This window comes from Staphylococcus sp. HMSC068C09, assembly GCF_001813735.1.
GTDB classification, from domain to species: Bacteria; Bacillota; Bacilli; order Staphylococcales; family Staphylococcaceae; genus Staphylococcus; species Staphylococcus hominis.
In genome coordinates this window covers 201,196-258,842 of sequence record NZ_KV813778.1, presented here as the reverse complement: position 1 = coordinate 258,842, position 57,647 = coordinate 201,196, and the positions used below count along the sequence as shown (strand labels likewise).

Annotated in this window: 50 protein-coding genes and 2 pseudogenes; 16 read left to right on the top strand and 36 right to left on the bottom strand. The window is 31.2% G+C overall.

Features of this window, described 5'->3' with window-relative positions; genetic code table 11:
* The 7 genes and pseudogenes from ebh to HMPREF2930_RS10645 form a co-directional block, all read right to left on the bottom strand.
* Window positions 1–8,004: hyperosmolarity resistance protein Ebh (gene ebh, locus HMPREF2930_RS10670; RefSeq protein WP_070597407.1), on the bottom strand; the 8,004-nt coding region annotated here is incomplete at its 3' end.
* Window positions 8,005–8,412: 408 nt separating this feature from the next.
* Complete coding sequence (locus HMPREF2930_RS10665) at window positions 8,413–8,814, bottom strand: GNAT family N-acetyltransferase (RefSeq protein WP_017174943.1); 402 nt, start codon at window positions 8,812–8,814, stop codon at window positions 8,413–8,415.
* A gap of 88 nt (window positions 8,815–8,902) precedes the next feature.
* Window positions 8,903–9,319 carry a DUF2871 domain-containing protein gene (locus tag HMPREF2930_RS10660; RefSeq protein WP_017174944.1) on the bottom strand — a complete coding sequence of 139 codons (417 nt, stop codon included), beginning with the start codon at window positions 9,317–9,319 and terminating at the stop codon, window positions 8,903–8,905.
* Window positions 9,320–9,448: 129 nt separating this feature from the next.
* Entirely contained in the window at window positions 9,449–10,060 is a 612-nt protein-coding gene (locus tag HMPREF2930_RS10655; protein ID WP_070597406.1) for a YcnI family protein, read from the bottom strand.
* 16 nt (window positions 10,061–10,076) lie between these two features.
* Window positions 10,077–11,324 (bottom strand): copper resistance CopC/CopD family protein, encoded by a 1,248-nt coding sequence (locus tag HMPREF2930_RS10650; RefSeq protein ID WP_017174946.1) that lies wholly within the window; start codon window positions 11,322–11,324, stop codon window positions 10,077–10,079.
* A gap of 154 nt (window positions 11,325–11,478) precedes the next feature.
* Window positions 11,479–11,637 (bottom strand): annotated as a pseudogene (locus HMPREF2930_RS11825) (MATE family efflux transporter); the annotation flags it as partial.
* Window positions 11,638–11,746: 109 nt separating this feature from the next.
* Window positions 11,747–12,091 (bottom strand): annotated as a pseudogene (locus HMPREF2930_RS10645) (YhgE/Pip domain-containing protein); the annotation flags it as partial.
* Window positions 12,092–12,259: 168 nt separating this feature from the next.
* Between HMPREF2930_RS10645 and HMPREF2930_RS10640 the strand changes: the two are divergent.
* Together HMPREF2930_RS10640 and HMPREF2930_RS10635 are read left to right on the top strand one after the other, a co-directional pair.
* Window positions 12,260–12,883, top strand: coding sequence for a TetR/AcrR family transcriptional regulator (locus HMPREF2930_RS10640; protein ID WP_002448440.1), 624 nt, complete (start codon window positions 12,260–12,262; stop codon window positions 12,881–12,883).
* Window positions 12,884–12,907: 24 nt separating this feature from the next.
* Complete coding sequence (locus tag HMPREF2930_RS10635; RefSeq protein ID WP_017174948.1) at window positions 12,908–13,849, top strand: magnesium transporter CorA family protein; 942 nt, start codon at window positions 12,908–12,910, stop codon at window positions 13,847–13,849.
* A 41-nt stretch (window positions 13,850–13,890) separates the two neighbouring features.
* Here the strand turns inward: HMPREF2930_RS10635 and HMPREF2930_RS10630 are convergent, their stop codons facing one another.
* The gene (locus tag HMPREF2930_RS10630) at window positions 13,891–15,333 is read right to left on the bottom strand and encodes a sucrose-specific PTS transporter subunit IIBC (RefSeq protein WP_017174949.1); all 1,443 of its coding nucleotides are present in this window, start codon (window positions 15,331–15,333) and stop codon (window positions 13,891–13,893) included.
* A gap of 1,057 nt (window positions 15,334–16,390) precedes the next feature.
* On the opposite strand from HMPREF2930_RS10630, the gene rsp reads away from it, so the two are divergent.
* The 3 genes from rsp to HMPREF2930_RS10615 all read left to right on the top strand — a co-directional run bounded on the left by rsp (window position 16,391) and on the right by HMPREF2930_RS10615 (window position 19,492).
* Window positions 16,391–18,496 carry an AraC family transcriptional regulator Rsp gene (gene rsp, locus HMPREF2930_RS10625; RefSeq protein WP_070597404.1) on the top strand — a complete coding sequence of 702 codons (2,106 nt, stop codon included), beginning with the start codon at window positions 16,391–16,393 and terminating at the stop codon, window positions 18,494–18,496.
* Between the two features lie 44 nt (window positions 18,497–18,540).
* On the top strand, window positions 18,541–18,963 hold the full coding sequence (locus tag HMPREF2930_RS10620; RefSeq protein WP_017174951.1) for a pyridoxamine 5'-phosphate oxidase family protein: 423 nt from the start codon (window positions 18,541–18,543) through the stop codon (window positions 18,961–18,963).
* Between the two features lie 175 nt (window positions 18,964–19,138).
* Window positions 19,139–19,492, top strand: coding sequence for a DUF4889 domain-containing protein (locus HMPREF2930_RS10615; RefSeq protein ID WP_017174952.1), 354 nt, complete (start codon window positions 19,139–19,141; stop codon window positions 19,490–19,492).
* Between the two features lie 127 nt (window positions 19,493–19,619).
* Here the strand turns inward: HMPREF2930_RS10615 and HMPREF2930_RS10610 are convergent, their stop codons facing one another.
* Complete coding sequence (locus tag HMPREF2930_RS10610) at window positions 19,620–20,897, bottom strand: cation:dicarboxylate symporter family transporter (protein ID WP_017174953.1); 1,278 nt, start codon at window positions 20,895–20,897, stop codon at window positions 19,620–19,622.
* 365 nt (window positions 20,898–21,262) lie between these two features.
* Window positions 21,263–21,622, bottom strand: coding sequence for a DUF3139 domain-containing protein (locus HMPREF2930_RS10605; protein WP_017174954.1), 360 nt, complete (start codon window positions 21,620–21,622; stop codon window positions 21,263–21,265).
* 281 nt (window positions 21,623–21,903) lie between these two features.
* Between HMPREF2930_RS10605 and HMPREF2930_RS10600 the strand changes: the two genes are divergently transcribed.
* Complete coding sequence (locus HMPREF2930_RS10600; protein ID WP_002448339.1) at window positions 21,904–22,347, top strand: MarR family winged helix-turn-helix transcriptional regulator; 444 nt, start codon at window positions 21,904–21,906, stop codon at window positions 22,345–22,347.
* A 233-nt stretch (window positions 22,348–22,580) separates the two neighbouring features.
* Window positions 22,581–22,997 (top strand): Hsp20 family protein, encoded by a 417-nt coding sequence (locus HMPREF2930_RS10595; RefSeq protein ID WP_002488807.1) that lies wholly within the window; start codon window positions 22,581–22,583, stop codon window positions 22,995–22,997.
* 259 nt (window positions 22,998–23,256) lie between these two features.
* Here the strand turns inward: HMPREF2930_RS10595 and HMPREF2930_RS10590 are convergent, their stop codons facing one another.
* The 18 genes from HMPREF2930_RS10590 to HMPREF2930_RS10505 all read right to left on the bottom strand — a co-directional run bounded on the left by HMPREF2930_RS10590 (window position 23,257) and on the right by HMPREF2930_RS10505 (window position 41,843).
* Window positions 23,257–24,414 (bottom strand): nitrate/nitrite transporter, encoded by a 1,158-nt coding sequence (locus HMPREF2930_RS10590; protein WP_017174955.1) that lies wholly within the window; start codon window positions 24,412–24,414, stop codon window positions 23,257–23,259.
* Window positions 24,415–24,670: 256 nt separating this feature from the next.
* Window positions 24,671–25,324 carry a nitrate respiration regulation response regulator NreC gene (gene nreC / locus HMPREF2930_RS10585; protein ID WP_002448626.1) on the bottom strand — a complete coding sequence of 218 codons (654 nt, stop codon included), beginning with the start codon at window positions 25,322–25,324 and terminating at the stop codon, window positions 24,671–24,673.
* A gap of 25 nt (window positions 25,325–25,349) precedes the next feature.
* Entirely contained in the window at window positions 25,350–26,360 is a 1,011-nt protein-coding gene (gene nreB / locus HMPREF2930_RS10580) for a nitrate respiration regulation sensor histidine kinase NreB (RefSeq protein WP_202596555.1), read from the bottom strand.
* A 33-nt stretch (window positions 26,361–26,393) separates the two neighbouring features.
* Complete coding sequence (gene nreA / locus HMPREF2930_RS10575) at window positions 26,394–26,846, bottom strand: nitrate respiration regulation accessory nitrate sensor NreA (RefSeq protein WP_017174957.1); 453 nt, start codon at window positions 26,844–26,846, stop codon at window positions 26,394–26,396.
* 20 nt (window positions 26,847–26,866) lie between these two features.
* Window positions 26,867–27,556 (bottom strand): respiratory nitrate reductase subunit gamma, encoded by a 690-nt coding sequence (gene narI, locus HMPREF2930_RS10570; protein WP_017174958.1) that lies wholly within the window; start codon window positions 27,554–27,556, stop codon window positions 26,867–26,869.
* A complete protein-coding gene (gene narJ, locus HMPREF2930_RS10565; RefSeq protein WP_002448445.1) occupies window positions 27,549–28,124 on the bottom strand; it encodes a nitrate reductase molybdenum cofactor assembly chaperone in 576 nt (191 codons plus the stop codon). The genes narI and narJ overlap by 8 nt, the downstream gene beginning before the upstream one ends.
* Complete coding sequence (narH, locus tag HMPREF2930_RS10560) at window positions 28,117–29,676, bottom strand: nitrate reductase subunit beta (RefSeq protein WP_002488804.1); 1,560 nt, start codon at window positions 29,674–29,676, stop codon at window positions 28,117–28,119. The genes narJ and narH overlap by 8 nt, the downstream gene beginning before the upstream one ends.
* On the bottom strand, window positions 29,666–33,349 hold the full coding sequence (locus HMPREF2930_RS10555; RefSeq protein WP_017174959.1) for a nitrate reductase subunit alpha: 3,684 nt from the start codon (window positions 33,347–33,349) through the stop codon (window positions 29,666–29,668). The genes narH and HMPREF2930_RS10555 overlap by 11 nt, the downstream gene beginning before the upstream one ends.
* A gap of 206 nt (window positions 33,350–33,555) precedes the next feature.
* A complete protein-coding gene (gene cobA / locus HMPREF2930_RS10550) occupies window positions 33,556–34,506 on the bottom strand; it encodes a uroporphyrinogen-III C-methyltransferase (protein ID WP_017174960.1) in 951 nt (316 codons plus the stop codon).
* A complete protein-coding gene (gene nirD / locus HMPREF2930_RS10545; protein WP_029376759.1) occupies window positions 34,497–34,811 on the bottom strand; it encodes a nitrite reductase small subunit NirD in 315 nt (104 codons plus the stop codon). Before nirD ends, cobA begins: the two co-directional genes overlap by 10 nt.
* A gap of 2 nt (window positions 34,812–34,813) precedes the next feature.
* Entirely contained in the window at window positions 34,814–37,219 is a 2,406-nt protein-coding gene (gene nirB / locus HMPREF2930_RS10540) for a nitrite reductase large subunit NirB (RefSeq protein WP_017174962.1), read from the bottom strand.
* 210 nt (window positions 37,220–37,429) lie between these two features.
* Window positions 37,430–38,143, bottom strand: coding sequence for a sirohydrochlorin chelatase (locus HMPREF2930_RS10535; protein ID WP_017174963.1), 714 nt, complete (start codon window positions 38,141–38,143; stop codon window positions 37,430–37,432).
* A 124-nt stretch (window positions 38,144–38,267) separates the two neighbouring features.
* Complete coding sequence (locus HMPREF2930_RS10530) at window positions 38,268–39,086, bottom strand: formate/nitrite transporter family protein (protein ID WP_002448547.1); 819 nt, start codon at window positions 39,084–39,086, stop codon at window positions 38,268–38,270.
* 124 nt (window positions 39,087–39,210) lie between these two features.
* The gene (locus HMPREF2930_RS10525) at window positions 39,211–39,393 is read right to left on the bottom strand and encodes a hypothetical protein (RefSeq protein ID WP_002448340.1); all 183 of its coding nucleotides are present in this window, start codon (window positions 39,391–39,393) and stop codon (window positions 39,211–39,213) included.
* A gap of 71 nt (window positions 39,394–39,464) precedes the next feature.
* The gene (locus HMPREF2930_RS10520; RefSeq protein ID WP_017174964.1) at window positions 39,465–39,935 is read right to left on the bottom strand and encodes an SRPBCC family protein; all 471 of its coding nucleotides are present in this window, start codon (window positions 39,933–39,935) and stop codon (window positions 39,465–39,467) included.
* A 111-nt stretch (window positions 39,936–40,046) separates the two neighbouring features.
* Window positions 40,047–40,562, bottom strand: a complete 516-nt coding sequence (locus tag HMPREF2930_RS10515) for a YceI family protein (protein ID WP_017174965.1) — start codon at window positions 40,560–40,562, stop codon at window positions 40,047–40,049.
* A 300-nt stretch (window positions 40,563–40,862) separates the two neighbouring features.
* On the bottom strand, window positions 40,863–41,459 hold the full coding sequence (locus HMPREF2930_RS10510) for a thioredoxin domain-containing protein (RefSeq protein ID WP_017174966.1): 597 nt from the start codon (window positions 41,457–41,459) through the stop codon (window positions 40,863–40,865).
* 24 nt (window positions 41,460–41,483) lie between these two features.
* The gene (locus tag HMPREF2930_RS10505; protein WP_017174967.1) at window positions 41,484–41,843 is read right to left on the bottom strand and encodes a DUF4467 domain-containing protein; all 360 of its coding nucleotides are present in this window, start codon (window positions 41,841–41,843) and stop codon (window positions 41,484–41,486) included.
* A 267-nt stretch (window positions 41,844–42,110) separates the two neighbouring features.
* Here HMPREF2930_RS10505 and HMPREF2930_RS10500 point away from each other — a divergent pair, with 267 nt between their 5' ends.
* A complete protein-coding gene (locus HMPREF2930_RS10500) occupies window positions 42,111–43,358 on the top strand; it encodes an aminoacyltransferase (RefSeq protein WP_017174968.1) in 1,248 nt (415 codons plus the stop codon).
* 40 nt (window positions 43,359–43,398) lie between these two features.
* Window positions 43,399–43,821, top strand: coding sequence for a MaoC/PaaZ C-terminal domain-containing protein (locus HMPREF2930_RS10495; RefSeq protein ID WP_017174969.1), 423 nt, complete (start codon window positions 43,399–43,401; stop codon window positions 43,819–43,821).
* A 102-nt stretch (window positions 43,822–43,923) separates the two neighbouring features.
* Here the strand turns inward: HMPREF2930_RS10495 and HMPREF2930_RS10490 are convergent, their stop codons facing one another.
* The 4 genes from HMPREF2930_RS10490 to HMPREF2930_RS10475 all read right to left on the bottom strand — a co-directional run bounded on the left by HMPREF2930_RS10490 (window position 43,924) and on the right by HMPREF2930_RS10475 (window position 47,710).
* Window positions 43,924–44,655: an amino acid ABC transporter ATP-binding protein gene (locus HMPREF2930_RS10490; protein ID WP_017174970.1), complete on the bottom strand. Its 732-nt coding sequence runs from the start codon at window positions 44,653–44,655 to the stop codon at window positions 43,924–43,926.
* The gene (locus tag HMPREF2930_RS10485; RefSeq protein WP_002448600.1) at window positions 44,652–45,371 is read right to left on the bottom strand and encodes an amino acid ABC transporter permease; all 720 of its coding nucleotides are present in this window, start codon (window positions 45,369–45,371) and stop codon (window positions 44,652–44,654) included. Before HMPREF2930_RS10485 ends, HMPREF2930_RS10490 begins: the two co-directional genes overlap by 4 nt.
* Window positions 45,352–46,152 (bottom strand): transporter substrate-binding domain-containing protein, encoded by an 801-nt coding sequence (locus tag HMPREF2930_RS10480; protein WP_002448333.1) that lies wholly within the window; start codon window positions 46,150–46,152, stop codon window positions 45,352–45,354. The genes HMPREF2930_RS10485 and HMPREF2930_RS10480 overlap by 20 nt, the downstream gene beginning before the upstream one ends.
* Window positions 46,153–46,270: 118 nt before the next feature.
* Entirely contained in the window at window positions 46,271–47,710 is a 1,440-nt protein-coding gene (locus HMPREF2930_RS10475) for an MDR family MFS transporter (RefSeq protein WP_017174972.1), read from the bottom strand.
* 95 nt (window positions 47,711–47,805) lie between these two features.
* Between HMPREF2930_RS10475 and HMPREF2930_RS11465 the strand changes: the two genes are divergently transcribed.
* Window positions 47,806–47,904, top strand: a complete 99-nt coding sequence (locus HMPREF2930_RS11465; protein WP_017174973.1) for a putative metal homeostasis protein — start codon at window positions 47,806–47,808, stop codon at window positions 47,902–47,904.
* 133 nt (window positions 47,905–48,037) lie between these two features.
* On the opposite strand, the gene HMPREF2930_RS10470 is transcribed toward HMPREF2930_RS11465, so the two are convergent.
* On the bottom strand, window positions 48,038–48,724 hold the full coding sequence (locus HMPREF2930_RS10470) for a 2,3-diphosphoglycerate-dependent phosphoglycerate mutase (RefSeq protein ID WP_017174974.1): 687 nt from the start codon (window positions 48,722–48,724) through the stop codon (window positions 48,038–48,040).
* A 348-nt stretch (window positions 48,725–49,072) separates the two neighbouring features.
* Between HMPREF2930_RS10470 and HMPREF2930_RS10465 the strand changes: the two genes are divergently transcribed.
* Entirely contained in the window at window positions 49,073–49,516 is a 444-nt protein-coding gene (locus HMPREF2930_RS10465) for an aggregation-promoting factor C-terminal-like domain-containing protein (protein ID WP_017174975.1), read from the top strand.
* Between the two features lie 40 nt (window positions 49,517–49,556).
* Here the strand turns inward: HMPREF2930_RS10465 and HMPREF2930_RS10460 are convergent, their stop codons facing one another.
* From HMPREF2930_RS10460 to HMPREF2930_RS10450, 3 genes are all read right to left on the bottom strand, one after another.
* The gene (locus HMPREF2930_RS10460) at window positions 49,557–50,432 is read right to left on the bottom strand and encodes a cation diffusion facilitator family transporter (RefSeq protein WP_017174976.1); all 876 of its coding nucleotides are present in this window, start codon (window positions 50,430–50,432) and stop codon (window positions 49,557–49,559) included.
* A 181-nt stretch (window positions 50,433–50,613) separates the two neighbouring features.
* Window positions 50,614–50,994: a GtrA family protein gene (locus HMPREF2930_RS10455; protein WP_070597402.1), complete on the bottom strand. Its 381-nt coding sequence runs from the start codon at window positions 50,992–50,994 to the stop codon at window positions 50,614–50,616.
* A gap of 2 nt (window positions 50,995–50,996) precedes the next feature.
* Window positions 50,997–52,493, bottom strand: a complete 1,497-nt coding sequence (locus tag HMPREF2930_RS10450) for a hypothetical protein (RefSeq protein WP_017174978.1) — start codon at window positions 52,491–52,493, stop codon at window positions 50,997–50,999.
* A gap of 150 nt (window positions 52,494–52,643) precedes the next feature.
* Here HMPREF2930_RS10450 and HMPREF2930_RS10445 point away from each other — a divergent pair, with 150 nt between their 5' ends.
* The 5 genes from HMPREF2930_RS10445 to HMPREF2930_RS10425 all read left to right on the top strand — a co-directional run.
* Window positions 52,644–53,789 carry a glycerate kinase gene (locus HMPREF2930_RS10445; RefSeq protein WP_037541484.1) on the top strand — a complete coding sequence of 382 codons (1,146 nt, stop codon included), beginning with the start codon at window positions 52,644–52,646 and terminating at the stop codon, window positions 53,787–53,789.
* 15 nt (window positions 53,790–53,804) lie between these two features.
* Window positions 53,805–54,527, top strand: coding sequence for a hypothetical protein (locus HMPREF2930_RS10440; protein ID WP_002488783.1), 723 nt, complete (start codon window positions 53,805–53,807; stop codon window positions 54,525–54,527).
* A gap of 140 nt (window positions 54,528–54,667) precedes the next feature.
* Complete coding sequence (locus HMPREF2930_RS10435; protein ID WP_002488760.1) at window positions 54,668–55,864, top strand: putative multidrug effflux MFS transporter TcaB; 1,197 nt, start codon at window positions 54,668–54,670, stop codon at window positions 55,862–55,864.
* Window positions 55,865–56,089: 225 nt separating this feature from the next.
* Window positions 56,090–56,755, top strand: coding sequence for an iron-sulfur cluster repair di-iron protein ScdA (gene scdA, locus HMPREF2930_RS10430; RefSeq protein ID WP_017174980.1), 666 nt, complete (start codon window positions 56,090–56,092; stop codon window positions 56,753–56,755).
* A 538-nt stretch (window positions 56,756–57,293) separates the two neighbouring features.
* Window positions 57,294–57,647: C39 family peptidase (locus HMPREF2930_RS10425; protein WP_176745779.1), on the top strand; the 354-nt coding region annotated here is incomplete at its 3' end.

The window sequence follows — 57,647 nt, the reverse complement described above, 5'->3', positions numbered from 1 at the left end:
TGCTTCTGCTTTTTTCGCTCTATAATTATCTGATGTTACTTGTGTCATTCCTGGCGTTGGATCTTGTTCTGCCGTTGCTTCATCAAGTTGACGTTTTGCTTCAACTAAAGCACTATTATCTGCTTTATTTTGTAGTAATGAAATTGCATGTTGAATTTTCAATGAGACATCATTAATATTATTTGTCACATTTGCAACATCAGTATTTGTTGCTCTATCATTTGATAACACTTCATTAGCTTTTCTTCGAACTGCTTCAATTTCATCATGTAAATGCTGCATTTCATTATTATATGCACTCACACTTGATGGTGTTTTACCATTAGTGTCTCCTTGTGCGTCAAGTTTAGGTAAAGTATTTCTAATACTCGATTTATCTGCATGGGTTCTAATTGGTACATTTACAATTTCTATACTTCCATCTCTATAAGTAATACGTGTTGGTACTGCTTGCGTTGTATCACTCTGTAAATTTGTAGGTAAACTTACTCCTTCGTTTACATTAGCATGATCTTTATTATCTACACTAATTGCATTATTAAGTTCCTCATTACTAACTCTTTCCCCAGGTTCTTTGACTATCTCATGAATGATAACATCATGATGATCAGGTCCCACAACTCCAACAGTATTATGGCTAAAATTATCATCATTTCCAGCAATAGATTCTGTATTAATCAGTACATGTGGTTTTAAAGAATTAGCTTTAAATGTCACTTTACCTGTTATAGAATCAAATATCACATAATCTGGCTGATTATTCATCGACCATCGATTTTGATTATTTTTAGTTACAATTAATTCTCTAGATTGTTCTGCACTATTACCCATTTTTTCAACATAGCTAATTTTAACTTTATCTGTAGGATTTTTTGTTGTTGATGTATTAGCATTGTTTGGAATAACTTCGAACTCACCATTTTGTTTAAATGCAAATGTTGTGTTAGATGGTGTTGCTGGCTTAACTTTATAAGTTGCACTTGTAGCAGCTTCACTTGTCAATTCTCCATTACCTGTCGTTGATTCGGTGTTAATCAATGTATCATTTGGAACTGACATTTTGTCATAAATAATTTCATTACCATCTGGAGAAACTGATAAACCAGGTGTGTTTATAGAATCACTAGCTTTTGCCCATTTGCCTGTATTATTTTTGACAAATGTACCAATAACTTGATTTCCTTTTTTAACAGTAATTCTATCTGGATTTACAATTATATTTCCAGCATTAACGCCTAAGTTTTTACCTACCCCTGGTGAAATGACTACATCACCAACATCATTTTGTGTAACAGTTGCTGGATTTGGAACTGCATTTGTCACTTTAAATATTGCTGGATCAGAAGTAAAGAATACGTGGTTTTGGTTATCTAATACTTCAAATCTCGCTTCTTTTTTAAAAGCTTGATTTGGATGTGCTAAATTTGACCATTGGTCGCTATGAGAAGCTGTGGTGTTTTGAGTCCAAACAAAATGGAAACCATCTGTAGGTAAACCATTCGCATTTTCTAATGCTACATAATTATTAATATTTCCATTTCCTTCAAAACTTGTTCCTACAATCGTACTATACTCTGATTTTTTAAATTTATATTTATATTCATATACTTTTACTGGGACATTATATACGTGATTAATACCGTTATACCTTACTTCAGCAGTTAAGCTTTGAACGCCAGCAATATTATTACTTGGAGCATTATTATTTTTCCAAGTCACTGTAGCCCCATTCATATAATTATTTTCAAATGTCACATAATTTGCTGCGTCATCGCCATAAGTTAACGCGTGACCGACCACATCACGTTGTGGTGCTTTAGCAGTGGCTGGTGCATAAATGGTTACTGGAATAGAAACTGTTCTCGTTTCTCCATTACTCAATGTGACAATGGCGCGTTTAGTTGTAGTACCAATTGTGTTTTTCCATTGATTAGCATTCTGTTCCCATTCTACTCGTATGATATCTGAATTAGATTTAATGTAAGTTCTAGGATTATTTAAATCAATGTTGTCCCCTTTAACAAATTTTAATCCGCCGTCTACCGCTTCAAGTTGTTTTGTTACAGGTGAAGATGCACTTAAATCTGATTCTATTGATTCTGAACGTGTTGAGTTCACAACAGAACCACTATTATTTTGTTCAGTAATCGTTACATGATCAACCGTGATAATTGATTTAGCTTTAATATTACCAAGTGGTAATACTCCTGGAATTGTAATAGACACTGAACCATCACGATTTCTAGTCATAGTTGTATTACTCATTTCTCTACCATCTTCAGTATATAGTTTAACCTGTGCATTATGTGGAACATTATTTACTTTAATAGATTGTCCAGATAAATCAGCTTTATATTTTGTACTTAAAGCATCAATTGAAGGCGTAGTTGGTTTCACTTTAAACAATACATTAACTGGGTCTACTTGACCGTTAGGATATATCACATTAATTGTTTCTGTGAAAACACCTGGACTATTTGATAAAGGTCGTCCAGAACCAGGTGCCCAATCGAAGTTCGTACCCGATGGTAAATAATTTGCAATACCTTCTACAAATGCTCCTACATTAGATGACGAGCCTTCATTTGCAGATAAGAAATTACCATTTATTGTTGTTTGATATACTCTTTTTGGTTTCGCTTTAACTACTCTATAGTGTGCTTCTTTTTCAATGGGTGTTGTTTCACCATCAAATAAGATGTTTGCTCTTAAAATTTGTGGGACACCTACTGTTGTAGAGTTAATATCTGGTCCATTACCAATCCAAGTCACAGTAGCATCTGTCAAAGGTTGATCATTGTTTATAACGAAGAAGTCATTATTATTTGTTCCTTTACCACTTGGGAATGGCTGACCTTGTACTGTAAATAATTCTATTCCTCTGATATTAGGAATGACATGTTTTACTGGTACAGTAATGGATGTTCTTGAATTATCTGCATAAGTGATAGTCACTTCAACATTTGCATTATTACCTGAACGATGAACATTACTAATTTCTCTACTTCTTATTTCATTACTGCCCTCTGTAACGTAATTTCTATTGGTAATTGATTTCGAAATATCTAAACTGTTAAAAATAGCTTGTCTATCTGTCTCAGATAAACTTGCATTGTTACTAATATTCGCTATACGTATTGGATGCGACTCATCAGCAGTTGTCATGACACTATATTTATCTTTTAATGGTTTGATTAATACATTAAATACAGCCGTTGTTTCGTTATCACTACCATCTGTTACTTTAACTTTCACTTGTTTAGACATTGGGGTAGATACATTAGGGGCAACACCACTTAATGTTGAATGATTTAATACATTCATAGGTATTTGACTGTCATTAGGTACAGTAACATTTTTAATACCAAAGTTATCAGTTAATGTAAGTGTATTTCTGAAAGTTTCTCCTGAAAATACAACATGATCATTATAATTATCTAATACAATATTTGGCGTTACTTTATCAGTTGGTACAAATACGATATTAATCACATTGTCTGTTGATGACATTGATTGTCCAAGGCGTTCAATATAGCTTTTTGCACCATAAGGCGTTAAATACAATTGTTGTTTATCTACCGCACCCATAATTCCATTATCAGTACCATTTTGTTTAAGCACTTTATCTAAATGGAAACCAGCAGCGCCATTCATGGCTGGAATATCACCACTCATCACTGTTGAATTGCTGCTTGTATGTCTATAGTCACTGCGTGCAACGGCAGAGTTGCTATATCCAGTATTGCTGTCAACTATGTCTAATACTTGAATAGGTTGACCATCATATGTAAATGGATGTTCTCCATCCGAATATATACTATTCCCTTTAGAATATCCTACAGGTTTAAATCCACGAGCTGAGCCTGATTCTGCTAATATTTTCTCTTGACCTTCTATATGGTTTCTCAACCCTGCATGTTTAGGCGTTGCTCTTAAAAGTGATAATACGTCATTGCCTGTTATTCTTCTTCCAGTCGTTGCATCATAACGATAAATTATTGTTTTACCATCTGGAGACCACTCAAATCCACCATCTGTGCTTCTTCCATTAAGTTTTTGACTTGTCCAAGTCACAGTATAATCATTACGTAAATTTATCCATTTTAAGAAATCCATATGATCAAATGTTGAAATGAATTGTTTTGTTAATTCACCTTTAGTCATCGTCACTCTTACACGACTTGGATGATTACTTAAAGGTTCATCGTTTTCAATTCTGATATCACTATCATTTAGATTTAATTGCGGATTAGCAGCTTTAAAGGCATTTCTAACTTGTGTAATTTCATCATTACTTAAATTTTTAGTTGTTGAACGGTAAACACGTTGATTTTCTGCTAATGTATTGACATCAACTACGTTAACTTTAATTGTCAAACGTTCTGAACTATGGTTGTAAGCATTTAATGCATCTACGTTATAAGTATAAACTCCTGCATTTAGACGACTCATTGCTTGAGGTGATGGTATTGAACTACCATTAATAGTTGTAAATGCATTCTTAGGAATATCTTGTCCATTACTTAATGAGAAATATTTTCTTAAATCAGGTCCAATTGTATACTCTTGACCTTTAGCAATTGTAATAAATGCTTCTTTTGTATTTGAACTACCTGGTTCAGTATATATTGATTTACGTTGTGGTCTATATGTAATCACTTGAGTCGGATCAATGATACGAGTAGAACCATCTTTAAATGTCAAGACTACTCTACCACCATTACCAACCATATACGGGTTAAGTGTACTTAAAAATGATGTCAAACTACTATTTTTAGCTTTAAGCGAGTTAATGATATCATTTCTTTCGCTTTGCGAAATACTATTAGGATTACCCACTGTTTTCAATTCTTGCTGGCTAAATAACTGAACTGGTTTATCATCTGATAACTTTCCAATATGAAGATGATATGGACTTACATTAGTATTATTACCTGCTCTATCATGTGTTACAGGTTGAACAAGAATATCACTGTTCCATGTTGCATTATTAGAAATCGTTCCAGTAATCACTAAAGTACCTGCGTCTCCAGAAGTATCTCTATTGAATACTGCTTGTAAACCACTATTTTCAGTGATAGATGCATCTTCCACACCTGAACCATATGCATTGTCAGAAACAGGAATTGAAATATTAACGTTATCTCCACGATAATATTTATCTTGAAGGCCTCTTACGTCACCAAAAGTTGGCGGTGTAGTATCTAGTCCTACATTAATCGAATTACTAAAGTTGGATTGCACTGGATCTTCATAGTATGTAATTGCTCTAATAACCCCATTATTAGGTAAAGGATTAGTATAATCACTTTCTTCAAATGTCACCGTGCCATCTAAGTTTGCCATCTTTTCCGCGAGTACAGTATAGCCTGAAGGTGCTGTGCCAGGACCTGCACCGTCTATACCACCTGAAACTAAACGTACTTTTGCTCTCTCATCTTGTGGCACATGTGTCACTGTAATAGTTGGTTTCTTACCTCCTTTTTGTCCTAATTGCGCTGCAAGTGTTGAAATAACTGGTGGATTGGGTTTGGCAATGACTTCAAAGATTTTAGTTTCATTACCGATTCTCGCTGTCATCACATGGCGTCCTGGCGGTAATTGACCAACCAATACTTTATTTTTCTCAAGTTCTGTATTGGGTCTATCTACTGCATCTTCAATTTGTAGAGATGGTGGATATCCAGAGATTTCCCATACATTTGCAGACTCGTTACTTTTAAATTGAATTCGAATATTTTGATGATAATCCTTATTATTACCATTAGTCACTGTATTAAGCATTTGACCTTCTTGTTGTAAAAAGACAGCATGATGTGCAGCTTGTGATTCAGGTGAATTTTCTTTATTATCGGTTGCATTATCTGAATAGAATCCAATGGATTGTTCTAACTTTGGTTTGACAAATAAATTTACTTTTTTGATTGTTTCACCATTATGATATGCATCACTTACATTAAACCCAACAAAAATTTCAATTGGTCTTCCTGTTCTCGCAGCCTCTTTTAATTTTTCTTCAGAAAACATTTCATGAATTTCATAAGAGTTAAGCGGATTTACACCAAAATTACCTCTATAACGATCAGTAGGCACTCTAGGGAATAAACCCATTACATGATCACTAGGGTTACTTAGATAACTTGCAACATCTTCAGCATATTCGTGTGTAGCGAAATCGCCATCTAAGTAATGTTTTTTCATTATTCTACGCTCTGGCACATCATAAGCTGATTCAACATGGTCAATATGCAGTACGCGATCGATAACATCTACAATTTTAGTTTTACGATCATTATACTGTTCTAGCGGCTCTAAATATAATTGGTTATAGTTGTTGATTTCATTAAATTCAATCCCTCTACCACCTGCTGCATAATATAATCTATCTTGTGAGCTACCAGACGTTTTAAATTGAATGGTATAACTATCTGTTCCTCTAGCTTGAAATGCATAGATATGATCAATACCTTGATTATGATCTACTTGCGCAGTTAAATAACGATAAATATCGTCTCCAGCTACTTTAATTTTATTTGGAACACCTTCTCTTTCAAAGAATGTAAATGGTTGATTTTCATTACCACGTGCAAAATCCCCTAAATTATAAATATGATTAACTGAATCGTTATAGAACTCACTTCTATTCAAAGGATTTCCTTGTCTGAAATTATATGCACTAGAAGTAATACCACCAGCAGAATCCCACATTCTTGATAATGCTTGATCTCTACCGTCTCCAGTACCAGATGATGATGTTTCATGACCATTTACATCTGTGGTAGTAAAACGTACTGGTCCCGTTGGCGTTTGACCTTTAGGTAAACCAAACCAAAATACCATGCCATTACGTTTAATATGATACTTATTAAAATTAATCGTCCATAAATATCCATCATTTTGTCTAATTGATGAAATTTCTGCAATACCTCTAACACTAGATGGACTCATATTTCGATAATGAGAACGTGTAGCGTAATATGGTGCACTTTTATTCGTTGCATGTAAAAACGTTCCTGACCAATAACCGGAACCATCATTTTCATTTTCTACATACCATTCTTTTTTAGCATTATTATACAAATCTGAATTCTTTTTTACTTTTGAGCCAGGTTTTGGTCTAGAGTTATGAACTACTGGTGGTGTATAAGTATTAGCAGTATTGCTAGGGGGTCTCGTCCCACCTTGTCCACGTACAGGACGTCTACTTGATCTTACAGCACGTGCTTCTCTATTTGCTCTTGTACTGATTGTACTTACTTGTCGTTGTGGTAATGAACCGATTAAAGCGTTAGCTTGTTCTATTTCTTTATATAATTCATTTATTAATGCTTGGTTTGTATTATCATTAGTACTAAAAAAGTCATTAACTTTGTCAAATGTTGCTTTAATTTTAGCAACTTTTGTAGTGTCAGCTTGTTCTCTATCAATTTTTCGATATTCCTCGTAAGAATGGTCATACGCTGCTTGAAGTTTATCACCATCAATTGTTGTTGAAGTCGAAGATACTAGAGTATCATCTGATGCTTCTCTATCTTCGTAACGAGTACGATTACGGTTGTCATGATTATGTCCTTCATTCACCTCGACTAGACTTATGTCATCTAATTTATTTTTTTGAGGTTGAACTTCATTGTTGGCTTTTAAATCTGTTGTTGTATGAGATGTATCTTTATTTTCGTTTTGAGATGAAAACGATGTTAAATCATTTGTTAATGTATCTGCATTCTGAACTTTATTTAAAGTTTCATTGTTTCCTTTTTGACTCTCAGATACAGGTGAAGCTTTAGGTTCTGTGTTAGATTGAACTTGCTTGTTACTTGTCTCATTTGAAGTTTGTTCTTGTTCTCTAGCTTTTGCTTGAATCACTTGTCCATCTTTTTGTAGTTGTTCACTGGCGTGTGCTTGAGGTGAACCTAAGAAAATTAATGTCGCAATAACAGTTGAAAAAGCACCGACTGTATATTTGCGGATACTAAACTTCTGTAATTTTTCTCGATAATTCACAGTGATTATTCACTCCTATTCTTGATGTTTATTCTTAGCTGTCTAGGTGTAAATGATGAAACATTTTTATTTAAAAACTATATTATAACTCAATGTTTCACAATCATTTACTATATTGTACTGAACAATAGGTGTATTTGTTCATTTATATATTATCATCATTCATTTTATATGTGTATATTATTTTATGAATATTTTATTAAATAATATATTTAACTTATATACTAGATGCACTTCAAATAATTGTTTTAGAATTTATTTAGCTTATTAAAAATTAAAAATTCACTTATATTTTTTAATCTAGAAGCCATCACCTAGAGATTTTTATTTAGAATATTTACGTAAAGCGTAATCTAGACATAAAATAACGAACTTAAAAGAAATTTAATTTAATCTCATCCATTTTCTTTAATATTTTTTAAACATTCCACCAGATTTTGGCTCGGTAGATTGAAATCCAAACTTCTTATATAATTGATCAGCTGGATAATCTGCAATCAGACTGACATATGTCCCTTTTTCTGCATGATTTTCAATAAATGCCATCACTTGTTTTAAGATTTCTTTCCCAAAACCTTGTCCTTGATAATATGGATGCACAGCAATATCTATAATCTGAAATGCAGTTCCCCCATCTCCAATGACTCTACCCATCCCAATCAATGTTGATTCTTCATAAATAGTAATATTAAAGCATGCATGGGGTAATCCTTTTTGTGCTGCTGTTTCTGATTTAGGACTCATACCTGCTTTTGCTCTTAATTCACAATAATCTTTAACATTTGGTGGATGATTTGAATAATGAATCATTAAAACGTCCTCCTCTTGTAGTCTCTTTATGCTTAATTATAAAAAAAGACACAATAGGTTTGAATCTATTGTGTCTCAAATTATTATTTTAATCTCTCGGTTCTTTTAAAATGGCTTGTCTTAGTAAAAAGAAAAGTAATAATAAGCCAGCAAGCATTCCTGTATGACCGATACCTGCAAATCCAGCAAATGCTTCTGGTGAAAAACTTTTTCCAGTGACTTGGTAAGTACCTTTTGTTAGCATCATTCCCACAGTAATAATGACACCGATATTGTATACAATGAAAAACCAATTAAATAAATAATAACTACTTAACTTAAATACTTTTTCAAGCGGAAGTAAAATTAAAAACATAAACATACCTAATATTAATGTATGTGTGTGAACAAGAGCTAGTTGCGTATCGCCGGTAAAATCATGTGCTTTCGTTAACTCTCTGTAGTAAAATCCACTTACAAGTCCAATAATCATATAGACTAAAAAAGCATATAATAATCTGCGCATAAAAAATCCTCCCTTACTTCAATTATTATAATCGATTATCTTCGTCTTTAAAGTGACAAAATTTTGTAATCAAATCATGTTACTAAAAATGACCTCCAGCAAACACTAGAAGTCATTTTATTATATGTCTTATTTATTTCTTGCATGTTTAAATAATGCAACTAAAGATAAAATAATGGCAACAAGTGAAATAATCCACAATGCGATAGAACCACCTGAAGATGATTGAGTTCTTTCATCTTTTTTAGCATTGTCTCCTTTAACAGTGTCAGCATTTGCATTTTTTTTCACTTCCAATGTTGGAGCAGGATGTTCACTATTCGCTTTGCCCGTCCATTTTACTTTATCTTTATTATCATATGTCTGCACAGCTTTAAATGAATATGTGCCTTCTTCTTTAGGACTTGCTACAAGAAGTGGGAATTCGATAAATTCATTAGGACCAATGCCTTTATCTTTCGCTTTCCAAGTGATTTTTGTGATATTACCTTTTTTGTCTTTATCTAAACTATATTTATATCCTTCTACAGGTTGAATATTTGACACTTGTACTTCTTTTGGAATATCTAATTCGACTTTTTCAGTATGATCTTTTTGTTCAACAGGCACTCGAACATCCACTTTTTCGTAAGATTCAGGTTCAACTGCTTTTGGATTTATCGTCACATGTGCATCAGCATATTTAAATAAACCTAATGAAAAGAAGAACACTAAACCTGAAGCAAATAATTTTTTAAGCATATTTTACAATCTCCTTTTATGGAATATTAATTTGACTCATAATAACACCAACAAGTATTAAAATAATACCAATAGAAACTTCTACGATTAAAGAGACTTTATTAATTCTATAACGTTTGTTTAAGGCGCGCGTTGTTTGCATAAATCCTAAAGCCATCATCATTAATGTTCCTGCGATTTTAATTATTAATAATATTGTCCATGTTTGCATATTAGACCATATTGATAAAATTTTAGTTTCATCAATCGACATTAATATACCTGTAATAATGATAACTACAACAGCAGCTCCATTCACTTTAAATAAGATTTCGCGTAATAAATCAACTGCATCTCGTTTTTTAGTAAATACTGAAGAAAACAAATAAATTAATGCGCCTAGCCATAAACTGATACCAGCTAAGTGTAATGTTCTAAGTATAATTGACCAAACAGGAACACTTTGAGACCAAGCATGTCCTGACATACTTAAAGCTAAAATCATAATTATCGAAATAGCCCAATACCATGTTCGTTCCATATTTCTTAATACAAATAATCCACTTAAAATAATTAAAGCAACAGCGCTCAGTATATATGGGAATTGAATTAAGACACTTGGATTAAATGTTAAAACTGAATCCAAAATATCAGATGATAGAGTCATCAGATAAAGTACAAGTGACATAATATATGCCATCATCATGATCAATGATACAGCGACATGTCTAGGGAAAATATCAAATGTTGATAAATTATTTCTACGTGCAATACCGTTTAACCAATATAAACCAACTAAAATAATTGTTGCGCCTTCAGCGATATATCTAAACACACCAAACCAAAATGCAGGCGTTTCATATGCAACAGGAGTAGTATCTACACCATTGGCTGTTTTTTTACCAACTGAAAATTCAAATTGATCACTAATTTCATGACCATCAGCAGATACAGTATGCCATTTAATTTGTTGTGTACCTTCTTTTAATTGATCGCCTGAGAAAGATAAAGTATCTGAATGTCCTGTTGTACTCGGTTTAATATCAGCAACTTTCTTTCCTTTATCATTATATATCGTTATCCCTGAATATTCGGCATTTACTGGCTCATTAAATGTTAATTCGATTGTATCTGGTTGTTTTGATACGATACCGTTTTGTGCTGGGGTTGTTTTTTCTAAAGTAGCGTGCGCAGAAGCTATTTTTGTCATACTCGGCACGAATAAAAATAGGAACATCATCAATAACGCTATAGCTACTTTAGAACTTCGCTTTAAAATGACCATTGACGTCCTCCTATAAAAAATACTCATTTAACAATAATAAAGTAATATAACTTATTTAACAATAATTATTGTAATATGTCATCGTTTATATAAATTTAAAGCGGGCTAAATAAGAGATCTCCTCCCTTATAGCTCGCTTTAATATCAAATTATTTTATTCTTCTACTAACGCTTGTGTGTCCAAGGTTAACTCATTCCTTAAAACACATGCAATAAACATTGCTAATAGTGAACAAATTGTTTTAGCGATTAATAATGACCATACAGCCCCTGTTAAACCAAACAACGCATTTAATATAAATAGTATCAGAATAGTGTTTCATTTTATATGCTAACACACTAATCCAATATTAATAATTATATTCCATTTTTGCATATCTCATTTAGTTAGATATCTAAATAATATAATACACCTTTTTTCAAATAATCAACTGCGTTTTACTCATTGCATTTTTTGAAAAATTTTTATTAAAAATAGCTGCGCCGTAATATTCATGATCATTAAGCCCTTTTTTAATATCTGATTCTTTATCTACTTTAATCCATTTAACAATATCAGAATCACTATCCATTAATTTATCTTCAATTGTTTTACCAATATTCACTTTATTACCTTGAATATCTATACCTTTGTCATTATTTACCACTGCAATCTGTATTTGTTTCGGTTTTGGATTGAATGCAGGATAAAACACTAAAGAGAATATCACTAATAATAAAATAGCTGCAATTGGTGCTAACCATAGTAATTTACTTTTAAAAAATATTCATTTTTACTTACCTCCCTATATTTATTGAACAATGTGTTGAATATTTAATACGTTGTAAATTATAATGAGGTTATCACTTCAATACAATAATCAATAATGATCATATCGTTAATTAATGAACATTATGCCTAATATTGTTAATTAATTATAAAGGATTGATGCAGAATGAAAGAAGATCGGAGAGTTCGTAAGACGAGGTCAGCAATTAAGTCTTCATTTATCGAATTATTAAATGAAAAGGAATTAGAAAAAATTACAATTCAAGATATTGCAGATCGTGCAGATATTAATAGAGGTACCTTTTATTTACATTATGAAGATAAATATTTATTATTATCAGATATGGAAGATGAATTTATTTCTCAAATGACATTCTTAAATCATCTTCATAATATTATGGGAAAAGATCCAGAAGATACTGCTAAAAATTTTATTAATATTATTTTAAAAAATATGCTTCAACATATTTCGGATAATATTACTTTTTATCAAACGATCTTACAATTAAATAGGAAGTCAAAACTTGAAGAAAAAATTTATTCCTTAATCGGGGAAAATATGCAAAAATATATTAGTACAAATCATGAGATTGAAGGTATACCAGAAAAATATTTTCATAGTTATGTTGCTGGTGCAACAATATCTACTGTTAAATTTTGGGTGAATGATCCCCACCGTCTTTCAGTTGAAGATTTAACCAATCATATTTTTAAAATTATTTATAATGGACCTTTAAGAATCATGGTTCAGCATCAATATAAAGCTTTAAATATTGACACAGCGAAATAAAGACTAAGAAAGGAACTATCAATTATGTTGACTGCATATAAACACTCAACTACTAACGAAATAGTTGAAACAAATATAAACCAATCTGCATCATGGATAAATGTTGTCGAACCTGATAGAGAAGAAATTGAGCATTTAATTGAACAGTACAATCTGCCAGAAGATTTTATTCGTGACCCTCTTGATGCAGATGAAAGTGCACGTATTGAATATGACGAAGATACTGGCTATTCTCTTATTATTGTCGACTTGCCTATTGTAAGTTCTACGAATCGTCATGTTCTCTCATTTGTTACCATTCCTCTAGGTATTGTGATTGGAAATGGTGTGATTTTTACAATTTGTGATGCTGAAAATGAATTTCTTGAAAATTATTCAAGACAAGATAACGTAAATTTAAAATTTCATAGTCGCTTTGCTTTAGATATTTTACTTACTATTTCAAATCACTATAACAGAAACTTGCGTCTTTTAAATAAATCAAGAATCCGTATTGAAAGAGATTTGAAAAATAGTATTACGAATAAACAACTTTATCGTTTAATGGAAGTAGAAAAAAGTTTGGTTTACTTTTTAGCAGCTTTAAAAGGGAATGATACGATTATTAAAAAATTATTCCGTTTGCCTGCAATTAAACGTTTTGAAGAAGATGAAGATTTGTTAGAGGACTTAGTCATTGAAAATAACCAAGCGATTGAAACAACTGAATTATACACAGGTATTTTAGAAAGTATCACGTCTTCGTATTCTTCATTACTTTCAAATGAAATGAACAATATTATGAAGACATTAACGCTTTTCACGGTATTACTGACACTACCTACCCTTGTCTTTAGTTTCTTTGGTATGAACGTTCCATTACCTATTGATGATAAGAGTTACGTTTCGTGGCTGGTTATCGTAGGAATCTCTTTAATATTAGTCACTATTGTAAGTATTTTCTTATGGCGTAAGCAAAAACTTTAATAAAAAAGTAACCCTTGCAATGTATCGCAAGGGTTACTTTTTTATTCTGCTGCAGCTTTGTAAGCTTTTCTTCGTGATAAAATTAAAGTGACAATCACTGCAATTATAAACGCAATAAACATACCTATGAAATAATGAAGCCAACCAGCATGAGCTGGGTTAATTGAAATAAATCCAGGTAATCCTGCAGTACCTAAAGCAATGGCTTTAACTTTGAAAAACGAAATGTAGGCTGAGCCTATAGCTGAACCTGTTATTGCACCAATAAATGGATATCTTAATTTTAAGTTAACTCCAAATAAAGCGGGTTCAGTAATACCTAAAAGAGCTGAGATACCAGCTGCTGAAGCCACACCTTTAAGTTTCTTATTATTTTTAATAATTAAGAAAGCAGCAAGCGCTGCCCCACCTTGTGCTACATTTGACATTGTAGCGATTGGGAAAATAAATGATCCACCTGTTTTTGCTTGATCTGCAATTAAAGTTGTTTCTACTGCAATAAAACTATGGTGCATACCAGTAATCACAATTGGAGCATAAAATAATCCAAAGATAAATCCACCAATTGCACCTCCAAATTCATATAACCATGTTAAACCATCTGATAACCAATAACCAAGCTGTCTAGTGATAGGTCCTACAAATAAGAAAGTTAAGAATGCTGTACTCAATATTGCAAGTAAAGGCGTTAATAAATTATCCAATACAGTAGGAATGATTTTACGTAATCCTTTTTCAATAGTTGCTAAGATATAGGCTGCCACAAGCATAGGTAACACTTGTCCTTGATATCCAACTTGATTAATATGTAATCCAAATAAATCCCAATGTGGAATAGCCTTACCCGCTTCAACTGCTTTAGGAAAATCATATGCACTCATTAATGAAGGATGTACTAAAATCATTCCTAACGCTGCACCTAAAAATGGATTGCCGCCGAATCGTTTCGCTGCACTAAAGCCAATTAAAATAGGTAATAGTGTAAACGGTGCATTAGCAAAAACATTAATCATATCTGCTAATCCAGCGAATTGACTATGAACATCTATAAATGATTTATGATGATAGAATAAATCTGGCGCTGTAAGTAGATTATTAATACCCATTAATAATCCACCGGCAACGATGGCTGGTATAATTGGTACGAATATATCTGACAACATCTTAACAAAACGTTGTAAAGGATTCATATGCTTCGACGATTTGTCTTTTACATCAGCAGTTGTTGATGGCTCTTTTCCTGTTATTTTTTCTAACTCTGCAAATACTTTATTGACTGTTCCTGAGCCGATAATAATTTGATATTGTCCTCCTGTAGAAAAGGTTCCTTTAACTACATCCATTTCAGATAACTTTTTTTCATCTATAATACTTTCATCTTTTAATACAAGTCTTAATCTTGTGGCACAATGGGCCATAGCATCTAAGTTATCTTCTCCGCCTATCGCTTCTAATATATCTTCAGCCGATTTCTTATAGCTCATTCTACTAACCTCCTATATATGAAACTCATTTTAATATTCATTATATAATTGTAATCGGTTCCAAAAAATAAAGCAATATCTTATAAATATTTTATATAATTAATTTTAATTTATCTTTTAATTTAATAAAAAGGTGAAAGTAAAATAAAATTCAATGTCTCACTTCTACAATTTAACCTCACTTTGTGTTGGATATTAGTTTCTTTATGAACATCTTTGTACTAGAGCGCCTCTACTAGAGTTTAAAACTTGATCTACTGTATTTTCAATTTAATTACTACTTGCTAATACATCAAAAAACCTGGGACAACGCATGTTGTCCCAGGTTTTTTTAATACTAATTCTGACATTCTTAACTTTGAATATGTTTCGTGATGTTTAATTAAGTAAAAGTATATTTAGATGTTATGATGTAAAATTGTTACACATTAAATAGAAATTTTTGGGGAGTTATAATGATTCTAAATATAATAGTTAGCTACTGTTAATACCTTTTATATTTGCATGCATCTTTTATTCTAAGTTGCTTACTCTACGGAGTGATGTCATTTTCTCTATTTAAAATACCGTAATCGTTCGTTTCATTAAACTATTGTATATCGGTTGCTAATGCTCTAAGATGTTGTGTCTTGATATACATTTAAATAGTGATTTTAAATATATGGGGCTCATATCAAATATATAAGTAAATTCATTCTTGATGCTATATATTCAAATGATGTTGTATCGTGATGTATGTACAGAATTAGTCATTTTTAATTTCAAGTGAATCATTGTTTAATAGCTTATATCTCTTCACTCAAAATCTATATTTATTATGCATTTAAATTCGTTTCATTGACCTACTAAAAATTTTCAATAGTCTCATGCGACATTCTAAAAAAAATAATAATATTGTGCATCTATAAAATTGTTAACGTTTTCAATTAAAAATAAACGAAATTTTTTTATTTTTAACTATTAATATCTCTTTTATTTTCATATATAATAACTCTTATTATTCAAACAGACCTAAATCCCCGCTTACAAATACTATACTAGATGAGGAGACTTATTTATGAGCAGTACTCTTTTTTTACATGAAAATATTACTTCTATGCCTAGGAGAAACATCAACCATGTGCTTATATTATTTTCTTTAACTAATGAATTAGAAATGACAATCAATGGAAAGCATCACCCATTATCAAATCATATTGCAATCATTAATCAAGGTGATTTATATCAAATTAATAAAGGAAGAAATCTGATTGAGCTCAAAATACCAATGGCTTACTTTTATCTTGAAGACTCTGCTTTTTTTAATTGCCACTTTGATGCACATCTCTTACAATCAAGTCATTTTATCAAATCAATCATTTTAAATAATATAGAACATATGTACAACACATCTCATCATGATGACAAAGTTATTCCAAAGATCATACAAACTTTTTATAAAGAAGCAGTTATTAGACATCCTCATATATATATTCCAAAGATTCCTGTTGAACAGCACATCTTAATTAATATACTTACATTCATTCATGATCACATCACTCCCAATATTTCTCTACAAGATATTGCAGCACATGTACTTATTTCTGAGTCATATTGTTCAAATTTATTTGTACGTATATTGAATATTAATTTTAAAGATTATTATACAAGTTTGAAAATTAATCATGCTATTAGATTACTCATTTGTACAAATGACTCTATTACAAGTATTTCTGAACAATCCGGTTTTAGTAGTCATACCAATTTTACTAATCAATTTAAAAATTATCTTAATTTAAGTCCAAAACAATTTCGTTCTCAACTGAATCATTCTGATCCTATATCTGCGATACGACTGAAGAGTGACATTGAACCTAAGCATTTTGAATTAATCTCTCAGTTTGAAACAACTGAACAATTATCAACCGAAACAACTATCATTGATCTTGAGCAATTAGAAGCCTTTCAACATACTCAATCTTCAAAGGCATTTATTCATTTTAAAAATATTAATGAATTATTCCAGTTTGTTTTTAATGATCATTATGATATCGATTTATCTTATTTACCTAAACCAGCCATTTTGATTAATGATATGAGTGATATGAATCAACATTCAATTAACGGAAACTTACTCAATCGCTGCTTCGAAAAATTATTTGAAAAAAATATCAGTTTAGCTGTCATTATCAAAAATAAATCTGAGTTCACTACTTTTTACGATTTAATTATGACGTTTCTAGAAAATAATCAAGATTATAAATGGAATAAAAAAAGTGTACGATTTATGCTCGTATTTGATACCAAGTCAATGACTATCCAAGATATTCATCTATCATATTTAAAACTTAGAAACAAAAATCGTTCGATTAAATATGGTGTTTTAGTGGAAGGATTATTACATCAGTACGAAAAGTTACAAGAAGTCTATGATACAATGAAGCGTCTTAATTTTGATTACTATTTTGTTGACATTGAAAATATTGATACGAAAAATATATTAATTGAATACCAACGCGGATTTACTCATGCAAATACTCATTTCGAAAACTACGTTCATTTTATAAAGAATTCTAATATACCTTCGACCCAATTTGTCTATAGTAGCTTATCATTACGTTGCTTTAAGTATACAAATGACGGTAGGCATCCACTTCAACTAGCAGATTTAGTTTGTCATTTAACGGCGCTATTAAAATATGGAGGTGGTATTTGCTATCACCTTTTTGAAGATGATCCAATGTTTATTGCATTATTTAATCGACATGGGAGTTTACTTCCAATTATGCATCTTTATCAATTTATTGCAGCATTTATCGATGTGCCTATCCATATTGCAAATAATTATTTAATGAGTCAAAAAGATGGAAATTACCATTTTATCTTATTTAATAAAATTAATGATCGCTACTTGTCTGACAGTAAACAACATTATCAAATACTAAATAAATTAAATGAAAATAGCTTAATCATCGTAAATACATTAAATAAAGAACATGGGACGATTCATCAATTAATGTCTCAAGATAATTTACCTGTATACATTGAAAAAAGTATTATTCATCAATTAGATAGATGCAATCAACCTAAAACAGAACTATTTATACAAGAAGAAACCAATCATCCATTTAATATGACGTTGCATCATGATGAAGTGAAATATATTTATATCAAATCTGTTTAAATTTAATTTTAAAGGGATATTAATATAATAAGGAGATGATTAGTTTGGATAAACAAAAAGTGACTCAAGCGATTGAGAAAGTTTTAAATACTTCTAAAATTGGTGTATTATCAACTGCATATAATAATAAACCGAATAGCAGATATATGGTGTTTTATAACGATGGTCTTAATTTATATACAAAAACAAGCAATAAAAGTTCTAAAGTAAAAGAAATTCAAAGTAATCCAGAAGCATATATTTTACTAGGCTATAATGAAACAACAAATAATAGTTTTGTTGAAATAGAAGCAAGTATTGACATTGTAGAAGATCAGAAAGTCATTGATTGGTTGTGGGAAACACAAGACAAAACATTCTTCGATTCTAAAGAGGATTCTAATTTATGTGTGTTAAAAATAAATCCAAAAACGATTACTTTAATGAATGATGATGATATTGATACACCAATCACAATTGATCTTTAATTTGATTGTTAATAAGAGTAGATAGAATGTATCATGAATTCTATCTACTCTTTTTTGCTTATTTATAATGCTTCATTTATATTAGTTGAAGTACAATTGAATTTTTGTGAAACTTTTATTGCAATTTAATTCTATTTTTTGTATAAATAAATTAATATATTTAAGGAGAGTCTTAATGAAGAACAAAAAAGGTTTAGGGTTAGGAATTTTTTTAATTGCAATTATGTTAATTGTTAGCATTATTTTAGTCATTGTAATGCTAAATGGTCAGCAAAAAGAATCCTACTATGGCTATATGAAAGATAGTCACACTATTGATAAAATGATAAATGAACAAACTGAAAAAGTAGAAAAAAATGTTAAATTACCTTCTAACACTAATGTAAAAGTAAAAAAAGGCGATTTTGTCTTTTTAGTAAAAGAAAAAGGTTCTGATTCATTTTCTAGAGTATCAAAAGTAAATCATGATGAAGTGCCACATGGTCTCATGATGAAAATTCATGAAATGCATGATATGAAAGGCATGTAGCTTTTGATATATTAGGCAGTATAAAGAGCGAGATAACATTCATTTAAAATCAGTTATCTCGCTTTTTCTTTTTGAATAAAAAAGCATCGCTTATCCAAGCGACGCTAAAAATGTCAGATTTCTTTTTTTAAATTGATTCTAGATATTTCTTACCTTTTTCTTTATCATAAACATGTTCCCATTTAGAGATAACTACTGTAGATAATGCATTACCAATAACGTTCACACATGTACGAACCATGTCTAACAAACGATCTACACCGATAATTAACGCAAGACCTTGAGCTGGTAAGCCCATTGCCCCCAATGTTGTTAATAACACTACGATAGATACTCCTGGCACACCTGCCATACCTTTAGATGCAACCATTAATGTCACCATTAAAATGATTTGTTCAGATAATGATAAGTGAATACCATACATTTGAGCAACAAATAAAGCGGCGATAGATTGATATAAGGCTGATCCGTCTAAATTAAACGAATATCCAATTGGTATAACAAAAGAAGTCACTTCTTTTGGTGAACCAAATTTCTCCATTTTATTCATCATTACTGGTAACACTGCTTCAGAACTTGAAGTAGAGAATGCAAGTAATAATTCATCTTTAAGTATTTTAATGATTGAGAAAATACTAATTCCACAAATTCTTGCTACAATACCCAAAACAACAATAATGAAGAAAATCATCGCAAACACAACTACTAAAACAAGTTTAGCTAATGGAATTAAAGCTGAAGCACCGAATGTCATAACAGTTGTACAAATAAATGCAAATACACCAATTGGTGCTAATTTTAAGATTTTATTAATCATCCAAAATACGGCTTCTAATGTACCGTTTAAGAAACCTTTAACTGGTTCAGCTTTTTCTCCAATCGCAGCTAATCCCAAACCAAAGAATACTGCGAAGAAAATAATTGGCAATAACTCACCCTTAGTTAAAGCTTCAAAAATATTAGTTGGTATAATATTTACGATTGTATCAATAAAGTGGTTACCGTATGTAGATTGTTCTGCGGCAGACGCAGTTGATTGATATTTAGTAATATCGCCTTTAGGTAACTTATCAGGATCTAATCCAATTCCTGGTTTAAAAATATTACCAATAATTAAACCTAAACCGATGGCGATGGTTGTAATAATTTCGAAATAAAGAATTGATTTCCATCCATAGCTTCCTATTTTTTTCGAATCCCCTAAATTCGAAATAGATAAAGCAAGTGAACAGAATACAATTGGGATGATAATCATTTTGATTAAATTTAAGAAAACGTCACCGAAAGGTTTAATATAATTTGCAACACCTGTTTGTCCAAATAATAATAAACCAATTACTACACCTAGCACTAATGCAATTAATACTTGCATAGGTAGGCTAACTTTTCTCTTGAACAGAGTCACGTTGAAACCCCCTTCTTCTGACATCGCTTAATTATATCAAATTATTCAAAATTCGGATATAACAAATTAAAAACTATTAAATAATATACATATTTAATTTGGCAAAAATAATTAATTAAAAACAGAAAAATGAGAATATTTTTAGAATATAGATGTTGGAATTCAATCACTATCTTTAACCTTCTCAATGTAAGAGCGGTTGATAAATGAATGACATTACTCTAAAACCTTTTTTAACTAACTCGTTTACCTTTACCATTTAACAAAAATTTCATTTAAAAAAACAATATCTATTTTTCCATAGACATTGTTTTTTTGAGTAGTAATCACCATTAATATCTCTAGTTCTACATATTAATTATATATCATGGCTTATAATTTTGGTTGAAATAGTTATGTTTTGCACTTTTAATACTTTTCTTGGTTTCCGTATCAAATCCTTCAACTAAAATACCTTTACGTGTACCAATTGGCTGAATGATATATGTTAAATTAGGTTCGTCTTTAAACACTACTTGTTTATAATAAACGCCTCTTTTAGCACTATATAATGTTTTTTCTGATTTAATTTTATCTTTCAAATGTTTTTGTTCTATATAATTGTCTACAAGTTGCACATTTTTATGCCCTTGATACGCTTTCGTTCCAAAGAAGAACGCAATAGCTACTACAAGAGAAATAGCTAATATAATAATAATTCTAATAATCTTTTGCTTCTTACTCATCAGAGCACTCCTTCATCCTCTTACTCAATAAAATAGCTTCTTTTATCATTTAAATAATTATGAATGAAATAGTAACTTTTTTAAAGTGATACCTCTTTTTTGTAACAAAATATACTAATAATTTAATTTAGAATTTGAAATAAATCAACATTCTAAATTTATATGTAGATTTAGTTTAATTTGTTTTTAAATTTATTAAAAAACTTATATAATACTCTGGATATAGTCTTGACAATAGGTATTGTTCATACTATCTTTAAATAAGTTGAGGGGGAAAGAATATGTATGTAAAGGACAGTTATTTAAGTAAACAGTTATGTTTTTTACTTTATGTTACTTCAAAAGAGGTAATTAAAAAATATACTCACTATCTAAAAGAGTATGATTTAACATACACAAGTTTTATGGTTCTTATGGCTATTGAAAACGACGAAAAAATAAATATTAAGTCCCTTGGTCAACGTGTCTTCTTAGATTCTGGAACTTTAACGCCTCTCTTAAAAAAATTAGAGAAAAAAGGTTACGTACAACGCATGCGAGAAAAAGAAGATGAACGTAATTTACAAATTTCATTAACTCAAAATGGTAGAGACATTAAACCAGTATTAGAGCAAATTTCTAATCAAGTGTTTAATGATTTTGATATTTCTGACGATGAAGCGGATGGCCTTGCTAGTAGCTTAAGACATATTATTTCAGAGAACTTCGGCTCTAATGCTGAATAGTTAATACACATGACAAAAGCTAAGTAATTATTGTTCCTTCTTTCTTTTATTTTCTAACTAATACATAATATCGACGTCTTTTGTCATGTTTCTTTATTCCACATCTTTCACTTTTTAATTCTTCAAACTTTCAAATTGCTTTTACTTTACGTGTAGTATCTCTATTTATATAATGATATTGTAAAATTTCAATATATTTTATGACATATTACTCTGAAAAGGAGATTTCATATATGAATAATAGAGAATTTTTTGATCAAGCTATTTTTAAAAATAATCCAAGAGATGTATTTCGTGATCTAGGTGAACAAGTATTTAACCAATTTTCAACTAAAAGCTTCCCAACAAATGTTTACAGTCAAAAAAATCAATATGTTCTAGAAGCCGAATTACCTGGCGTAAAGAAACAAGACATTCATCTTAAATATGAACATGCTACTTTAACGATTAAAGTAATTAAACAAGTATCTGAGCAAACAGGTAGTGTTCAATTAAGTGAACGCTCAAGCGGAGAATTGGTAAGACGCTTTGAATTCGAAGATATTAATAAAAATCAAATCAAAGCAAGTTATGAAGATGGTGTTTTAGTGGTGATTTTACCTAAGAATGTCACTGAAGAAGACGAAGGTACTACAATTACAGTAGAATAAATAAAAGAAGTTGAGATATAACTTTCAGAAAAATAGCCAGTAAATGAGTGATGAGACATTCATTTACTGGCTTATTTATAATTCTTCGTATTATTGCCTTACTCTCTTAGAGGGTAGTTTCAGCTTGTGTTATTATTTCAACCTCTCATCAAACAAAGTACGTTGTATTCATATTTCATTTTACATTAGATTATTGAAAACATAGATACTTAGCATAAGCTAATAAACAAACGTAGTGCTAGTGCACTACGTTGTTTATTTATTTTGCGTATTCTTTTTTGTAAAGATGACCCATTGTAATAAAAGCAAGTATTCCAAATACAGCTAGTAAAATAAATGCTAAATGACTTGAACCTGTCAATGAAGTAACATACGTGATAACAAGTGGTGGGAAGAAACCACCTAATCCTCCCATCATAGAAACAATTCCATTTGCAGTACCAGATTCTTTAGCAAAGTAAGATGGCACAAGTTTAAAGATAAGTCCATTTCCTAATCCAGCACAAATACTAATTGTTAAACAACCTATAGTAAATAAGGCAATATGACTTGAAATACCTAAAATAACTGCACCGATAATCATCACAACAAAATCTATCATCAAGACTTTAACCGCGTTGAATTTATCTCCTAAAATCCCACCCACAGGTCGTAAGAATGTTGCCAATGCGATAAATACTCCTGATCGAATACCTGCATCTACTTTATCTATTCCGAAATTATTAACTAAATAGTTAGGTAAGAATAAACCAAATGCTACAAAAGCACCAAATGTAATAAAGTACCATAAACTCAAATAATATAGTTTGTAGTTTGAAGATAAATCTTTAACTTGAGCGCCTAAAGGCACTTTAACTTTAGGTTCTTTAGCATCTCCAAGGAAAAACATTAATATTGCAAAAATAGCGATAATAATAAGATAACTTCTTACTGTTGTTTGCCATCCTACAATACCTGCAATAGGAGGTGCTAAGAATGATGAAATTGCTGTACCAATGTTCCCCATTCCATAAATACCATTTGCTAATCCTACTTTGTCTTTTGAAAAATATTTAGGAACTGAAGTGACACCTACAGAGAAAATGGCTCCTCCTACTCCTAAAAAAAATCCAGACGCCATTAACATACTAGGCGATTGGGCTTGTCCTAAGAAGAAAATAGGAAATAATAATATAATAAAACTACAAAAGAATACCCATTTAGCGCCAATAATATTTGTTAAATAACCAAATGGTACACGAAGAATCGATCCTAGGATAACTGGTATCGCTAAAATAATTGATAACTGTCCTGGATTAATTTTAATATCTTGTGAAATGTATGGCATCAATGGAGAAATAATACTCCAAGCCATGAATCCAACTACAAGACTTAAAGTTTGTAACGTAAGTTGAAAACCACCCTTAGTTTTATTCATTTTTTCACCTTCATCAATGTTTTATTTTCTATTATCGATAATTAAATCACATATCAATATAGCCAATTTGTGTGATTAATTACTGATTACAGTTAAATTTTAATCACTTTGTGAAAATATGAACATAAGGAGTTTCCCTTATACTCTCTAATAATCCCCCTATATTTAAATAATAAGACAAAGAAAAACCAACACATGAATATCATGTGTTGGTGAAATATAATATAAGTGTCATTATTTAAGTTATTCAATATATTTAAAAGTCTAAAAGTTTCTTTTTAAGCGCATATTCTACAAGCTCTGGTTTAGATTTTAAATTTAATTTAGTCATAATATGCGTTTTATGTGCCTCAACTGTTTTAACGGATACAAACAATTTTTCAGCAATTTCTTTATTTCCATATCCCTTTGCAATTAATGGTAATATTTCTAATTCTCTTTTAGAAAGTATTTTGAAAGGATCATTGGTTGCTTTTTCATCTTGATTAGAAACATTTACAAATTCATTTACTAATGACGTCGTTAGTTTCATATCAATATACGTTTCACCTTTATACACTGTTCGTACTGCTAAAATCAGTTGTTCATCTGGTGAATTTTTTAAAATATATCCTTTAGCACCATTTCTTAAAACATGAAATAGATATTCTTCATCATCATACATTGTTAAAATTAATATTTTTGTTTCAGGAAAACTTTCAGAAATTTTGCTAGTAGCAATTAAGCCAGACTCACCAGGTGGCATACTTAAATCCATAATTAATACATCCGGTTTGTATTCCATCACTTTCTGATATGCTTCTACTCCATCAGCAGCCGTAGCTACAACTTCCATATCTTCTTGAAAGTTTAATATCATAGAAAAACCTGTTCTTACTACTGCATGATCATCTGCAATTACTATTTTCAATTATAAGTCAGTCCCTTTACATTCTCTAGAGTGGTACTTCTAAAGTGATAATAGTTCCTTTTCCTAAATGTGTTTCTACATTCACTTTTCCGTTTACAAGCTCTGCTCTTTCATTCATACCATACAATCCTAGTCCTGTACCTTGTGGTTGAGAATTCGGATCAAAACCTTGACCATGATCAATCACTTCAGCTATTAATAAACGTCCAACCTCCTGGACAAAGACATCTACCGAACTTACGCCTGCATATTTTAATGCATTAAATACCGCTTCCTGTACCACACGGTAAACAACCGTTTCTACTTCACTATCATATCTTTTATCTTTAATGTTAGATTGATATACAATTTGCATACCATAATTATTTTCAAATTGTTTAAAATATGATTTAAAAGCCGCTTCCAAGCCTAAATCATCTAGAGATGAGGGTCTTAATTCAACTGATAAATGTCTTATATCATCAATCAATTTAGACATTAATCCCTCAATACGTTGCGATTGTTGGACAAGTTCTGAGGATTCTTTTTGATATTTCAGCAATCTGAGTTCAACATCAATATTTAGCATTTCTTGTACAACACTATCGTGTAGTTCTCTAGAAATACGTTTTCTTTCATTTTCTTGCGCGGAAATTGTTTTTCTCATCATCTGACGTTGATACATTTTTTCTTGTCTTTCAATTTGCGGCGAAATATCTTGAAGTGTAAATGCATATATCTCATTATCTTCATCAATCGCTTGATAAGAAGCTGTAAATGGTCGAACTTTATGATCTACTGTTTTCATAAACACTTGAAAATTGATATCGTTTGGTTTAGATGTGTCTAAATAACAATTTTTGCAACTTTGAAGTTCAAATTCATTTGAATACCCTTCACAACGATCACAAATCGCATTTGTCATCGCACTATAATTATTATCTTTTGAAATAATTTCTTCAGCGGCGTCATTCATTGCAATGATTTTTCCTTCTTTGTTTACAAAAACAATTTTTTCATTTGTAGTTTCATAATATTTTTTTAGTAAGTCTTCCATTTGCAGATTATATAACTCTAACACATATATCACCTAGATTTCTTCATTAAATTCCCACAAACGGCCTTTAATATTTAATTGATTAATCACTTTAGGCAATGTTTTACTACCTCTTTGTCCTAATAATAACACGCCTGCAACATGCTGTTCATGCCATAATGGTATAGCAACGAGCGCGTTTAAGTTTTCACTCATCAAAATAGGGTACTTAATTTTTTCTTCTGGTGTTATTGTTTTGGAAACATTTTCTATAACCATTCGCTTTCCTGTTTTCATGACTGTCCCAGCTAAGCCTCTGCCTTTTCTCAAAACAATCAATTTATAACGACTGTTTAAATTACCTGAAACATATTGCCATTTAATAGGTCCAGAAGGTTCGTGGTTTTCATATAGTGCAACAGCAGCAAAATCACAGTTTACTTTTTTTCTAAGTGTGTCAAGTTCCTGCTGAAAATGTACCGGTTCAAACAAAGGTTCCGGAATCATATATCGTACTCCTTTTATATTTAATGTGCACGAGGTGCTTTATGTTTTCTATATACAATATAACGTCTATTTGTATATGCTAATGGAATACTCCATACATGTACAAGACGTGTAAATGGCCAACAAGCTAATATTGTAAATCCTAATAAGATATGAATTTTAAATGATAATGGAACGCCTGTCATTAGTGCTGCATTGGGTGAGAATGTAAATAAGTGTCTAAACCATATAGAAATCGTTTGACGGTAATCAAAGTCAGTTACCATTGCATTAGTAACTAAAGTTGAGAAACATCCCATAAATATAATCAATATTAATAAGAAATTTACGAAAATATCAGAAGCTGAACTTAACTTTCTCACATTACTAATCGTTAAACGTCTTGCTGTTAAAAGTAACATTCCAATTAGAGTCATTATACCAAAAATACTACCAATATAAACAGCTCCAAAGTGATATGTACTTTCGCTTATGCCAAGTCCATCTATCCATTTTGCTGGAATAGCTAACCCCACCACATGACCAAAAAATACTGGAATAATTCCTAAGTGAAATAACAGACTGCCCCATTTAAGTTGTTTTTTTTCTAAAAACTCACTCGATTTTGCAGTCCATGAAAACTGATCATATTTATATCGAGCAATATGACCAACGATAAAAATTGCCACACATAAATATGGGTAAATAATCCAAAGAAATTGATTAAGCATGATGTGTCACCTCTTTTGGAATGTCTAAACAAGCTTTTAATGTTTCTCGTAATGCACGAATCACATAAGCGTAAGGATTATTCTCCTTAGCTAATTGATTTGCCATTTCATATGTACCATCTTCAATAATCATAATCACTAACTCAATATTGCCTTCTGCACGAGGATCATTATGCCAACTTGCTACATGTAAAAACTGCAACATCAATGGTAGATAATCTGATAATTCATTATCTACCATTTTTAATCCAAACATTTCATAAAGTACTTTTAGTTTTGCGAGCATTTGACCTCTTTCTTTTTGAGTATCAAATTTATTGTAAGTCATATAAAGTGGTGATGTTTTATTGAAATCAAATGTATCCGTATAAATTGCTTTAATTTCAGATAAAGTAAATTGGTACATAATTTCACGATATTTCATTAAATCTGCATATCCTGGATGCGAAGGATGAATCGTTTCTTCAAATGTATTAGGATGAAATGTTAATTTTTCTGGAAAATTAAGTTGTTGTGCAAGATATCCAAAACTTTCTTGATAGTATTTAAATTGTGTTAGATTAATCACGGAAAATACCTCCATAGAAATTCTCATTATAAATCTCTTGACCAGATTTTCCTGACGTTGAACCTACTGGAACACCACAACCTTCACAATTATCTCCGAAATATTCACCGCCATATCCTTGGCTACCTTGAGCGTGATACGTATCTAAATAGGTTTCTTTATGTGAAGATGGTACAACAAATCGATCTTCATATTTAGCTAAACCTAATAGACGATACATTTCTTTTGTTTGAATTTCTGATAAACCTAAACGTTCTAATCTAGAAGTATCAAATGGTTTGTTTGTGACTTGAGCACGCATATAACTTCTCATCATTGCCATTTTTTGTAACGCTTCTTTTACTGGCTCTACTTTACCTGCTGTAAATAAGTTTGCTAAATATTCAATAGGTAAACGCATTTCTTCGATGGCCGGGAAAATCATATCTGGATTTTGACCTGAATTTTTACCTTCAAAATAACTCATAATTGGACTTAAAGGCGGGCAGTACCATACCATTGGCATTGTTCTAAATTCAGGATGTAATGGAAATGCCAATTTATATTCAATCGCTAATTTATACACAGGTGAATTTTGAGCAGCTTGGATCCATTCATAACTGATACCATCTTTTTCTGCTTGTTCAATCACTTCTTCATCAAATGGGTTTAAGAAGATATCAAGTTGTTTTTCATATAAATCTTGTTCATTTTCAGCTGAAGCCGCTTCGTGTACACGATCAGCGTCATATAATAAAACGCCTAAATATCTCATTCTTCCTGTACATGTTTCTGAACATACAGTTGGCATTCCTGCTTCAATTCTTGGGAAGCAGAATGTACATTTTTCAGCTTTATTTGTTTTCCAGTTGAAATATACTTTTTTGTAAGGACAACCTGTCATACAGTAGCGCCACCCACGACATGCATCCTGATCGACTAAAACAATACCATCTTCATCTCTTTTATACATAGCCCCTGAAGGACATGAAGCAACACAACTAGGATTTAAGCAATGCTCGCATAGACGAGGTAAATACATCATAAATGTTTCATCAAATTGGAATTTGATATCTTCTTCAATTCTTTGAATATTTGGATCTTCTGGTCCTGTTACATGTCCGCCAGCTAAATCATCTTCCCAGTTTGGTCCCCATTCAAGATTTAGTCTATCTCCTGAAATCAATGAATGTGCTTTTGCCACTGGTGAATGTTTACCTTCTTTAGCTGTGGTTAAATGTTCATAATTATAAGTCCATGGTTCATAATAATCTTTGATTAACGGCATATCTGGATTATAGAAGATTTTACCTAAGGCAATTTTAGACCACTTACTACCTGATTTAAGCTCAAGTTTACCTTTTTTATTTAATACCCAACCACCTTTATAGTGCTCTTGATCTTCCCAACGTTTTGGATAACCTACACCTGGTTTGGTTTCTACATTATTAAACCACATGTATTCTGCACCCGGTCTATTTGTCCAAGTATTTTTACATGTCACACTACATGTATGACACCCAATACATTTATCTAAATTCAATACCATTGCAACTTGCGCTTTAATCTTCAAGCCAATTTACCTCCTTCATTTTTCTAACTGCGACGTACACATCACGTTGGTTTCCAATTGGTCCATAGTAATTGAAGTGATAACTAATTTGTGCATATCCTCCAACTAATTGCGTAGGTTTTAGGTGAATTCTTGTAGGTGCATTATGTGATCCCCCACGAGTATCAGTAATCTCAGAACCTGGTGTTTCAATGTGCTTATCTTGAGCGTGATACATAAACATTGTACCTTTCGGCATGCGGTGTGACGTTACCGCTCTTGCAGTTACAACACCATTTCTGTTATAAACTTCAAGCCAATCATTATCATTGATACCATGTTGCTCAGCATCTTCATTAGATAGCCAAACCACTGGACCTCCTCTGAATAGAGTCAACATACGTTCATTATCTTGATATGTTGAATGAATATTCCATTTTCCATGAGGTGTTAAATAACGTAGAACAAGTGCATCTTGTCCACCTTTTATCTTTTTATCTCTTGCGCCAAATACCATTGGTGGAAGTGTTGGTTTATATACTGGTAAGCTTTCACCAAATTGCTGGAATACTTCGTGATCGATATAGTAACTTTGTCTTCCAGTGAGCGTTCTAAAAGGTACAAGTCTTTCAATATTTGTTGTAAATGGAGAATAACGACGATTATTTTTATTAGAGCCTGGGAATACTGCTGTTGGGATAACTTCTCTTGGTTGAGCTGTAATATTTAAGAACGAAATTTTTTCAGATGCACGTTCTTTTGAAATATCCTTCAATTCCATTCCAGTTTGATTTTCTAAATCTTCATATGATTTTTGAGATAATTTACCATTCGTTGCCGAAGAGATATTTAAAATTGCATCAGCTACTTTACGTGCAGTATCAATACGTGGTCTATCGTTTCTAACAGAATGTTCATCGTCATCATTCCACGTACCAATCATACTTTTTAGCTCTTCGTATTCTTCTTTAACGCTAAAACTAACGCCGTGTGCCCCTACTTTACCTTTCTCAAGTAAAGGTCCTAATGTAACGTATTTATCATAAATTTTAGTATAGTCACGTTCTACAATAGAGAAGTTAGGCATAGTTTTACCTGGAATACCTTCTACTTCACCTTTAGACCAATCTTTAACGATACCGTATTCAGAACCTAGTTCTTGTTTAGAGTCATGTGCAAGTGGTGTAGTTACCACATCTTTAAATGTACCTGGTAAATAATCTTTAGCCATTTCTGAAATTGCTTTACTCAATGTTTTGTAAATGTCCCAGTCAGAACGTGACTCCCATAATGGATCAATTGCTGGATTAAATGGATGAATAAATGGATGCATGTCGGTTGAAGATAAGTCATGTTTTTCATACCAAGTTGCTGCTGGCAGCACAATATCAGAATATAAAGGCGTTGCAGTCATTCTAAAATCTAATGATACAAGTAAATCTAATTTACCTACTGTATCTTCTCTCCATTTAATTTCCTCTGGTTTATCATCTTCATTCGGTTCAGCCATTAATCCTGAACGTGTACCAAGTAAATGTTTCATAAAGTACTCTTGACCTTTAGCTGAACTTGAAATTAAGTTAGATCTCCAAACAAATAATGTTTTAGGATGATTTTTTCTTAAATCTGGGTCTTCAATAGCAAATTCTGTTTCTTTATTTTTCACTGATTCAATCGCACGTTTTAAAATAGCTTCATTTGAATCATCGCCCGCATCTTTTGCTTCTTCACCAAATAACAAACTGTTTTTATTAAATTGTGGATATGAAGGTAACCAACCTAAACGTGCTGCTGTCACATTATAATCTGCTGGATGCTGATGTTTAATGTTGTTAGCAAGTGGTGATTTCAATTTATCTACATTAGATTCTTCATATTTCCATTGATCAGTTGCAAAATAGAACCAACTTGTACCATTTTGTAAACGTGGTGGACCTTGCCAATCTTTAGCGAAAGCTACAGTATTCCATCCTTCAATTGGACGACATTTTTCTTGCCCAACATAGTGAGCCCAACCTCCACCATTAACACCTTGGCATCCACATAATAGAACTAAATTCAATACAGCACGGTAAATGGTGTCAGAGTTGAACCAGTGGTTAATCCCCGCACCCATAATAATCATCGAACGTCCTTTAGTATCAATAGCATTTTGTGCAAATTCTCTTGCGACTTGTGTCACTAATTCTTGTTTAATACCTGTGACGTTTTCTTGCCATGCAGGTGTATATTTAGATTCACTATCTTCATAAGATTTAGCTTCTAACTCATGACCAAATCGTTTAATACCATATTGACTAGCCATTAAATCATATACTGTAGCAATACGTACTTCTTTACCATCTGCTAATTTAACTTTTTTAGTTGGGATAGGTCGTTCGAAAATACCGTCTCCTTGACTATCAAAGTAAGGGAATTGAATGGTTTGTAACTCATATTCTTCTTCTGCAACAGATAAAGCTGGATCAATTTTACTTCCATCTTCTGTTTCAAGTTTTAAATTCCATTGTTTGCCTTCTTCCCAACGTTGACCCATTGTACCGTTTGGAACCACAAGTTTGTGGCTAATCGCATCGTGAATAACTGGTTTCCACTCACCATTTTCACTTTTTATACCTAAATCGCTTGCACGTAAAAATCGTCCTGCCTTATAACCATTCTCATCTTCATCCAGCATCAATACAAATGGCATATCTGTATATTGCTTTGCATAATTAACAAACATATCACTTGGTTTATCTTCATAAAATTCTTGTAAGATGACATGCGTCATAGCTTGAGCAACTGCGGCATCTGTTCCTGGATTAGGTGCTAACCAATTATCAGCAAATTTAACATTTTCTGCATAATCTGGTGCTACAGAAACCACTTTTGCACCTTTATAACGTACTTCAGTCATAAAATGGGCATCAGGCGTACGAGTAAGTGGAACGTTAGAGCCCCACATAATGATGTAAGAAGCATTGTACCAATCACTTGATTCAGGTACATCAGTTTGTTCACCCCAAATTTGAGGAGATGCAGGTGGTAAATCAGCATACCAATCATAAAAACTTAACATTTCCCCGCCTAATAAATTAATAAAACGCGCACCAGATGCATAACTAATCATCGACATTGCTGGAATAGGTGTAAAACCAGCGATTCTATCCGGACCATCTTTTTTAATGGTATAAAGAATTTGTGCTGCGATAATATCTGTTACATCTTTCCAACTTGCACGTACATGTCCACCTTTACCACGTGCTTCTTTATATAATTTAGCTTTCTTTTCATCTTCAACGATAGATGCCCATGCGGCGATACGATTTCCATTATTGTCTTCAAGTGCTTCTGTCCATAAATCTAATAGTTTACCTCTAATGTAAGGGTATTTTACACGAAGTGGGCTGTATTCATACCATGAAAATGACGCGCCACGTGGACATCCACGAGGTTCAAATTCAGGCATATCTGGACCACAACTTGGATAGTCAATTTGTTGATTCTCCCACGTAATCACACCATTTTTAACGAAAACTTTCCACGAACATGATCCTGTACAGTTTACGCCATGTGTGGTTCTTACTACTTTATCGTGACTCCATCTTTCACGATACATTTTTTCCCATTCTCTACTTTTACTTTCTAAAACTGACCAATTTCCATTAAACGTTTCAGTTGGTTTGAAAAAGTTTAATCCGAATTTTCCCATTTATATAAATCCTCCTACCTGCAAAGGTAATACGTTACTTATGTCCAATGTTATTTAAAGAAATTTCATTTAAATTGTACATTTTTTCACATGGTTTTTATATTAGGGAATTACCTATTTCATATAAAAGAATCCCTAAAAAAAGTGAGATAACACACGTTTTAAATATCGTGTTATCTCACTTATGACATTCGAAGCGTAAAGAACTACACTTCAATATATTTAATATTTTGGTGCTGCGTTATGATCGATTCATATAAATACTTTTGTGAAGAATGATAAGTTTCATCATATTGAATTAAGCATTTTAAATACTGTTGAGATAAGTCTTCTGCTTTTGAAAGGGCTAAGTCTTTATTCCCTTTAATAACGTACAATGTTTCATCTATTGTTTGTTTTGAGTGTATAATCTTTTCGTCATCCATATAGTTAATGATATGGCCTAATATACAAATTCCTGGATCATGTTTCATATTAAGCTTAGATAATTGATGTTCAATAGTGCTTAGTTTACCAACCACTATGGTTTCGTTATAACACGTAGCATTAAAAATGATAGCAATATCATAATCTTCTTTAGTATATCTTCTAATTTGATTAATAATATCATTTAATCGTTTAATTCCCATATAAATTGCCAAAGTACCACCATTAGCTAAATTACGTATATCCATGTCTTGATCAATATCATCTTTAAAATGACCTGTGGAAAATGTAACACTTGGTGCTACTGAGCGCATCGTTAAACCTAAGTCTAATGAAGCTACCGCTGCACTCGCAGAAGTTACCCCAGGTACAATATCATAAGCAATCTGATGTTCTTTTAAAATGTCTATTTCTTCAGTTACTCGGCCAAACACTGCTGGGTCTCCACCTTTTAAACGTACAACAATTTTATACTTTTTCGCTGCTGCTACTATTTTTAAATTGATACCTTCTTGTTGAATATGTTTAGTATAAGGTTTTTTTCCAACATCTATGATTTCAGTAGTTGGCTTTGCATATTGTAATATCAATGGATTGACAAGACGATCATATAAAATAACATCTGCTTGACGAATTAATCGTTCTGCTTGTTTAGTTAGCAAATTAGGATTGCCAGGACCAGCTCCAATTAAATATACTTTTCCAAATTCACTTTTAGTGACTAGAGACATATAAATACGTCTCCATCTTGAATTTCAACTTGATATGTTTCAACACAACCTGTATCAGGTTCTTGCACTTCACCCGTATTCAAATCAATTTTTTGATCGTGGAGTGGACAATAAACATATTCTCCACTTACAGTACCTTCAGATAACGGTCCTTCTTTATGTGGACACACATTATTAATAGCATGCACTTCTCCATTTTCTGTTAAAAATATACCGATTTGTTTATCTTTAACGATAACCTTTTTACCAATTAATGGTGTTAATTCATCCATAGTTGTTACTTTAACTTTTTCCATTACACTCATCCTCACACTTTCTCGACTTCAAATATTTTTTGTGCTTCTTTATTTTCAACAATAGCTTCCCAAGGTTCTTCTTCAAGTGCTTGTTTTGCATCCATAATTCTATCAAAAAGTTCTTTTTGACGTTGTTCATCTAAAAGCACTTCCTTAACATGATCAAATCCTAGTCGTTTAAGCCATGGTGCTGTTCGTTCAGCATATATTCCAGTCTCTCTGTAATACTGCATAAGCGCACCACAAAGTTGTACCACTTGATCTTCTGTTTCAACAGTAGTAAGTAATTGACCTACAGTGACCTCTGTACCACCGTTACCGCCAATATAAATTTGATAGCCATTTTCTACTGAAATGACACCAAAGTCTTTAACACCTGATTCTACACAGCTTCTTGGACAACCAGAAACACCCATTTTAAATTTATGAGGTGTGTCTATGTATTCAAATGTTTTTTCTAATCGAATACCTAAACGTGTCGTATATTGTGTACCAAATCGACAGAATTCTTTACCAACACAACTTTTCACAGAACGCGTTTTCTTACCATATGCAGAGGCAGAGCGCATACCTAAATCTTTCCAAACTTTTGGTAACTCATCTTTTTTAAGACCATATAACCCTACACGCTGAGACCCTGTTACTTTAACAAGAGGCACGTTATATTTTTTCGCTACTTCACCTAAACGAATTAATTGGTCAGCATCTGTGACACCACCACGCATTTGTGGAATCACTGAGAAAGTACCATCATTTTGAATATTTGCATGATAACGTTCGTTCGCAAATCTTGATGCTTTTTCATCTTGGTGTTCATGAGGATATACCATATTTAGATAATAGTTGATAGCTGGGCGACATTTTGGACAACCATTTTTATCTTTAAAATCAAGTACGTGACGAACTTCTTTTGATGTTTTTAAACCTTTAGCTCTAATTTGAGTAACAATTTCATCACGTGTCAAATCAGTACATGCACAAATACCAGTTGGTTTAGCAGCTACAAATTCATCACCTAATGTACATTTTAGTATTTCTCCAATTTGTCCTTTACACTTACCACAAGAATTTCCTGCTTTGGTTGTTTTTGTAACCTCATCTACAGTAGTCAACCCTTTTGTTGTAATTGCGTTGACAATCGTACCTTTATCTACACCATTACAACCACAAATTGTTTCATCATCAGGCATGTCTGCTATTGAAGTTCCACTTTCTTCTCCGCCTTTATGAAGCAGTGACACTAGTGTATAGTCCTCTAGTGATTCATGTTTTTTCATCATACTATAAAATCTTGAACCATCATCTGTATCACCATATAAAACGGCACCTACCACTCGACCATCACTTAGATAGACTTTTTTGTAAATATTATCTACACTGTTAAAGATTTCGATACCGTGTACAGTTTCATCTTCAACGATTTGTCCTGCACTATATAAATCACAACCTGATACTTTTAAAGACGTAAATGTTGTAGAACCTTTATATCCTTCAGTCTCTTTACCTGTTAAATAATCAGCAAGCACTTTACCTTGTTCATAAAGAGGTGCAACTAAACCATATACTTTACCGTTGTGTTCCGCGCATTCACCCACGGCATAGATATGTTCATCAGATGTTTGCAAGTAATCATTAACAACGATACCTCGATTCACTTCTAATCCCGCTTCACGAGCTACTTCGGTAAATGGACGTATACCAACAGCCATAACGACTAAATCCGTTTCTATTACTCTACCATCAGCTAGCTTAATAGCTTCTACATCATCTGTTCCTATAATTTCTTTAGAATTTGCTTGTAGTTCAATATGCATGCCTTGACGTTCTAAATCAGCTTTTAACATATCTCCAGCTTTACGGTCTAATTGCATTTCCATCAGCCATTCTGCTAAGTGAAGAACTGTTACATCCATACCTTGATCCATTAATCCTCTTGCACATTCTAATCCAAGAAGACCTCCACCAATAACAATGGCACGTTTTTTTGTTTTAGCAATTTCAATCATACGCTCAGTATCTTCAATTGTGCGCCAACCGATGACACTTGGTAATTCTGATCCAGGTATAGGTAAAACAAATGCCTTTGAACCCGTCGCAAAGATACAGATATCATAAGCTACAGTGATACCTTTAGATGTAGTGACAGTTTTGGATTGTCTATCTACTTTTTCAACTGGATCATCTACAATTAGTTCAATATGATGTTCTTTATACCAGTCATAATCATTCATAATCGTTTCTTCAACTGTCATTTTCTTTTGTAAAATGTTGGATAACATGATTCGATTATAATTAGGATAAGGTTCTTTACCAATAATTGTAATGTCAAATTGAGAATCTGAACGTTCTAAAATTTCTTCAATTGTTCTTAAACCAGCCATACCATTACCAATCATTACGAGTTTTTGTTTAGCCATATCAATGCCCCTTTTATTACATTTAATTATTATTAAATTCAAATAGTTTTGCACTCACTATTCTTTACAAGGCTATTTTATACCATATTCTTTTGAATTTGTGATTATTTTCACACTTAAATGTAAAATCGGGGATTTCCCTAATAAAAAACATCTTCCATTACATGAGTGAGGATTTAGCACTCATATAATGAAAGATGTATGTAGTTACTATACTGTTAATTCTTTTAATCGCTCTCGAATAATCGATTTTAAAATAGGGTCGAAATTAATAGACGGAGTCATGTGCAATTCATTAGCAATATCCATCTCTGATATAAGACCTTTTACTTTATTAACTAAACGTCCATCATATAAAAACATTGGAACCACAATAAGATGATGATATTGTCTTGAAAGTTGATCTAAATCATTTTTAAACGTAATATCTCCATATAACGTACGGCAATATATAGGTTTGTCTTGCTTTAACTTAGTACTCAATTCTTTTAGTTCATCATGTGCTTTAGTATAAGAAAAGCTACCATGTGCAATCAATACAACTGCCACATCTGACTCTTTATTCATATCCACATCATTAATACGTTGTTCTACTAAATCCACCATATATGGATGCGTACCAAGAGGCGCACTAATTTCATAGGTTATATTTGGATGTGCTTGTTTAATGTTTCTTAACATCTCTGGAATGTCTACAATGTAATGCATGGCTGAAAATATAAGTAAAGGTACAACTTTAAATTGCGTTTCTCCTTTTTCTATTAAATTAATAATCGTATGTTCAACACTTTTTTCTTCACTTTCAATAAAAGCAAGCTCATAAGCGTAAGTTTCATCTTGTAATAAACTATCTATAAATTCACCGAGTGCTTTATTTTGATCTCCTTTTCTCATGCCATGAGCTACTAGAATATTCGCAACCAAATAGTTTCCCCCTTATTATTTTAATGTTGATTAAAATAATAAGATTTTCTGAATATTAAGTCAATATGTTGGGGATTAAAAGAGCGAAAATGTCTCTCGATATTTCCGCTCTTTGATCGTCTTACTATGCTTTTATACTGTCTCTTTTTCCGTTTAAATAGGCATAAACAAGTCCTACAAAAATACCTCCACCAATATAGTTACCTACAAAAGCAAATACGATATTTTTTAGCACATCTATCCATGATAATGCATCACTATTATAAAAAATCATTCCTGCATATAATCCAGCATTAAATACAACGTGTTCATATCCCATAAATACAAATACTATAACACCAACAGCAATGAAAAATGCGCGAGCTAAACCTTCTTTAAAAAGCATTGAAACATAAATACCAATATTAATAAAGAAGTTACAGAATATCCCTTTGATAAGAATATTTAACCAAGTTGATTCTACCGTTTTTAAATGTACTGTTTTACTTAGACTTGCAACCATTTCAGGTGTCATCACATGTGTACCCTTCATTAATAAGAATAAAATAAACCCACCTATAATATTTCCAATAAAACAAAATAAGAATATGTATAACATTTTTTTAACTGCAATGACTTTGTAGTACCATCCGACAGTTAAATACATAAAATTACTAGTAAGTAATTCTGAATTAGTTAGAACAATAAGAACTAAAGCTAAACTAAATGAGATTGCTCCTAATAAATTAACAAGTCCATCATTTGTTCCTGCAAACTGTGTTTTGATTGCTAACATAAATACTGTAACAATAGCTAATAAAAATCCTGACATCATTGACTTTAGTAAATATCGTCCAGGTGTTTGAGTTGCCATAACTTCTTTCATTTGTACCTGTCTTACAGCCGCTTTAATAAGATCTTTTGTAGTATATGTATCTTCAATTGTTGTATGGTTACTTGTCATATTCCCTCTCCTTAATTCATTTATAATTTTATATTATATATAGTGAAGTGCATTTTGAATAGAGAAGATTAAAAAAGAGCAACATATGGAGGTTTATTTTCCATATCTTGCTCTTGTCATGATATTAATGTGCTTTTTTTAATTTTGAAAAATAACGTAATCCTGAAGCAAAAATACCATAGCCTAATGCCGTTCTTAAAATATATTTTATGACGCCATTATTTAAACACTTTGAATTAATTAATAATGTTGGAATTAAAGTACTAATTGAAAATAATCCCAGCACTTTTAAATATCTTTCTTTCATACTATATCATCCTCTTTTCAATATTATTATAACTTAAAAGTTCAATTTAATTTTGACATCCTCGTGACGATTTATTCATTAAGTAAGACTTCTAGTTGATCTAATGTTGAATTCATACCTGCTTCTATTCCCATACCTACTGCTTGTTGAGCTGCTTCTTTAGTTGGAAACACTGACGTAGACGTAATAGTAGTCATTTGTTTATTATCTGAGTTAAAATTGATTGAAATATGCATACCAGGTAAACGCGTATCTTTTTTTCCCTCAGGTGTAGCAAAATAATCAAAGTATTCAAGATACTTCGGACGATCCACTTTTCGATATTCTGTTAATGTATAGCTTGTCTGTTCTGAGGTTTCTATTGCAAAGAAGGCTTCCCCGCCTTCTTCAGTATTAAAACGATATACTTTTGTCTTAGCGCCTTGAGGATGAAACCATTGCTCAAATAACGATGGATTTGTATAGGCATCAAATACATCATTGATAGGAGCTTTAAATGTTCTTTTAAAAATAATTTTATTTTCTTTTACTTCAATTGACATCGTTATCTCTCCTAATTTCTAAAATGGTGATTTCTATAATTTAACAACTATTATATTTTAAGACAATAAAAAAATAGGCAAAGTTAGAACTCTGCCTGTTTTTTAACTTTATTATTCTTCAATAGGAAATTCTAAATCAAATTCCACATTTAATGTTTTACCTAATAAGAAACCACCAGTTTCTAATGGTTGGTTAAATGTAACACCATATTTTTCACGATCAAGTTCACCAGTAATAACTAAACCTGCTGTATTTTTATTATTAAGTGGGTTTAAGCTAATACCTTTATAATCTAAATCAAATGTTTCTTTTTGTGTTTGATCTTTAATTGTTACATTACCAGTAACTGAACGATCATCAACACTAATAATTTCAAATTTAATTTCAGGATATTGTTCAACGTTTAAGAAATCTTCATTTTTAAGATGATTATCACGATCTTCTACTTTAGTATCAATAGAATTAGCTTGAACAGTAAAAGTTCCTTTTAAAGAACTTAAATCATGAAAGTCACCTGTAATATCTGCATCAAAATCGTTAAAACGTCCTTTTACATTACTAATTACAAGGTGTTGTATTGAGAAATTTACACCTGAATGAATTGGATCTAAATTAAAGTTAGCCATTTATTTTCCCTCCAATAGTGAAATAATAAAAATAATAGTATTCATTTTATCTATCTTCCAATTTAATATAATTATTATACTTAGTATATTAAATAAATCTAATGAAAATGACAAACTAAACAACTTAATTAAAATAAATTAATTGTTCTGACTTTGTTTCTTTTATCTTTATTCCCTATTTTTATAAAAATAATGATTTTGAATGTAAGATTTTTAAATATTTCATAAACTGTATAAAAACATAATTAAAAGACCTAATTTAATATTTAAACAACACTAAGTTAGGTCTTTTGTATTATGCTATAAATATTGTTTCCATTCTTTGACTTTATAAGGGTCTTCTACTTTTTTACCATTGATAAAAACTGTTGGAACAGATTGAATATGATTTTCTTTTGTTAACTTTTTCTGTTTTTCTGCTTCCTTCCAAGCATCGCTATTTTTAGTTTTATATTCTTTTTTTATGCGATCTTTTTGTTTTTGAGAAATATTTAATTGGTCAATTTCTTTATCTAGTAATGTTTCAGTAATCCAATGTTTTTTTTCTTCTTGTTGATGAGCATATATATTTTTTTGGAATGTAAGATATTCTTTTGGTGCAATAGCTTGAATAGCATTCCCTGCTCTAGAGCCCATTAATGAATCTTTTCCAAGAAAACTTGCATTAATAAATTGATATTCCACTCTATTTGTATCAATATAATCTTTTTTTATGATAGGCATGACGTTATCTTCAATTTTCTTGCAATAAGGACATTTATAGTCTCCATATTCTACAATTAAAATTTTTCCATTTTTCGTATGAGCTGGGGTTGTTTCTTTTTTATTTCGAGAGCAAGCGACAACGATAATGATTAAACATATGATCCCAGCTCCAATAAAAATCAATTTTTTCATATATACTCCTTAAGATTGTTTCAATTAGTTAAGATTTTCTTCCTTATAATCCGAATCATGTGTACTAATATATTGTTTCGTATCAAAGTGCTCTAAATAAGTTGCCTTCTTGTCTTTAAATTGATATGTATAATAATGCATTTCATCGTTATTACTTAATGGTCTATATGCTAATACAACATATTTACCTTTTTCATACACATATATATTAGCGTCTTTTTTATCAAAGTGTTTTACCACATCGCCTTGTTCATTCCTAGCAAGTCGTTCTTGTTTTTTATCTTGTAGTTTTACAGCTTTATCTATTTTATTAGCATATTCATCATTACCGCAGCCCGCTAGCAATATGACACATACACTTAATGATAAAATCAATCTTTTCAAATATGTTCACTCCTACTTTTTCTAATCTAACCTAATATAACTCTTACTATTATACTATGCTTATACTGATTATCATACAGTGGTTTTGCAATATAAACTAGACTATTAAAAAATATTATATTTTAAGTTTTATAGTTATATATTTTAAAAAATAATTATTATCTAATACTAAAGTACGAGTAAATTAATTTACTAAATGTGTGTAATAATAGAACTAATTTGATAAAATAGTTTAGAATTCTTAAAAATACAGAGGAGTAGATAATCATGAAATTCGTAAGTTTAACACCTGAAGAATTTGAAAAATTCACATCCGAACATTTTTCTCACTATACACAATCTCGAATACACTTGGATAATAGAAATGAGATGAAACATGATGTACATGTTGTAGGTGTTAAAGATGATAGTGGAGATGTCATTGCTGCAACATTAATGACTGAAGCACGCGCATTAAAATTTTATAAATATTTTTACACACATCGTGGTCCAGTAATGGATTATAGCAATATCAAACTGGTTCACTTCTTTTTCAAATCACTAACAGAATATTTAAAAAAACAAAATTGTCTATTTGTTTTAGTAGATCCATATATTTTAGAAAACCTACGTAATGCAGATGGAGAAATCTTAAAAAGCTACGATAATCGTGCAGTGATTAAAACACTTGAAGACTTAGGATATAAACATCAAGGATGGTCTGTAGGTTATAGTACAATGAGTCAAATTCGTTGGCTGTCTGTACTTGATCTTAAAGATAAAACTGAGGAACAATTACTAAAAGAAATGGACTATCAAACACGTCGTAATATTAAAAAGACATATGAGATGGGCGTAAAAGTTAAAACATTACCTATGGAAGACACACATACTTTCTTTGAACTGTTCCAAATGGCTGAAGAAAAACATGGCTTTAAATTTAGAGATGAGCCTTATTTCTATGAAATGCAAAAAACATATAAAGATCATGCCATGCTAAAATTAGCTTATATCGATTTAAAAGATTATTTGTCTACTCTACAACATAAACATGAGGATTTAACAAAACAACTTACTGAAATTGAAGAAGCTTTAAAAGAAAGCCCTAACTCTAAAAAGAACAAAAATAAACGCAATCAACTTCAACAACAATTTGATAGCAATGAACGTAAAATAAACCAAACAAAAGATAAAATTGCAGCAGAAGGTGAAGTATTAAATCTAGCAGCTGCATTATATATCTACAATGAACATGAAGTATATTATTTATCTAGTGGTTCTAATCCAAAATATAATGAATATATGGGGGCCTATCGTTTACAGTGGGAAATGATTAAATTTGCTAAAGAGCATAACATTGACCGTTACAACTTCTATGGTATTACTGGAGACTTTAGTGAAAATGCTGAAGATTATGGTGTCCAACAGTTCAAAAAAGGCTTTAATGCTGGTGTTTATGAATATATTGGTGACTTCATTAAGCCAATTAAACCTGTTCTTTATCATACTCAACAATGGATCAAAAATAGAAGATAATCATTGCATTATAAGTATACTTTAAGGTAGGCATATAACTATGAAATACAGTATGTTTTCTATAGGAGATACATTCATTAGTAAACATTACAAAATAACTGAGAAAGAAATATTAGAGTTTGCTCATCAATTTGACCCTCAATATATGCATCTAGATAAGAAAAAAGCAGGTCAAGGAATGTATAAAGGGATTATAGCATCAGGTATGCATACCCTTTCTCTCTCCTTTAAACTTTGGATTGAAGAAAATAAATATGAAGAAGACATCATAGCAAGGACTCATTTAAATAATGTAACCTTTATTAAACCTGTTTATCCAAATGATAACTTATATGTAAAAGTTAAAGTTTTAGATAAAAAATTAAAAAAACAATTTGGTAGTTTAACCGTTGAAGTTATGACATTTAATCAATATGAGAATAAAGTACTTCAATTTGAGCTTACTGTTTTACTATCAGTTTAAAATAATAAACATTTCTAAAGTCTATTTATGTGAAGAAAGAAAGCATTATTCAATAAAAAGAATCGTCGTTCAAGATGAAATATCTCAAACGACGATTCTTTTTTAATTTTTATTAATTACATTTAAAAAACGTCTTAATTCATCAGTTTTAGGATGATTAAATAATTCTTCAGGAGACCCTTCTTCACCAATTTCTCCGTCGTGAATAAATACAACTTTATTAGATACTTCTTTTGCAAAACGCATTGCATGAGTAACTATCACCATCGTCATGCCTTCATTTGCTAATTCTTTAATAACTTTCAACACATCATTTACAAGTTCAGGGTCAAGTGCAGATGTAGGTTCATCAAATAACATCACTTTAGGATTCATCGCTAAAGCTCTCGCAATCGCCACACGTTGTTGTTGACCACCAGAGAGTGCATGAGGACGTTGATCTTTAACATGTGTCAAACCTACTTTTTCAAGTAAGTCTAATGCTCTATCTCTAGCTTCTGATTTACTCATTTTCTTTACAGTTACTAAACCTTCCATCACATTTTCTAAAGCCGTTTTATGTGGAAAAAGATTATAACTTTGGAATACCATACCTGATTGTTTACGTACTTCAATTTGAGATTTCTTATCTTTAGCAGTATAAGTTTTATCATTCACAGTAACGTTGCCTTCAGTCGGAATCTCTAACGCATTAATCATACGCAATAATGTAGTCTTACCCGAACCGGAACGACCAATTAATGTGACAACTTCACCTTTTTTTACATTCAAATCAATACCTTTAATTACTTCTTTATCATTAAAAGATTTATGAATATTGGATAACTCAATCATGCCTTATACCCTCTTTCAATATATGATTCATAGAAGCCTTGGATGACTGAAATAATAAAACAAACAACCCAATACATCACAGCTACGAGAATATAAATTGTAAAGTACTCGTATGTTGTAGAAGCAACTTCTTGCGCTTTACGGAACATTTCAGCTACTAAGATAAATCCTAATAATGAAGTGTCTTTAATTAATCCTAAGAATGTGTTACCTAAAGCTGGAACTGAAACACGAATCGCTTGAGGTAAAATAATACGTTGAATCGTTTGACGATAATTCATTCCAATAGAGTATGCCGCTTCTGTCTGGCCTTTTGGAATAGAAATAATACCGCCACGGATAATTTCAGATGCATATGCACCCACATTTAAAGACAATCCAATAATCGCTGAAACAACAGAAGACAATGTCCATTGTTCGTCTGCATTTCCAGTAATTAGACGTCCAAGTTCTGGAATACCATAAAAGATAATAAAGAGTTGTACAATCATTGGTGTCCCACGAATAATAGATACATATACACGTGCAATTCCTCTTAATACTTTACTAGACGAAATACGCATTAACGCCGTAAACAAAGCGATAATCAAACCTAAAATAAATGTCACAATTGTAATTGGAATAGAGTATTTTACTAAACCTTCCAACATGGGTCCAAATGCTTGAGTTGCTGCATCTAATGCGTGTTGTTGTTGACTATTTAGGCTCAGAAACATTTTCACCGAACCATTTCTCACCAATTTTTGCTAGTTCACCATTCTCTTTAAGTTTTTTCAAACCATCGTTGAAATCAGAAACAACTTTATCATCGACACTTTTAGAGAATGCAAATGCTGATTTATTTTGTTCTGCATCACCTTTGATTGCTTTAATTTTAGCATTAGGTTTTTGTTTTTTATAATCTAAATAAGATAAGCTATCATTAAAAGTACCATCCACACGTTTAGATAATAATAAATCGATAGACTGGTTGAAACCATCTACTTTAGTGATGTTAGCACCTTTATCTTTAGCAAGTTTTCCGTAGTTAGAAGTAAATGTTTGTGCTAATTTTTTACCTTTCACATCATCAAATGATTTAATATTCTTCTCATCATCACGAACAACTAAGACACCACTTGAATAAGTGTAAGGGTTAGAGAATTTATATTTTTCTTTTCTTTCTTTATTAATACCCACTTGGTTTGCAATGACATCAAAACGTTTTGCATCTAAACCAGCAAACATTGAATCCCAAGATGTTTCATTAAATTTAAGTTTATATCCTTCTTCTTTCGCAACAGCTTTAATTACATCAATATCATAACCAGTTAACTGATCTTTTTTGTTGTGGAAAGTAAAAGGTGCATAAGTCCCTTCAGTTCCTACACGTAAGGTTTTTTTATCACTATTACTGCTACTTGATTTTGAATCACTATTTTTGTCAGATGAACCACTATTACCACATGCGGCTAATACAAAAATAAGTGTCAAAGCTACAAATAAAAGTCTTTTCATTAATAACTCCTCCATATTCCTATTAAATTAGTCAGAATAAATTAATTCTAATCTCATCACTATGAATAGTCAATAACTATTTAAACTATTAAATAAAATAGAAGGTTTAGATATGAGGTTAATGACTTTCTTCATTTAAATCCTTTTTTCGTTTAAGTAAAAAAGTTAATAATAAACTAACAACTGTGATAATGACTGCGAATAAAAAGCCAGAATGATATCCATGTATCATTGCGTCTGTTTGAATGTGTTTCATCATCTCTGTTTTAGCCATTCCTTGATAATCACTTGGTGTCGGTTTAAAATGCTGACTTGCTACACTTAAAATTGTTACTAAACCAGCTGTACCAATAGAACCCGCTACTTGTTGAATCGTATTTGTCATTGAAGATCCATGAGCATTTAATTCTGGAGTGAGTTGGTTCATTGTATGCGTCATTACAGGCATTAACCCTAAAGCAATACCAATCATACGAATCGCATAAATAGTTGCTAAAACAATTGTTGACGTATGTTCATCCATTACTACAAAGTAGGACGTCGTAATTGTTACAATAAGCATACCTATCATTGAAAGTACTCGTGCTCCAAAAGTTTCGTATAAACGCCCAGATATGATAGACATGATTGCCATTACAATTGCTCCAGGTAACAATATCAAACCGGAATCAACAGGCGTACGTTGCAACACATTTTGTACAAACATAGGTAATACCGTTTCAGATCCAATCATCGAAATCATCGTTACAGCCATAATAGCAATACCTACTGTGAATTGACTATTTTTAAATACTTTAAAACTTAATAGAGGGGTTTCAAGTCGTTCTTGTCTCCAAATAAATAAAACTACAAAAATAATGCCTAAAATAATAGTGCTCAGAACGACTGGGTCATTCCAACCTTTCTGAGAAATAGAACTTACCCCATATAACATACCACCGAATCCGAGAATAGATAAGATAATGGATAGTATGTCAATGGGCGCTTTTACTTTTACTCCAACGTTTTTAATAAAAATTAAAGCAAGTATAAAGGTCACTGCTGAAATTGGAGCTACAACATAAAACAATGCTCTCCAATTAATGTATTCAACCAAATATCCAGATAATGTAGGTCCAATCGCTGGTGCTAAACCAATCACTAATCCAAACATCCCCATATATTTTCCACGTTCGTGCGGTTCAAATATATCTAATATCGTCGTCATCATTAGTGGCATCATAATACCAGAACCTAATGCTTGGATAATTCTTGCAATTAATAAAGTAGTGAAATTAGGGCTAAATCCTCCTAGTAAAGTGCCTAGAAAGAATATAATAATTCCAGTTAAGAAGACTTGTCTTGTTGTATAACGTTGAATAATAAATGCAGATAATGGAATAACTACTCCATTTGTTAGTAAGAAGGCTGTTGTGAGCCATTGTACTTGAGAATATTCAATATGAAAATCTTTCATTATTCTCGGTAATGCTGTGGTCAACAAGGTTTCATTTAATAAACCAAAAAAGCCACCTAATAGCATAGTGAAAATCATAATTAACTTTTTACTATGCGACATGGTATCATCTCCTTATTTTTATTTTATAAATCGTAATAATTACTATTTACATAAACCATCTTTTCCTTTATTCTTTATAAAAAGGAGGACTATTTATGAAACAAGATTTACAAACTGCACGTCGCAACTTAAAAAGTTCTAATATTAAAACACGCAAACGTGCATTAAAGATGATTAAGCAATATCGACGTTAGTTAAAACCGTTTAACTATTTTTACAAACAATCTTACTCCACTACATTAATAAAAGACTAAAGCACTTCTTTAATGCTTTAGCCTTTTATTGTATCTACTATATTACAATAAATAAAAATTCTTGCTCACACTTTTATAAATAATAATGATTAGTTACTTTTAAATCATCATCTAATTCATAAATTAACGGTGCGCCAGTTTTAATTTCATAGCCTATAATGTCTTCATCTGATACGTTTTCTAAATATTTAATTAATGCTCGAATAGAGTTACCATGTGCTGCTACAAGTACAGTATCCCCATCTAATAAATGTTGTGAAATATGATCAGTCCAAATTGGAATGACACGCTCTAATGTTGTTTTTAAACTTTCAGAGTAAGGCATCATACGATGATCTAAATGACGATAACGACGATCATTTAAATAAGATTGACGTTGTTCTTCAGTTTGTGCTGGCGGTAATACATCATAAGAACGTCTCCATTGATGAACTTGTTCTTCACCAAATTCCTTACGGGCATCATCTTTATTTAACCCTTGTAATTTTCCATAGTGTCGTTCGTTCAAGCGCCAACTTTTATGAACGGGAATCCATTCTTGGTCAGATTCAGCTAATAAATATTGAGTCGTTTCCAATGCTCTTGTTAATAAAGAAGTATAAGCAACATCAATTTCAATTTTGTTTTCTTTTAATTTTTTACCTGAAGTGATGGCTTCATTTCTCCCTTGTTCTGACAGTTGAACATCTTCCCAACCGGTAAATAAATTTTTCGCATTCCATTCACTTTGTCCATGGCGACATAAAATTAATTTTGGCATAATATAACACTCCTTAGGTTAATAGAAAGTTAATGAGTATAACGATTGAATTATAAATACTTTCCTCATTATTTAATTTAATATCTATTTATCTTTACACCATTATTATAGAACTATTTCACTTTTTTTCATAATAGGACTACTTATAATTTAATTCGGAATATATGATAAACGTTTGAGATATTTGTTACTTCGTGTTCATATTTGATAATGATTCTTGATATGACAGTAACCTATGTCATTAAATTAACTGTTATAGTGAACATACCGTAGTCAACATCTAGATTTATTGGGATGCAATGTTTTAATTCGAACATTAATATCCAAATCACAAAGGAGTTTTTTATCATGAAAAAATCAATTTTTGCATTAATGACCATGCTCTCATTAGGTGCCGCTGGATTAGAAAGTGGCCAGGCACACGCAGAAGAGGTATCAACATCCCCTTCTCAACAACATCAATACCAATATCATCAAAGTCATACATCTAATTTAAATATATCAAGTTCAAACGCGACAACTTCTAGTACTTCAAGTCGTACACAATCAGTATATCAACGTTTCTTAGCTGCTGGAGGCACAGAAGAAATGTGGGAGAAAATTGTACTTCCTGAATCCGGCGGTAACCCTAATGCATCAAATGGTCAATACCATGGATTAGGCCAAACTAACCAATCATGGGGGTATGGATCAGTGGAAACCCAAACTAAAGGCATGATTCAATATGCAAAAGAACGTTATGGATCAATTGGAGCAGCGATACGTTTTAGAGAATCAAATGGTTGGTGGTAAATTGAATCAAAAAAGAGCAGGAGTATACTCCCGCTCTTTTTTATTTCTCATTTAATGTATTTGGTTCTGGATGAACATATACAGACGATATACCATTATGTTCTAAATGTGTTTCTACTCTATCGCAAATATCATGCGCTTCTTGTAATGATAAATTTGCATCAACTACAATCGTTACATCTAAAAAAATGCTACTGCCGTGATAACGTCCTTTTACATTTTTTACTTCTCTTACATCTGTAACTTCTTGAACAAGACTTCGATATTCTTCTAAATCTTGTTCCTTAAATCCATCACTCAATGCAAAAATTGAATCTTTAAATATCCCAAACCCAGTATAAATAATTAAACATCCTAATACAGTAGCAAGTATCACATCAATAATAGGTAGACCAAATTGTGTAAATAATAATCCAATAGCAGTACCAATACTGACTAAACCGTCAGATAAATTATCTTTTGAGGCCGAGTCTAATGAGCTACTTTTAGTTTGTTTTGCAAGTCTATGATTAATAGCATAAACACCAATCATAATGACACCACTCATCATACTAATAATAATCGTAATAAAATTTGGAATATGGTGTTCATTTGTCAACATTCGAGGTGCATTTTCAATCACTACTTGGATACCTACAAACATAATAATGAATGATACGAAAAGCGTTGAAATATTTTCAGATTTCAAATGACCATAAGGATGATTTTTATCAGCTGGCTTAATTGAAATCTTTAACCCCACAATAACAGCGATAGATACAACAATATCAGTCATATTGTTCAATGCATCTGCTCTTACAGCTGCCGAATCGTACACATATCCAGTAATATATTTTGCAACAGATAAAACGATATAAACAACTAAACTTAAATAAGCGCCTCTTTGCGCCAATTTAAGATTTTCGTTTTGGGTCATATCTAGTTAACCACCTTAAACACTTAGTATTACTAGTATGTACTATCAAAATTTGAATTACAATATTTTTTTATTTCTATCATTTTTATAAAAATAAGCTAATTAATTTTTTAGTCAAACCTAATTTCCTATTTATAAAAAAAAGAGCTAGAAGTACACAATTCTAGCTCTTTTTTAAATTTTAGTCTTTTAAAATCCATTTAGATAATATAAAAGTAATCGGAATTGTAACGATAAGTCCTACAAACGGTGCAATTTCAGAAGGGAAATTAAACCATCTTACAAAGATATATAAAAACAAAGATTGCATTCCCATATTTACTACTTGTGTTAATGGAAAACTTAAAAATTTCTTAAGGGTTGGTTTAACTCTATAAACGAAATAACAATTTAAATAATAAGAAATAATAAAACTTACTATAAATCCAATAATATGACTCACCATATAGTGAATGTGTAATAATTTTAGTAAAATGAGATACACTAAATAATAATCAATTGTATTAATCCCACCCACTATGACGAATTTAATTATTTCATAGTGCGTTTGTTTTAACTTCATAGTTAATCTCCTCTGTCTTCTATTACATTAATATCAAACGGCAATATTTTAAGTTGTTTATTATTTGAAATTTGATAGTACTCTTTGAAATTTTCCTTTTCGATTTCTTCAGTTGGAGTCATTTCATAGAAATATGTCTCAAATGGCAAATGTTTTACAATAATTTCATTTCTATGTTGTTGAATTTGAGTTTGAATATTATTTAATCTAGCTTCATATTTAAAATGCACAATCGTAAAAATAGCAATAAATACGAATAATAAACATCCTACACAAATTTTAAGAATATTATCATAGCTTTGTTTTAAAGTATGTAATTCAGTAACTAAAGTAATCAATATCACACACCACATTATATATACAATAAAGAACTGTTGAGACGTTACCTCTGAAATGAAAAAGATAGGTATAGCACTTAAAATAATAGAAATAAAAGCAACTATTAAAATAATACGATAGTAGCTATCTGTAACTATAATAAAACTAGCCATACTTATACTGACGAAAAAGCTAAAACATAATAAGAAATTAATTAGACCATAACTTGTAATCAAAGTTGTTTGATTAAAATTAAAGGGTTCAAAAATAAATATCTTGTATATAGGCAATACAAGTATACCAATCATTAATATCATTTGTCTGATTTTAGAAAACGTTTGAAAGCGAGTATTTTTTATAAGTAACCCAATTATAACAATCGCAATCATAGACACTATGATAATATGATTAAAAAACATATAACGTGGAAGGTCATTTAATATTGTAACTCTTAATTTATGAACATAACCTAAGCCATCAATGTGTGCTCTCATTGCTTGAATGTCACTTAGATAATTAATGTACGTCTGGTTAATCAACATGATTAATGTACCACATAATGATAATAGAAACCCTATTAATAAATTAAAGTTAATTTTACGTTTTAACACAAAATAAGCAATTAATGTCGTGAATAAAGCCAAATTAACGAAAAAAGTTAATGATTCAGCAAATAATTGCCCACTGAAACAACTGATCCAAAATAAAATGACATTGTACATTTTTAGTTCATCTTTTATAAATAAAATTTGACTTATAAAATACAAATTATAGAGAACACATATCATTCCAAAAGCATAACTAAAAAAGTAGCCAAAGCTTCCATAACTCTCTGAAAAAACTGAATTAGGTATAATAAGCAATAACATAGTTGCAAGCATGAGATGACGGATTGAAAATGTTTGGCGTATCAATTTGAGTATTAATAAAATAATGCTTACTGATATTATTGAATACATAATCATACGTAATATTACCGAACGCACTGCTACAAGTTCAATTAAATTACTAATATAACGTCCATTCAAATTATCAAAATGATGATAAAAGGTACTTATGCCTTGATGACTTCCAAAAAACCAATCGATTCCATGTAAAGGAATAATTAAACCTAAGTAACCGTAAAATAATAATAACCCTATGACCCAGATGTAAAATTCGTGTTGTTTAAAGTTAGACATTTACACTACTCCTCCACTACAATAATGTTACATTATAGTGTTTAATCAATTCTATTTAATTAAATACCATTATATACTTTTTTTATATTTTAAACATTAAATCATTTTAATTTAGTTTTTTATTTATAATTTTAATCAGAAGTGATCTCGTTGAACATAAACAAAATGGTTATTGCGCCAGATTCATTTAAAGAGAGTATGTCTGCTAAACAAGCTGGATTAGCTATAGAACAGGGTTTTAAAAATATATTCGGTGATGCGCTTAAAACAGAGGTTATCCCTATGGCAGATGGTGGCGAAGGTACAACCGAAGCTTTAATAGAAGCATTAGATGCGACAATTCATAGCATTAAAGTACATGATCCACTTTTTAGAGAAGTGACTGCATCTTATGCTCGTTCGAGAGATAATCATGTGGCTATTATTGAAATGGCAGCAGCTTCAGGATTAGATTTAATTCGTACAGATGAACGTAATCCTTTAATTACTACAACATTTGGCGTTAGCGAATTAATTAAAGATGCTCTAAACCATAATGTGACTAAAATTATATTAGGCATAGGGGGGAGTGCAACAAATGATGGTGGTAGTGGTATGCTGACCGCTCTTGGCGTAAAATTTCTAAACTCTGATAATGAAGAAATTGAACTTGGTGGTGGCGCTCTTGCTCATTTAACTCATATAGATGCGTCAAAATTAGATTATAGATTAAACGACGTTACCTTTGAAGTGGCATGTGATGTTACAAATCCTTTATTAGGTTCTAATGGTGCAACATATATTTACGGACCACAAAAGGGAGCAACTGAAAAGATGATACCAAAGTTGGATTCCGCACTCGCAAATTATCATGATATGATAGAGAAAGCATATCATATCAGTGTTAAAGATATACCTGGTGCTGGAGCTGCCGGTGGATTAGGAGCTGGTATTCTCACTTTCTTCAATGCGTCATTATCTAATGGCATCGATATTGTCTTAAAAGAAACGCAATTTCTTCAAAGCATTAAAGATGCCGATTTAGTTATTACAGGAGAAGGAAAAATAGATGTACAAACGATTTATGGTAAAACACCTATCGGAGTGGCAAAAGCAGCCAAACAATTCGACTTACCTGTTATTGATATATGCGGTAGTTTAGGAAAAAATTATCAAGCCGTATATCAACATGGAATTGATACTGTGTTTAGCATTATAGAAACGCCATCAGAACTCCCCTATTTATTAGAAAATGGAGAACGATTCTTAACACAAACTGCTGAAAATATTGCTCGATTAATTAAGTTAAATGATTAAAAAGAGGTGAAATCTATGAAACGTACTGAAAAATACAAAGATTCATATCAATACGATGATCAATATCAACAACGTAATCAAAAAAGTCGCGAGTATCAACAACGTCAACAGAGACGTCAAAGTGAAGAAAATTACAGAAGAAATGAACCTCGTCAAGAGTATCATCATCAAAATCAGGGCGATTATGATGAAAATGCTAACCGTTACTATAACGATCGTGACTTTAGACGTGAACAATTACTAGAAGAAGAGAATGAAAAAAATAAAAAATCAAAACGTTGGTTAATCGCTATTATTGCAATTCTTCTTTTAATTATTGGCATTTTTGCGACTAAATCTTATATTGATCATAAAAAGGAATCGGACAATAAACAACATACGTATAATGCAACAAATGATGTATCTAAAAATTATCAACAAGAAGTTCAAAATCAAAGCGATAATATCAAGAAACAAGTTGAAGATGCAAAAAATGATATTAAAGATAAAATAGACACTGAATCACGTCTTAGACAAATACAATCTCAAATTGATAAATTAAAAAATAATGAGATTACTAAAGAAGACTCTAAATTAACTCAATTTTATCAAGACCAAGTTAATAAGTTAAAAGAAGCAAATAATGCACAACAAAACAACGCAAATGAAAACAAAGTGAATGCGCTATTAGATGATGTCAATAATAAAGTAGATGATATCAAGAAAAAACTAAACAGTATTCTTGGTAATAATAATTAATATTCTTATGTATTGTGACAAATTTCAGCTCTAAAAAGATTGATTAAATCAATCTTTTTAGAGCTTTTTATATTTGAAATTACATATTTTCTCAAAAACCTATATAATGTACATTGCAAATCTTTTCAAGGAGTACAATTATGCATAACTCAACACATACTAAATTGCCGATGCTATTACTCATTGTTCTAGGAACAATGACAGCATTTGGTCCAATGATTATAGATATGTATTTACCCGCTTTACCAGCAGTTCAGCAACAATTTAATACATCAACGTCAAGCATACAACTTACCCTATCCTTTGCAATGATTGGCCTAGCACTTGGACAGTTTATATTCGGACCTTTATCAGATGTATTCGGTCGAAAAAAAATTGCACTAATAATTCTTAGTGTATTCGTTTTAGCTTCATGTGGTGCGATATTTATTACAACATTTCCACTATTTTTATTGATACGTTTGGTACAAGGATTAACTGCCGGAGGTATTATTGTTATCGCTAAAGCTTTCGCAGGAGATTATTACCAAGGAAATACTCTAGCTAAATTTCTTGCTTCTCTTATGGTTGTAAATGGTATAGTAACTATTTTAATGCCATTACTTGGAGGTTTATCGCTTTCTCTTGGCTCATGGAGAATTATCTTTGTTATTTTAACAGCTATTAGCATAATCATGTTATGTGGCGTTACTTTCAATATGCCGACCACACATCATTCTGAGCATGTTACTGCCAATTTCAAACATATATTTTCTGACTTTGGACGTTTGCTTAAACGACCAAGATTTATTATTCCAATGTTTTTACAAGGATTAACTTATGTTATGTTATTTAGTTTTTCATCTGCTTCTCCGTTTATCACTCAGAAAATATACCATATGACGCCTCAACAATTTAGCGTAATGATTGCAATCAATGGCATTGGTTTAATTGTTGTGAGTCAAATCGTTGCTTTGCTTGTTGAACGTATACATCGTTTTAAAATCTTAATTTATTTGACTTTCATTCAACTTATTGGTGTACTTCTCGTTGTATTTACTTTGATATTACAAGGTCCATTGTGGCTCTTATTAGTCGCTTTCTTTTTAAATGTTTGTCCTGTCACTTCAATCGGCCCCTTAGGATTTTCAATGGCTATGGAAGAACGTACTGGTGGAAGTGGAAATGCTTCTAGTTTACTAGGTTTATTCCAATTTATCCTTGGTGGTCTAGTGTCTCCTTTAGTTGGTCTTAAAGGACAGTATAATGTAATGCCTTATCTCACAGTAATTGTTATCACAGCAATTCTCATAGTTTTACTTCAATTTTTATATTTTAAAAAATATCAACGTATCTAATATATTCTTATATTAATAAACGTAATCTAGCATCCATTTTTAATATAAACATCGACTGCTAATATGTTAAAAAATATTTGAGACAATTATTATATCTCAAGTATTTTTTAACATTCACAAATTTGTAATGACTTTTCAACAAATACATGACAACTTATTCTTCTCTAATTGAAAATGATTATTATTTACTATAATAAACTATAGTTAAATAAGGAGGATTTATTTATGGTCACTAAAGATTCAATTGTTGCTAATGTCGTTACTGATTTTCCATTAAGTTCGGATGTTTTCAGAAAATACGGAATAGATTTTTGTTGTGGTGGAAATATCTCAATTAAAAATGCAGTAAAAAATAAAAAAGTAAATGTCGATACAATTATAGAAGAAATTAATCATTTACCTGTACATTCAACAGGAAATATCAACATTAAATATTTAGATGTCCCTTCCTTAATTCAATATATTCAATCACGTTACCATGAAACAATGCGTGAAGAATTTAAAAACCTTTCACCTTATGTCACTAAAATTGCAAAAGTTCATGGACCAAACCATCCATATTTACTTCAATTACAAGAGTTATATCGCCAGTATCGTGATGGTATGCTTGAACATATGGATAAGGAAGATAATCATGATTTTCCATTACTCATTAAAATTGCACGTGGTGAACAAGTTAAGAATGCGCATCAAGTTATTGAAAGTTTAGTTGAAGATCATACTCAAACTGGACATCTATTAGAAGAAATGAGCGATTTAACAAATCAGTATCAGCCACCTAGTGAAGCATGTAATACTTGGCGTTTAGTCTACACACGCCTTGAACATTTAGAACGTGAAACACATGAACATGTACATCTTGAAAATCACGTATTATTTAATAAATTTTAATTTGTATTAACGATAACATGCATCCTAGAAAAATAAGATTGACTTACTTTTTAACACAATCAGATTAAATAAGAAGCTATGACATCTTAAGGACTAAACCCATATCTACAGAATCAAAAGAAAGCAGGTCCTTTAATGTTATCTATCAGTATAATGTGCAATAAAGATTTTTGACGCAATAAACATAACATAAATGATATTGTTCATGCCGCAAAATAAAATAATACTTGGGAGTTTGCATATATTCATTTTTAAATGCATAACTCCCAATTTTATTTTATATTAACTGTTCAATCTTTCTGTTGCATATTAAAAATTAGTATATGAATAAGATACATTTTAAGCATGATATCTTTAATCACTTTTGGGTTTGAATTTTTAACATCAATTACTATATCAACATTCTTCTTATTGTCTTAAATATGTTGACCCACATTTTGTTAATACAAAGAATTCAAATGATTATACGCTACTCTAATCAAGGTATATAATAAATTTACTTTAAAACAATGTTTTACTGACATAAAGGAGAACGTTAATGAATAAAAAATTATTATCAGTTACGCCTAAAAGTCAACTTTTTCCAATCCCTATGATTATGGGTTGTGAAGGCGTTTCTGCAGCTATGTTATTACAATATAATCATCATAATATTAAAGCTACTGATATTATGAAACATTGGCCTACGCATCCAAATAATCCCTATAAAGGCTATGTTGGTCATCATTTACTTGTTAAGTTTGGTCATCACCAAACGATTTTCCCTTCTGCTTATGTTCCATATTTACAAACATTTGATTCACGTATCGTAGATGGCACTGGTACGAATTTAGAAGAATTAGAAACTGTGATTGATCAAGGACAACCGATTCTTATGTATCATACAAGCTTA

What these genes read in the sequence shown, in the direction of transcription:
- HMPREF2930_RS10665 (WP_017174943.1), bottom strand. Translation starts at nt 8,814, where the DNA reads ATGATTCATTATTCAAATCATCCACCAAATGTTAAAGATTATTGTGAA.
- HMPREF2930_RS10660 (WP_017174944.1), bottom strand. Translation starts at nt 9,319, where the DNA reads ATGCGCAGATTATTATATGCTTTTTTAGTCTATATGATTATTGGACTT.
- HMPREF2930_RS10655 (WP_070597406.1), bottom strand. Translation starts at nt 10,060, where the DNA reads ATGCTTAAAAAATTATTTGCTTCAGGTTTAGTGTTCTTCTTTTCATTA.
- HMPREF2930_RS10650 (WP_017174946.1), bottom strand. Translation starts at nt 11,324, where the DNA reads ATGGTCATTTTAAAGCGAAGTTCTAAAGTAGCTATAGCGTTATTGATG.
- HMPREF2930_RS10640 (WP_002448440.1), top strand. Translation starts at nt 12,260, where the DNA reads ATGAAAGAAGATCGGAGAGTTCGTAAGACGAGGTCAGCAATTAAGTCT.
- HMPREF2930_RS10635 (WP_017174948.1), top strand. Translation starts at nt 12,908, where the DNA reads ATGTTGACTGCATATAAACACTCAACTACTAACGAAATAGTTGAAACA.
- HMPREF2930_RS10630 (WP_017174949.1), bottom strand. Translation starts at nt 15,333, where the DNA reads ATGAGCTATAAGAAATCGGCTGAAGATATATTAGAAGCGATAGGCGGA.
- rsp (WP_070597404.1), top strand. Translation starts at nt 16,391, where the DNA reads ATGAGCAGTACTCTTTTTTTACATGAAAATATTACTTCTATGCCTAGG.
- HMPREF2930_RS10615 (WP_017174952.1), top strand. Translation starts at nt 19,139, where the DNA reads ATGAAGAACAAAAAAGGTTTAGGGTTAGGAATTTTTTTAATTGCAATT.
- HMPREF2930_RS10605 (WP_017174954.1), bottom strand. Translation starts at nt 21,622, where the DNA reads ATGAGTAAGAAGCAAAAGATTATTAGAATTATTATTATATTAGCTATT.
- HMPREF2930_RS10600 (WP_002448339.1), top strand. Translation starts at nt 21,904, where the DNA reads ATGTATGTAAAGGACAGTTATTTAAGTAAACAGTTATGTTTTTTACTT.
- HMPREF2930_RS10595 (WP_002488807.1), top strand. Translation starts at nt 22,581, where the DNA reads ATGAATAATAGAGAATTTTTTGATCAAGCTATTTTTAAAAATAATCCA.
- HMPREF2930_RS10590 (WP_017174955.1), bottom strand. Translation starts at nt 24,414, where the DNA reads ATGAATAAAACTAAGGGTGGTTTTCAACTTACGTTACAAACTTTAAGT.
- nreB (WP_202596555.1), bottom strand. Translation starts at nt 26,360, where the DNA reads ATGGAAGACTTACTAAAAAAATATTATGAAACTACAAATGAAAAAATT.
- nreA (WP_017174957.1), bottom strand. Translation starts at nt 26,846, where the DNA reads ATGATTCCGGAACCTTTGTTTGAACCGGTACATTTTCAGCAGGAACTT.
- narI (WP_017174958.1), bottom strand. Translation starts at nt 27,556, where the DNA reads ATGCTTAATCAATTTCTTTGGATTATTTACCCATATTTATGTGTGGCA.
- HMPREF2930_RS10555 (WP_017174959.1), bottom strand. Translation starts at nt 33,349, where the DNA reads ATGGGAAAATTCGGATTAAACTTTTTCAAACCAACTGAAACGTTTAAT.
- cobA (WP_017174960.1), bottom strand. Translation starts at nt 34,506, where the DNA reads ATGTCTCTAGTCACTAAAAGTGAATTTGGAAAAGTATATTTAATTGGA.
- nirD (WP_029376759.1), bottom strand. Translation starts at nt 34,811, where the DNA reads ATGAGTGTAATGGAAAAAGTTAAAGTAACAACTATGGATGAATTAACA.
- nirB (WP_017174962.1), bottom strand. Translation starts at nt 37,219, where the DNA reads ATGGCTAAACAAAAACTCGTAATGATTGGTAATGGTATGGCTGGTTTA.
- HMPREF2930_RS10530 (WP_002448547.1), bottom strand. Translation starts at nt 39,086, where the DNA reads ATGACAAGTAACCATACAACAATTGAAGATACATATACTACAAAAGAT.
- HMPREF2930_RS10525 (WP_002448340.1), bottom strand. Translation starts at nt 39,393, where the DNA reads ATGAAAGAAAGATATTTAAAAGTGCTGGGATTATTTTCAATTAGTACT.
- HMPREF2930_RS10520 (WP_017174964.1), bottom strand. Translation starts at nt 39,935, where the DNA reads ATGTCAATTGAAGTAAAAGAAAATAAAATTATTTTTAAAAGAACATTT.
- HMPREF2930_RS10515 (WP_017174965.1), bottom strand. Translation starts at nt 40,562, where the DNA reads ATGGCTAACTTTAATTTAGATCCAATTCATTCAGGTGTAAATTTCTCA.
- HMPREF2930_RS10510 (WP_017174966.1), bottom strand. Translation starts at nt 41,459, where the DNA reads ATGAAAAAATTGATTTTTATTGGAGCTGGGATCATATGTTTAATCATT.
- HMPREF2930_RS10500 (WP_017174968.1), top strand. Translation starts at nt 42,111, where the DNA reads ATGAAATTCGTAAGTTTAACACCTGAAGAATTTGAAAAATTCACATCC.
- HMPREF2930_RS10495 (WP_017174969.1), top strand. Translation starts at nt 43,399, where the DNA reads ATGAAATACAGTATGTTTTCTATAGGAGATACATTCATTAGTAAACAT.
- HMPREF2930_RS10490 (WP_017174970.1), bottom strand. Translation starts at nt 44,655, where the DNA reads ATGATTGAGTTATCCAATATTCATAAATCTTTTAATGATAAAGAAGTA.
- HMPREF2930_RS10485 (WP_002448600.1), bottom strand. Translation starts at nt 45,371, where the DNA reads ATGTTTCTGAGCCTAAATAGTCAACAACAACACGCATTAGATGCAGCA.
- HMPREF2930_RS10480 (WP_002448333.1), bottom strand. Translation starts at nt 46,152, where the DNA reads ATGAAAAGACTTTTATTTGTAGCTTTGACACTTATTTTTGTATTAGCC.
- HMPREF2930_RS10475 (WP_017174972.1), bottom strand. Translation starts at nt 47,710, where the DNA reads ATGTCGCATAGTAAAAAGTTAATTATGATTTTCACTATGCTATTAGGT.
- HMPREF2930_RS11465 (WP_017174973.1), top strand. Translation starts at nt 47,806, where the DNA reads ATGAAACAAGATTTACAAACTGCACGTCGCAACTTAAAAAGTTCTAAT.
- HMPREF2930_RS10470 (WP_017174974.1), bottom strand. Translation starts at nt 48,724, where the DNA reads ATGCCAAAATTAATTTTATGTCGCCATGGACAAAGTGAATGGAATGCG.
- HMPREF2930_RS10465 (WP_017174975.1), top strand. Translation starts at nt 49,073, where the DNA reads ATGAAAAAATCAATTTTTGCATTAATGACCATGCTCTCATTAGGTGCC.
- HMPREF2930_RS10460 (WP_017174976.1), bottom strand. Translation starts at nt 50,432, where the DNA reads ATGACCCAAAACGAAAATCTTAAATTGGCGCAAAGAGGCGCTTATTTA.
- HMPREF2930_RS10455 (WP_070597402.1), bottom strand. Translation starts at nt 50,994, where the DNA reads ATGAAGTTAAAACAAACGCACTATGAAATAATTAAATTCGTCATAGTG.
- HMPREF2930_RS10450 (WP_017174978.1), bottom strand. Translation starts at nt 52,493, where the DNA reads ATGTCTAACTTTAAACAACACGAATTTTACATCTGGGTCATAGGGTTA.
- HMPREF2930_RS10440 (WP_002488783.1), top strand. Translation starts at nt 53,805, where the DNA reads ATGAAACGTACTGAAAAATACAAAGATTCATATCAATACGATGATCAA.
- HMPREF2930_RS10435 (WP_002488760.1), top strand. Translation starts at nt 54,668, where the DNA reads ATGCATAACTCAACACATACTAAATTGCCGATGCTATTACTCATTGTT.
- scdA (WP_017174980.1), top strand. Translation starts at nt 56,090, where the DNA reads ATGGTCACTAAAGATTCAATTGTTGCTAATGTCGTTACTGATTTTCCA.